This window comes from Amycolatopsis echigonensis (assembly GCF_002846615.1).
GTDB lineage: Bacteria > Actinomycetota > Actinomycetes > Mycobacteriales > Pseudonocardiaceae > Amycolatopsis > Amycolatopsis echigonensis.
In genome coordinates, this window is the sequence record NZ_PJMY01000003.1 from 571,470 (window position 1) to 629,140 (window position 57,671).

The window sequence follows — 57,671 nt, forward strand, 5'->3', positions numbered from 1 at the left end:
GTAATGGCAGGTGGGGCCGACCTCCATGGCCTCCTTGGTGATGTCGACGTCGGCGAGTTCCTTGAACTGGTGGTACATCGACGGCAGCCGCCGCTGGATCTCTTCGGCGGGCAGCCGGCTCGCGATGTCGAGGAACACGCCGCCGTGCGGGGATCCGCGCCCCTCCTTGACCTCGGAGTTGATCGCCCGCGCCACCTCGTCGCGCGGCAGCAGGTCCGGCGTGCGGCGGTTGTTCTCCTGGTCGGTGTACCAGCGGTCGGCCTCGTCCTCGCTGTCCGCGTACTGGCCCTTGAACACCTCGGGCACGTACTCGAACATGAACCGCTTGTCCTCGGAGTTCTTGAGCACCCCGCCGTCGCCGCGCACGCCCTCGGTGACGAGGATGCCCTTGACGCTCGGCGGCCAGACCATCCCGGTCGGGTGGAACTGCACGAACTCCATGTTGATCAGCTTCGCGCCGGCGCGAAGGGCCAGCGCGTGCCCGTCGCCGGTGTACTCCCACGAATTCGACGTCACCTTGAACGACTTGCCGATGCCGCCCGTCGCGAGCACCACCGCGGGCGCCTCGAACAGCACGAACCGCCCGCTCTCGCGCCAGTAGCCGAACGCGCCGGCGATCGCGCCGTTGTCCAGCAGCAGCTCGGTGACCGTGCATTCGGCGAAGACCTTGATCCGGGCCTCGTAGTCGCCGTACTTCTTGAAGTCCTCCTGCTGCAGCGAAACGATCTTCTGCTGCATGGTGCGGATCAGCTCGAGCCCGGTGCGGTCGCCGACGTGCGCGAGCCGCGGATAGGTGTGCCCGCCGAAGTTGCGCTGGCTGATCCGGCCGTCCGCGGTCCGGTCGAACAGCGCGCCGTACGTCTCCAGCTCCCAGACGCGGTCCGGTGCTTCCTTGGCGTGCAGCTCGGCCATCCGCCAGTTGTTGAGGAATTTGCCGCCGCGCATGGTGTCGCGGAAGTGCACCTGCCAGTTGTCGTTCGAGTTCGCGTTGCCCATCGACGCCGCGCAGCCGCCCTCGGCCATCACCGTATGCGCTTTGCCGAAAAGGGATTTGCACACCACCGCGACGCTGAAACCGCGTTCGCGCGCCTCGATCACCGCGCGCAGACCGGCGCCGCCGGCACCGATCACCACCACGTCGTAGCTGTGCCGTTCGACCTCGGTCATGGAATAAGCCGCCTCACGAGCTGGGGAGAACTGCCTTGCGCTGCTGGATTTCCGGGGGTCAGCCCACGAATCGCAGGTCCGATATCGCGCCGCTCGACACGAGCATCACGTAGAAGTCGGTCAGCACGAGGGTGCCGAGCGTCGTCCACGCGAGGGCCATGTGCCGGGTGTTGAGTTTCGTGACCTGCGTCCAGATCCAGTACCGGACGGGATGTTTCGAGAAATGCTTGAGCCGCCCGCCGGTGACGTGCCGGCAGGAGTGGCAGGAGAGCGTGTACGCCCACAGCAGCACGACGTTCACCACGAGAATCACGTTGCCGAGCCCGAAGCCGAAGCCGCTGGGACTCTGGAAGGCGACGATGGCGTCGTAGGTGTTGACAAGCGAGACGACGCACGCGACGTAGAAGAAGTACCGGTGCACGTTCTGCACGATCAACGGCAGCCGCGTCTCTCCGGTGTAGCGCGCGTGCGGTTCGGCGACCGCGCAGGCCGGCGGGGAGAACCACACCGAGCGGTAGTAGGCCTTGCGGTAGTAGTAGCAGGTCAACCGGAACCCGAGCAGGAACGGCAGCACGAGCACGCCGAGCGGCAGCCAGGACGGCATTTCGCCGAACCAGTGCCCGAAGTGGCTCGAGCCGGGGACGCAGGACGTCGAAACGCAGGGCGAGTAGAACGGCGTCAGATAGTGGTATTCGGGCACCCAGTAGGCGGTGCGCACGAATGCCCGGACAGTCGCGTAAACGACGAAGGTGGCCAGCCCCAGCACAGTGAGCAGGGGCGACAGCCACCACCGGTCGGTGCGCAGTGTCCGGGCAGCGAGCCGCGCCCGCCCCGGTGCCCGAACGCCGGCGGAGGCGCGGCTGACGTCGTTGTCAGCGGGGGCGCTCACCGCTGATCGCGCTTGTAGCCACCGACACCTTCGTCGTCGGCGCCGCTCCACAGCGCCGGATCGTAGGGAGTATCCGGGACAGGCACGCGTTCGACGGGTTTCGCCTGCGCCGGCACAGCGGGCGGGTGCCCGTCCAGCTCAGCGCTGTCGATGTCGAGCCGCTCGACGTCGTTGGCCAGCCGACGCACCGCGGACGCGTCGCCGTAGCGCGATCGCAATGCGCCCACGCACTGCCGCAACTGGCCGATGGTGCGCCGGAGTTCGGCGATCTCTGTGGTGGACATCGGAAGCCTCCCTGATGGTGGGGCCGGCAGTTCGGGTGACGATCAACGCCGCCAAGTACGACTCTGCCTCGCGCGGTGCACTGTGACAAGTAGCACATTTACCAGAAGGAAGCATGCTGTACCGGTTGACCTGGGGATTTCTCGCCGGATAGGGGCCGAAAGTGGGGTCCAGGACGTCTGTGGGCCGTCAGCTGCACAAACCACGCCCTCGGCGCGAGCACGCCAGACCGGCGGCACCCGCTCACAACGGACAGAGCGTTACCTCCCGATTACCCCATGCGACATGCCTTGCTAGCCAGCCGGGTCCTCGCCCGCCAGGAGTTTCGTCAGTCCGGCTTCGTTCGCCAGCCGCTGGGCTTTCACCTCCTCCGCGAAGCCGGCAACCGCGGCCGACAAGCGGTGCAGTGAATCCTCTGCGGACAACGCAGCCTCGGCCAGCCGCTCGATGGTTCCCGCGTACGGGGCGGCCTGCCGACCGGTCAGGAAGACGCCGGCGCGATGGTGCGGGCAGTACACGACATCCGTCTCATCGCGCTGCCGATAGCAGCTGAACGCGCCCTCGGTCACGGTTTGGCTCGGGACGATCCGGATCTTCACCCTCTGCGAAACCTCCACGAGGTACCGCACCTGTCGCAGCATCACATCGGCATCGCCGAAGTCGTTCCGCAGTGCCTCAGTCCCGATGAACAACCGCGCCTCGACCGCCTCCGTGCCGAACAGAATCCTGTTGCGGCTCAAGCGGTTCCCTACGACCCGCTCTAGGACTTCCTGATCCCACAGGCTCGGACCGAACACCAGCCGAACGTAATCCGGGATCTGCAGCAAGTCCGGAATCCGCAGCGGAGCCCACACTGTCACCGACTCCGCGTTCCGCTCGTGTCCGGCCACTATCGCGGAATGCGCCGTGTCCGCCTGCGACCCGGGCATGATCCAGCTCGCCCCGGCCAGCTCCCGCGCCAGTGCCATGATCCGCGCTTTCTTCTCGCCGACCACTCCTAGCGCGCCCAGCACCCCCGCGACGTCCTCCAGCGTCGGAACCCGCTCGCCCAGCTCCCAGCTCGACAACAGCGCCGCGTCCACCCCGAGCCATCGCCCCAGTTCGCGCAAACCGAAGCTCGCCTCGATCCGGGCATTCCGCAATGCCGTGCCCAAAACGCGCTCCGGCGGACCAGGTATCTCCGAATCTCGCATCCACCGTCACCTCCAGCCGCGGATAGTGCCTGTCCCAGCCTGATAACGCCCATCAACCGTCATCAGCCGCAGACACCGGCTGCGGCGACTTCCTCCGCGGCAGCCGTGCCCAGCTCCGCGGCGGCATCCGGCTTCGTCGGCATCGGTGGCACGCCCCTCGCGAACGCCGTTCGCATCACCCGGCTCCGGACGCCGGTGCCCCCGGTGACCCACAGGGACTTCTGAATCGATTTTGTTTCCGGGAGGTTTTCGGGTTACCGTGTGCACCGTCACGTTCCCGCGACGCCAGCGCCGCCGTCTCGCGAACCCGTCACGAGCCGGGAGCTTGAGATGAGCAGCAGCCCGAACCCGACCGCCGCGGTACACCGCGTTCTCGCCGACGTCACCGACCGGATCGCCGAGCGCAGTGCGGACACGCGGGCGGCGTACCTCGCTCGCAGCGCGGCCGCTTTCGAGGAGGGGCCGGTCCGCCGCGGCCTCGCTTGCAGCAACCTCGCGCACGGATTCGCCGCGATGGACGGCGTCGACAAGCAGGCGCTGCGGCAGCTGCGCGCGCCTGGCGTGGCCATCGTGTCCTCCTACAACGACCTGCTCTCCGCACACCAGCCGATGCAGGAATACCCGGCGTGGCTGAAGAAATCGGTCCGCGAATCCGGCGGTGTCGCGCAGTTCGCCGGCGGGGTGCCCGCGATGTGCGACGGCATCACGCAGGGTCGCCCGGGCATGGAGTTGTCGCTGTTCAGCCGCGAAGTGATCGCGATGTCGACGGCGATCGCGCTGTCCCACGACATGTTCGACGCGGCACTGCTGCTGGGCGTGTGCGACAAGATCGTGCCGGGCTTGCTGATCGGCGCGCTGTCGTTCGGCCATCTGCCCGCGGTGCTCGTGCCCGCCGGGCCGATGAATTCGGGCTTGCCCAACAAGGAAAAAGCACGGGTGCGGCAGCTGTACGCCGAGGGACTCGCGACGCGGGAAGACCTGCTCGACGCGGAAGCCGCGTCGTATCACTCCGCCGGCACCTGCACGTTCTACGGGACCGCCAACTCGAACCAGATGGTGGTCGAGGTGATGGGCTTGCACCTGCCGGGTGCCAGCTTCGTGCCGCCGAACACGCCGTTGCGCCAAGCGCTCACCGAAGAGGCTGGCCGACGGGTCGTCGAGCTGTCCCGGGGCGAGGCGTACACGCCGATTTCGCAGGTGCTGGACGAAAAAGCGTTCGTGAACGGCATCGTGGCGCTGCTGGCCACCGGCGGGTCGACGAACCACACGATGCACCTGGTGGCGATCGCCGCGGCGGCGGGGATTCAGCTGAGCTGGGACGACTTCTCGGACCTGTCCGCGGTCGTGCCGCTGCTGGCGCGCGTGTACCCGAACGGCAGCGCGGACATCAACCACTTCCACGCGGCCGGCGGCATCCAGTTCCTTGTCGGCACACTGCTCGACGCGGGCCTGCTGCACGAGGACGTCCTCACCGTCGCGGGTCGTGGCCTGCGCCGGTACACGCAGGAGCCGATCCTGTCCGACGGCGAACTGGTGTGGCGGGACGTGCCGGCGCGCAGCCTCGACGAGGACGTGCTGCGTCCGGTGTGGCGGCCGTTCGCGCCGGACGGCGGGCTGCGGATGGTCGAGGGCAACCTGGGCCGGGCGGTCACGAAGGTGTCGGCAGTCGCCCCCGAACACCGTGTCGTGGAGGCACCGGCGCGGGTGTTCACGTCGCAGGACGCCTTCCGCGTCGCGTTCGAGGCCGGGGAGCTGGACCGCGACGTGGTCGTGGTGCTGCGCCAGCAGGGTCCGCAGGCGAACGGCATGCCGGAGCTGCACGGCCTGACGCCCGCGTTGGGCGTGTTGATGGACCGGGGTTTCCGGGTCGCGCTGCTCACCGACGGGCGGATGTCGGGTGCGTCGGGCAAGGTGCCCGCCGCGATTCAGGTGACGCCGGAGGCCGCGGCGGGCGGGCCGATCGCCCGGATCGCCGACGGCGATGTGGTCCGGTTCGACGCGCGGTCCGGATCGCTGGACGTGCTGGTCCCGGACGACGAACTGGCGCGGCGCGACCTCGCGGACGCCCCGCCGTCGGAGGCCGCGTGGAGCGGCACCGGGCGGGAGCTCTTCGGGGCGCTGCGCCGCGCGGTCGGCCCGGCTGACCAGGGCGCGAGCGTCTTCGGAGCGCTTACTCCGGAGCTGGACCTCGCCCGGGGCGTTCCGCCATTCGGAAGCGGGACAATGAACCCGTCCCCCTACGCTCTCCAGACCCAGGAGGTCGGTCAGTGACCACCGGCACGGACCTGCTCGCCCTGTCCCCCGTGATGCCCGTCGTGGTGATCGACGACGTCGACGACGCGGTGCCGACGGCCCGCGCCCTGCTCGCCGGCGGGATCGGGGTGATCGAGCTGACGCTGCGCACGCCGGTCGCGCTGACCGCGATCGAGCGGGTGGCCGCGGAGGTGCCGGACATCGTCGTGGGCGTCGGCACGGTGACCTCGCCGGAGCAGGCGAAGCAGGCCGCCGACGCGGGCGCGAAGTTCCTGGTGACGCCGGGCTGCACGGACGCGGTGCTGGACGCCGCGTTCGCCACCGGGCTGCCGTTCCTGCCGGGCGCGAGCACGGTGTCGGAGGCGATGCGGCTGGCCGAACGCGGGTTGAGCGCGCTGAAGTTCTTCCCGGCCGAGGCCAGCGGGGGCGCGGCGTTCCTGAAGGCGATCGACGGACCGCTGCCGCAGCTGCAGTTCTGCCCGACCGGCGGGATCACCGTGTCGTCGGCCCCGTCGTATCTGGCGCTGCCGAACGTCGGCTGCGTCGGTGGCTCGTGGCTGACCCCCGCGAAGCTGTTGGCGGCCAAGGACTTCGCGGCTGTCGAGAAGCTGGCCGCCGAAGCCGCCGCGATGCGCTGAGCCGAAACCCGTCGCCTCCGTGCTGGAGGCGGCGGGTTCTTGGTGCCGCAGGGCGGTCAGTCGACCGGCACGTCGTCCAGCATGCTGGCTTCCGCCCCGAATTCGCGAAGCTCCTCGCGGATCACCGTGTACGCCAGGCCTTGCGGATAGCCCTTCCGCGCGAGGAACCCGAGCAGCCGGCGGATCGCGGTCTGCTCGTCGACGTTCCCGAGCGACCCGAGCCGCTTCCGCACCAGTTCGCGAGCCCGCTGTTCCTCGGCGTCCCGGTCGACTTCCTCCGCCGCTTGCGCCGCGATCTCCCCGTCAACGCCCTTGCGCCGCAACTCGGCGACCAGCGCCGTGCGCGACAGCCCTTGGTTGGCGTGCCGGTTGCGGACCCAGGTTTCGGCGAACTCGGCGTCGTTGACGAGACCGGCGCGGTCGAGCTTGCCGAGCAGGTCTTCGACGGTCTCGCTGTCGAAACCCTTGCGCTGCAACGTCTGCCGCAGCTCGTCGACTGTCCGCGGCCGAGCGGCGAGGAGGTCGAAGCAGATCTCCTTGGCCTTCTTGGCCCGCTCCTCCGGAGGCAATTCCGCCGGCTCGACCTTCGACATCCTGGCCACGACCGCACTCCTCTTCCCGGCACCGCCCTCGGACGACGGCACCGTCACTTCAACACCGCTTTCCCCCGGCACCGGACGCCACGGGTGCCGATTCCCGTCTCTGGTCAACGACTCCCGTCAGGGCGCGGCCTCCGCCTGACCTCAGATCGCACCAGCCACGACCGCTCCGGCGCGGGATCCTGCCGAACCCAACCGACAGCTTCACCGCCGCGCCGACTCGGACCGCCTGATCCCGCATCCCTTCACCGACCGGCACGTGCGCCCACCGCCTCGGGCAGCCCCCTCGTACGCGGAGCGCGCAAAGCATGCCCCGCCGACCGATCCCAGCCGCGTCAGCCCGGCATCCACGTCGGAGAACTGTCCGGGCAGCAAACCTGGACGACTCCGGAACAACCGGACCCCGAGTCCGCTCGAAGGCCTCGGCCTGACCACCGTCGCCACTGAAGCTCCTGCGTGGCGGAACCGCGCTGGGCCTCTACTTCGGCATCAGCCTCGGCTTTGGCACCAGCTTCGGCTTCGGCTTCGGCATCAGCTTCGGCTTCGACTTCGGCGGCAGGCCGGTGCTCGGCCCATGACAGCCCGAGCACCGGGGAGGGAACCTGCCGATCCCCTCCCCTCCCCGGATCAGAAGTCGACCGGCGCGGGCACTGCCTCGACCTCGGCGTCGACCTGCGGGCCGATGCCGAGCTTCTCCTTGATGCGCTTCTCGATCTCGTTGGCGATGTCCGGGTTGTCGCGCAGGAACCGGCGGGCGTTCTCCTTGCCCTGGCCGAGCTGGTCGCCCTCGTACGTGTACCAGGCGCCCGACTTGCGCAGGATGCCCTGGTCGACGCCCATGTCGATGAGCGAGCCCTCGCGCGAGACGCCCATGCCGTAGAGGATGTCGAACTCGGCCTGCTTGAAGGGCGGGGCCACCTTGTTCTTGACGACCTTCACGCGGGTGCGGTTGCCGACCGGCTCGCCGCCGTCCTTGAGCGTCTCGATGCGGCGCACGTCGAGCCGGACCGACGCGTAGAACTTCAGCGCCTTGCCGCCGGTGGTGGTCTCCGGCGAGCCGAACATGACGCCGACCTTCTCGCGCAGCTGGTTGATGAAGATCGCGGTGGTGCCGGAGTTCGACAGCGCACCGGTGATCTTCCGCAGCGCCTGGCTCATCAGGCGGGCCTGGAGGCCGACGTGCGAGTCGCCCATCTCGCCTTCGATTTCCGCGCGCGGCACGAGGGCCGCGACGGAGTCGATGACCAGGATGTCGAGCGCGCCGGAGCGGATCAGCATGTCCGCGATCTCGAGCGCCTGCTCGCCGGTGTCCGGCTGGGACACGAGCAGCGCGTCGGTGTCGACGCCGAGCTTCTTCGCGTACTCCGGGTCGAGCGCGTGCTCCGCGTCGATGAACGCCGCGATCCCGCCGTTGCGCTGGGCGTTGGCCACCGCGTGCAGGGCGACCGTGGTCTTACCGGAGGATTCCGGTCCGTAGATCTCGACGACCCGGCCGCGCGGCAGGCCGCCGATGCCGAGCGCGACGTCGAGGGCGATCGCGCCGGTGGGGATCACGGCGATGGGCGGACGGGACTCCTCGCCGAGGCGCATCACCGAGCCCTTGCCGTACTGCTTGTCGATCTGCGCAAGGGCGAGCTCGAGCGCCTTGTCCTTGTCGGGTGCTGCTGGCATGGAAGTCCACCTCGCTGGTTGGGGCCTGTGTGTGTTCGGTTGTCCAGTCGGGCTGATCCGGGGACCAAACCCTGTCCGGTCCGACGCTACGGGGAGGGACCGACAATTCCAGGCGCGGCGACCGATCTGTGGATCGCTGGCCCCGTTGTGCACAACACCATAGACGAACAGGTGTTCGAGGCTCGCGGCGACACGCCCATCCGCCGCGGTTTTCGCCCTTCGCGGCGACCGGAACCGCGAAACCCCAGGTCAGCGCCGCTCCGGCGGCACCTCGAACTCGACGCAGACGGCCCGCCAGATCTCCTTGGCCGGCGTTCCCGCGCTCAGCGCTTCTTCGACCGTGCGCCCGCCGAGCCCGCTGAACACGTGGTCCTGGGCGAGCATCTCGGCGCGTCCGGACCCGAACTCCTCGGCCATCAGCCGTCGGAACACCGTGATACGCATCGGGCGAATGCTAGCTTTCCCGCGCGAACGGGGATCACTCCCCCGGCTGGACGTTCTGTTCGAAGTAGTCGGCCAGCGCACCCGGCGTGGCCGCCTGCCCGCCGGAATTCACCTGATAGAGGAACCCGACGAGGGGCCGGTCCTTCACGGTAAACACGAGGACCGCCGACGACTGCCCGGCCGCCGCCGCGTAGTGCCCTTCGAGGGCGTTGCCCTTCCAGTCCGCTTCGGTGCGGTCGCCGCCCGCGGAGGCGAGCAGTCCGTCGGTGTACTGCTTGAGCTCCGCTGCCGACTGTCCCTGCACGTACGTCACCTGCGTGCCCGCGCGCCCCGGCGCGGCGCACGTCGCCGCGGTCCCGAGGCTCTTCGCCGGCGCGGCCGGACCGTTGCCCATACCGGGAGCACAGCCGCCGTTGTCAGCGACCTTGCCAGCGAGCTGACGCATGCAGCCAGTCAGGCCTGACGCGTCAGCTTGCCCCTGCGTACGGCACTCCTCAGCGGTGTACGTCTTCACTGACGAGCCCTTTGTTGTCAGGAACACGGTCAGCCCAGCCGCGAGCACGACCACCACCGCCGCCGCGATGCCGATCCACAGCTTGGTGCGGCTCTTCTTCTCCGGCGTAGCAGGCGTATACGTCGGGAAATTGGACGGTGCTGGCGAAGGCTGGAACGGCGGCATCGGCTGTGGCTGCGTCGGCGAGTACGCCGCGTAGTTGCCCTGTGGCGCGCCAGCCGGCGCGTACGGCGCACCTGACGCCACCTGGCCCTCGACGTTCTGCGTACGCATCGACAGTCCGTCTTTAGCCACGTGCTGCGCACCCAGTGCGACGGCCGTCTCAGGCTGGTCGAGACTCGTGGGAACAACGCCGAGCTTCTCCGCGATCATCGACCCGACCAGCGGCAACCGGCTCGAACCACCGACAAGGTAGATGCCGACGAGACGCTCCGAAGTCAGTCCGGCCGAACGCAGTGTCCGCGACAGCAGTTCCACACTGCGCAGCATTGCCGGACGCACCAAGCCTTCGAGCTCTCCGCGCGTGACGAGCACGTCCTTGAACGGCTCCGGCATCGGCACCTCTGTCTGCGGATGCCGAGACAGCGCCTCCTTCGCAGCCTTCACGTCTTCTTGCAGCGCGCGTCGCGTACGCCGGTCCGCAGTCGACTCGGGGCGAAGCAGCCGCTGCCAGCGCTGCGGGTCCGAGTGCGACACCTCACGTCCTACGTGGACCATCAGCGCCTGGTCGACGTCGAGGCCGCCGAGATCGGGCAGACCGTCCTCGGCGAGCACCGTGTAGCCATGCTGGTTCGCGCCGACGACGGCGACGTCGAACGTGCCCGCGCCGAGGTCGTACACCGCGAGAGCCTGTCCTGGAGCCAACGCGCGCTCAGGGAACGACGCGAAGTGCGCCGCGGCCGCGACTGGTTCCGGCACGAGGACTACGTTTCCGCGGATGCCAGCAAGTCGCGCCGCGCTCAGCAGGACGTTTCGGCGCACCGGACCCCACTGCGCGGGGTGGGTGAGCCGGACCTCGTCCGGCTGTTCGCCGCCGAGCTGGCGCGTGGTCTCGTCGAGCACGCGGCGCAGGATCGCGGCGAGCGCCTCGTTGACCGGCACGACGTCCGTGCCGAGCAGCAGCGTCTGCTCGTCGATGCGCCGTTTAGGGTTGGGCTCGAACCGTGTCGGGTCGAGCCGAGCACGACGTTCGGCGTCCCTGCCGACCATCAGCGTGCCGTCTTCCCCGGCGAACACCGCGGAGGGCATGTTGGCCGACCCGTCGACCTCTACGACGCGTGGCGGCCTGCCGTGCGCGGAAAGGACGGCAACGGTGTTGGACGTCCCGAGGTCCACCGACAGGATCCGCACAGTAACTTCCCCTCGACTCAAGCAGCGCTGGCGGAGATGCTGCCACGTGCCCGGTCACCGTGCGTGCGGACCCGCGAAACTCGCGACGCACGCAACCCCGGGAAGCGACGGAACGTCTCGTCTTCCGAGAACGGGGAGGCAATGACAGAGCTAGTGGACAAGACCCGCCGAGAGCAGTTCGCACAGGCGGCGGGCGATCCGGCGCATCCCTTGCGGGTCTCGGCGGGCAAATGGGGCCGTTCCGGCTACGTGCACGCGGCAGTGCTGTACCTCGTGGCGCGGCTGGTCAGCGTCGGTGCGCTCGCCGCCATGGCCGCGCCCCGGAACCTGCCGCTGGGCGACCGGCTGCAGGCCTGGGACGGCTGGTGGTACCTGCAGATCGCGGAGCACAACTACACCGGCGTGAGCAATCCGCTCGACGCTGCTGGACTGCCCTATCCCGACGCGTCGTACGGCTATTTCCCGCTGTATCCGGCCCTGACCGGGCTGCTCGAGAAGCTGCCCGGGGTGACCTACTTCGGGGCGGGCATTCTGCTGTCGACGCTCGCCGGAATCGCGGCGGCGACGGCGATGTACCGGATCGGCCGGCTCGTCCACAGTCCGCGAGCGGGGTTGCTGCTCGCCGTGCTGTGGGGCGCCGCACCGATGGCGATCGCCGAGAGCATGGTGATGACCGAGGCGCTCTTCACCGCTCTCGCCGCGTGGGCGCTGGTCGGTGAACTCGAACGCAAGTGGTACCTCGCTGCTTTCGCCACGCTGTTCGCCGGGCTCACCCGATCCACCGCCTGTGTGCTGGTCGCGGTCGTAGTCATCGCCGCGGCCATCGACGTGTGGCGGAACAAACAGCGGTGGAACGCGCTCGTGTGCGTCTTCGTCGCGCCGCTCGGCCTGCTCGGGTACTGGATGTTCGTCGCGGTGCAGACCGGCAGTTTGACTGGCTGGCAGGACGTGGAGCTCCGCGGCTGGAACACGCGTTTCGACACCGGTGCCGAAGCCTGGCAATGGATCACGCACACGCTTTTCACCTCGGGCAACGCCTGGGAGACGCTCGTCGTGCTCGTGACGCTCACGGCGGTCGCGCTCGCGGTCATCACGGTGACCGGCCGCCGGGTGCCGTGGCCGCTGGCCGCATACGCGGTGGGCGTCGTGGTGCTGGTCCTGTGCAGTGCCGGGCTGCCCGCCCTCAAGTCGAGGTTTCTTCTTCCCGACTTCGCGCTCCTGCTGCCCGTCGCGATGGGGCTCGCCGGTCGCAAGAGGTCCACGATGATCGCCGCGACGACCGTGTTCGTGCTGGTCGGGGCCTGGTATTCGGCCTATTCGCTGACCGTGTGGAAGTACGCGATCTAGGCCGATCGGTCACCCGTCCGAGGGGATCCGGACCAGGCTGCTCTGCCCGGGCCCCGGAAATTGTCGGGGGCGCCGCGCATGATGGATCCCGTGGCAAACGACGTCCTCGACCTCTTCTCCCCGGCGACCAGCACCTGGTTCGCCGGAGCCTTCGCCGCCCCGACGGCCGCGCAGGAAGGGGCCTGGCGGGCCGCACACGCCGGGCAGCACGCCTTGGTCGTGGCACCCACCGGGTCCGGCAAGACGCTGTCCGCGTTCCTGTGGGCGCTGGACCGGCTGGCGTCGGAACCGCCGCCGGCGAACCCGCGCGAGCGGTGCCGGATCCTGTACGTCTCTCCGCTGAAGGCGCTGGCGGTCGACGTGCAGCGCAACCTGCGCGCGCCGCTGGCGGGCATTTCCCAGGCCGCGCACCGGCTCGGTCTGCCCGCGCCAGAAATCGAAGTCGGCATGCGCACCGGCGACACCACGGCGGCCGAGCGCCGGTCGTTCGGGAAAACCCCGCCGGACGTGCTGGTCACCACTCCGGAGTCGTTGTTTCTCATTCTCACGTCCTCGGCGCGGGAATCGCTGAAGGGCGTCGAGACGGTCATTGTCGACGAAGTGCACGCCGTCGCGGGCGGCAAACGCGGTGCGCATCTGGCGTTGTCGCTGGAACGGCTCGACGCGCTGCTGCCGAAACCGGCCCAGCGGATCGGGCTGTCGGCCACCGTGCGCCCGGTCGACGAGGTGAGCGCGTTCCTCGCCGGCGGTCGTCCGGTCACCGTCGTGCAGCCGAAACTCGCGAAGACGATCCAGGTGCGGGTGGAGGTGCCCGTCGAGGACATGGCGAACCTCGACGGCCCGGCGCCCTCGCCGATGGAGCGGCTCGACGACCTCACGTCGCTGTCGCAGTTGCCGTCGGAGGGCGGGATCGGCACCCAGGAAGAAGTGGCCGGCGCGGCGGTGCAACGGCCGTCGATCTGGCCGGCGGTCGAGGAACGGGTGCTGGAGCTGATCCGCGCGCACCGCTCCACCATCGTGTTCGGCAATTCGCGCCGCCTCACCGAACGGCTCACCGCGCGGCTCAACGAACTCGCGTCCGAGCAGACCGGTCTGTCCCCGGGCGACGCGTTCCCGGCCGAGGCGGTCGGCCAGTCCGGTGTCACGACCGGGGCGGAGCCGGTCGTCGCGCGGGCGCACCACGGGTCGATGTCCCGCGAGCAGCGCACCCATGTCGAGGAGGAACTGAAGTCCGGGCGGCTGCCGTGCGTGGTGGCGACGTCGTCGCTCGAACTCGGCATCGACATGGGTGCGGTGGATCTGGTCGTGCAGATCGAGGCTCCGCCCACGGTGGCGTCCGGGCTGCAGCGCGTCGGCCGGGCCGGACACCAGGTCGGCGCGGTGTCGTCCGGCGTCATGTTCCCGAAGTTCCGCGGCGATCTGGTGTCGTGCGCGGTCGTCGCGGAACGGATGGCGAGCGGGGCGATCGAGGCGGTGCGGTATCCGCGCAACCCGCTCGATGTGCTGGCCCAGCATGTCGTGGCGATGGTGGCGCTCGAACCGTGGACGGTGCCGGAGCTGGCGGCGCTCGTCCGGCGGGCGGCTCCGTTCAGCTCGCTGCCGGACGACGCCCTGCACGCGGTCCTCGACATGCTCGCCGGCCGCTACCCGAGCGAGGAGTTCGGCGAGCTGCGGGCACGGATCACGTGGGACCGGGTCAGCGGAGAGCTGCGCGGGCGGCCGGGTTCGCAGCGGCTGGCGGTCACGTCCGGCGGCACCATCCCCGACCGCGGGCTGTTCACGGTGATGACGCCGGGCGACGAGGGCAAGCCCGGCTCGCGCGTCGGCGAGTTCGACGAGGAGATGGTGTACGAATCGCGGGTCGGCGACACGATCCTGCTCGGCACCTCGTCGTGGCGGATCACCGACATCACGCATGACCGGGTGATCGTCGTCCCCGCGCCCGGCCAGCCCGCCCGGATGCCGTTCTGGAAGGGCGACGCCGCCGGACGCCCGCTGGAACTGGGGCGGGCGCTCGGCGCGTTCGTCCGCGAACTGTCCACTTCGGACACCGCGACGGCGCGGGACCGGGCCGCCGCGGCCGGGCTCGACCAGCGCGCCTGCGACAACCTGCTGGCGTATCTGGAAGAACAGAAGTCGGCGACCCGGCACGTGCCCAACGACCGCGTCATCCTGCTCGAACGCTACCGCGACGAACTGGGCGACTGGCGGATCGTGCTGCACTCGCCGTTCGGCGCGCAGGTGAACGCGCCGTGGGCGCTCGCGATCGCCGCGCGGCTGCGGGAAAACCGCGGCGTCGACGCCCAGGTGGCGCACTCCGACGACGGCATCGTGCTGCGGCTGCCCGACGCGCTCGACGCCGACGGCGGCGAGGTCACCATCACCGCCGACGACGTCCTGCTGGACCCGGAGGAGGTCGAGCAGCTGATCGTGGCGGAGGTCGGCAGCTCGGCGGTCTTCGCGGCGCGGTTCCGGGAATGCGCGGCACGCTCGCTGCTGCTGCCGCGCCGGGATCCGCGGCGGCGCACACCGCTGTGGCAGCAACGGCAACGGGCGTCGCAACTGCTGTCGGTGGCGGCGAAGTACGAGCGGTTCCCGGTCGTGCTGGAAGCCATGCGCGAGGTTCTGCAGGACGTCTACGACGTCGGCGGCCTGCGGGAGCTGATGTCCGACGTCCGGGCGCGGAAGGTGCGGCTGGTCGAGGTCGAGACGCCCGCCGCGTCGCCGTTCGCACGAAGCCTGTTGTTCGGTTACGTCGGGATGTTCCTGTACGAGACGGACGCCCCGCTGGCCGAGCGACGAGCCGCGGCGCTGTCGCTGGATTCCGCGCTGCTGGCCGAATTGCTGGGCACGGAGGCGATTCGCGAGCTGCTCGATCCTGAGGCCGTGGCCGAGGTCGAACGGTCGTTGCAGCGGCTCGACCCGGACCGGCACGCCCGGTCGGCGGAGGACGCGGCCGACCTGCTGCGGTTCCTCGGCGATCTGTCCGTCGCGGAGGCCGCGGACCGCGGGATTCAGCCGGAATGGCTGGCAGAACTCGCCTCGGCACGGCGCGCCATCCAGGTGCGCATCGGCGGCGAGGAGCGCTATCTGGCCATCGAGGACGCCGGACGGGTGCGGGACGCGCTGGGCGTCGCGCTTCCGGTCGGCGTGCCCGAGGCGTTCACCGAGCCGGTAGCGGATCCGCTGGGCGACCTCCTCGGCCGCTACGCGCGGACCCGCGGTCCGTTCTCCGCGACAGCCGCGGCGGACCGGTTCGGACTGGGCACCGCCGTCGTCACCGGCGTGCTCGACCGGCTCACCGGTGAAGGCAGGCTCGTCCGCGGCGAGCTGAGTCCGGTCGGGCATCCGGAAACCCATGGCGTGGGCGTCGAATACTGCGACGCGGCCGTGCTGCGGCGGTTGCGGCGCGCGTCGCTCGCCCGGCTGCGGGCAGAGGTCGAGCCGGTGGAGCCGGCGGCACTGGGCAGGTTCCTGCCCGCGTGGCACGGAATCGGCGCACGCCTGCGGTCTGCGCCGACGGCCGACGACGTGCTGTCGGTGGTCGAACAGCTCGCCGGCGCGCCATTGCCGGCGAGCGCGGTCGAATCGCTGATCCTGCCGAGCCGATTGCCGGGCTACTCCCCCGCGCTGCTCGACGAACTCACCACCGCGGGCGAGGTCACGTGGGCAGGCTGCGGGTCCCTCTCCGGCGGGGACGGCTGGCTGGCGCTGGCTCCGTCCGACGTCGCGGATCTGCTGCTGCCCGAGGTCGAGGAGAATCCGCCGACCAGCCCGCTGCACGAAGCGATCGTGACGGCGCTGGAAGGCGGGGCGTTGTTCTTCCGGCAGCTCGTGGACCGGGTCACACCGGGTCTGGAGCAGCCGCCGGACGACGGTGCCGTCGTGTCCGCGCTGTGGGATCTGGTGTGGGCCGGGCTGGTCACCGGCGACACGCTCGCGCCCTTGCGCGCGCAAGTCGCGGGCCACGGGGCGCACAAACCTCGGCGGCAAGCGCCACGCGGCCGCTACGCCCGCATGCGCGCCGGCCGTCCGGCAATGCCGTCGCGTACGGGTCCGCCGACCGTAGCCGGCCGTTGGGCGCTGACCCCGCCTCGGGAAGCCGACCCGACGCGACGCGCCCATGCCCGCACCGAGGCATTCCTGGAACGGCACGGTGTCCTCACTCGAGGCGCGCTCGACACCGAACGGGTCACCGGCGGTTTTTCCGGGATCTACAAGGTGTTGCGCGGAATGGAAGACACCGGGCAGGTCATCCGCGGCTATGTCGTCGAAGGTCTCGGTGCCGCCCAGTTCGCCGCGAAGGGCGCGGTCGACCGGCTGCGGGCCCTGTCCAGCACCGCGCCCTCCTCCGCGGCCCGAAACGACAGCGCCCGTGCCGTAGTCCTCGCCGCTGCGGATCCGGCACAGCCGTACGGCGCGGCTCTGTCCTGGCCCGCCGCAACAGGCGATACGAAGCACCGTCCGGCGCGTAAAGCCGGAGCGCTGGCGGTACTGGTCGACGGAATCCCAGCCCTGTACGTCGAACGCGGCGGCCGCTCCTTGCTGAGCTTCACCGAGGAACGCGGCACGCTGCAAGCCGCCGCGGCTGCGCTGTCGACCGCGGTCCGAGAAGGCTGGCTGGGTCAGCTGGCCGTCCAACGCGCGGACGGAGAACACGCGCTGACCTCGGAGCTGGCCGAGATCCTGCAGGAAGCCGGCTTCCGCGCGACTCCGAAGGGACTCCGTTTGAGAGCTTGACCCTGCCTGGCCGTTGCCCGGCCAAGCCGCGAACGCGTCCGGCCCATGGTCTGCCTTTGTCGTGTGGGCCCGGTGCACCGGTGTACCCGCGTCGGGGAACCAGGTGGTGTCACTAGACTTCTCGCGGCCCCTCGGTGGATAAAAGGACGTTCGATCATGGCGATGCGCGAGTTGCGCTACTTCGGTGACCCAGTGCTCAAGTCCGTGTGCGACCCGGTGACCACGTTCGACAGCAAGATCGAGGCGCTGGTGAAGGACCTCCTCGACAGCGTGCAGCCGGAGGGCCGTGCCGGGCTCGCCGCGCCGCAGATCGGGGTCGGGCTGCGGGTGTTCAGCTACGACGTCGGCGGGCTGACCGGATACGTCATCAACCCCGAGATCGTCCATCTCTCCGAGGAAACGCACGAAATCGGCGAGGGCTGCCTGTCCGTGCCGGAACTGTGGTTCCCGACGGTCCGCGCGAAGCACGCCGTCGTGCGCGGCGTCGACCTGCGCAACGAGCCGATCGAGGTCGAGGGCGTCGACGTGCTGGCCCAGTGCCTCCAGCACGAAACCGACCACCTCGACGGGAAGCTCTACCTCGACCGGCTCACGCCCGACCGGAAGAAGCAGGCGCTGCGCGAGGCGCGGGACAAAGACTGGTTCTGGAACCGCTGACCGTCCGCGGCGTCCGAGCGGCGATGAGCCGAAGCACCGTGCCGTCGTCCGAACAGGTTTCGACCTGCAGTCCGGCGCGGACAGCAGTCCGGACCATGGCGTCGTTGCCCGCAAGGCGGATCGCGGACAGTTCGGCGGTCCCGCCAGCCTCGGCGAGGGCGGCCAGCCGGGCAAGCAACGCCGTGCCGATTCCCTGTCGCTGCCAAGCATCCTCGACGAGAAGCGATACCTCGGCCGTGCCGTCGAGCTGAGGAATCAGCTGTCCGAACCCGATCACGTCCCGGCCGCACACCGCGAGCAAACTGGTTCCGCGCGGTGGCATGAGCAAGCGGTGCAGCCATTTTCGCGGAACCGTGCTCAGCCCAGTGTGGTAGCGGTTGAACAACGTCTTCGCCGAACAGCGAAGATGCACCGCGCCGATCGCGTCGATATCCCGCGGAGTGCCCAGCCGCAAAACGACCGCTGCACCGTCTGGACGGTCGAGCACCACCGGACCGGCCAGATTCTGTTCCGCTGCGGCAAGGAGTTCCAGGAACGCAGCGGCCTGAGCGAGTTCGGGTTCAGCGAAGGCCACCCATCTCCGTCGAGCGACGAACGCCTGCCCGTCGCCGAAGGAAAAGACGGCTCGGTGCCCGCCTTCAGTGCGCTTGGGATTGGCCTCGTTCGCTGGGACGAGCGTCACGAGGTCTGCGGACAAGACCGTCCGCAACATCGGAGCACGGCAGCCAGGGTCGGCAATCGCCCGCCGAGCGGCGACGAGCGCTGTCGCGGCCGGATCGCGAAGTCCGCGGACGGTGGTTTCGGCAGCCGTCTCTCGCGCTGCGGTGCCGACAGTTGCTGCCGGAATACGGAACTCCCCAGCCTCAGCGCCCGTCTTCTCCTCAGGAGTGACGGCAGTTGTCGCGGGAGCACGCAGATCCTGGGTGTCCGTCCCGATGCACAGTTCTCCCGCGACAGGAGGCGCAGTGGTTGCCGGAACACGGCGTTCTCCTGCCTCGGTTACCGAAGCAGGCTCCCCGTTGGTGGGGAACGCCGTTGCCGAGGGGACACCGAATTCTCCGGCGCCGGCTCCGGGTGCTGTCGTCCCATTGGCGGCCGCAGGGGCGGTGCGCGGCCGAGACGAGGGCTTGGGTGTCCCCTCGGCGGTGGGCAGGGCGGTTGTCGTCCGGTCAGGGGCTGGGGTGTCCGTCAGCGGGGTGAGGAGTTGTCGGGCGGCGGCCTCGGCGATGGACTCCTCGGCGGCGAGCGCGGTGGCGGCCGGGGACGGGACGGCGATTTCGGTCATTCCCAGGCAGTCGCCGCCTTCGTCGCGGAGGGCGTCTATCAGCAGGTGCGGGGGCAGGCCGGCCGCTGGGCAGAGTACGAATTCGTCTAGGACGCCGCCGGGGGCCGGGTGTCTCGTGAGGCCCAGGATGCGGCATTCGAGGTCGGCGAGGCGGATCGCGAAGCGGGCCAGTGTTCCGGGGTAGTCGTCGGAGAGGACGCGTACTCGCCAGGCGCGGGCCGGTGTGCGGTTTTCGTTGGGGGAACCGGGCTCGAGGCCGGAGCGGGAGCGCGGGAGGTCGGAGAGGGCGCTACGGGGCGTCGAAGGCATGTCCATGGGACTTACCGTTCCTGACGCACGTAACCGGGGGCGTCCTGTGGTGTTTCGGGTGTGTCAGAGGGTGGCCGGAAATGCGTGATCTGCGGGAAACAGTGGCGCGGGTCAGTGTGGGACGAGAAGGCGGAATTCGTTGTCTTCCGGGTCGGTGAAGTCGGTCTGGCCGGCTGCGACGGAGCGAGCGCCGGCGGCTTGAAGGCGGCGGGTTTCGGCGGTGTGGTCGCCGTGGAGGGCCAGGTCCAGGTGGAGGCGGTTTCTGCCGTGCTTCGGGGTGTTCACGCGCAGGAATTCGAGGGTGGGGCCCCGGCCGGTGGGGTTGCGCAGCGTGGTGATGGCGGGCTCGTCGGCGGTGATCGGCCACCCTGCGAGCGGGGACCAGAAGCGGGCTAGGCGCGCGGGGTCCTGTGCGTCGACGACTATCGCTGCGATGGCACCGGAATTGGCGTATTCCTCGCGGGGTTCGAGTACGCAGAATTCGTTGTCTTCCGGGTCGGCCAGAACGATCCACGGAACGTTGTGCTGGCCGATGTCGATTGGGCGTGCCCCTAGGGAAACGGCTCGGGCGACTGTTTCGCGCTGGTTCTCGCCGGAGGTGCTGGAGAGGTCTAGGTGGAGACGGTTTTTGTCGGTCTTCGGGCGGAAGGTCGCGGCGAAGACCAGGGTGAGTTCGCAACCGTCGTCGGGTGGGGGTTGGACGGTGGCTTCGTCTGGGGATTCTGTCGTGGTCCGCCAGCCGAGGAGGTCGGCCCAGAAGCGGGCCAGGCGTGCCGGTTGTTCGGCGGCGGTGACCAGGTTGACCAGACGTGTTGCCATGCCGCCACGGTAGCGGGCAGGGCCGACAAAACCGGGTGGCGCAACGGGTTGGCGAGGTCGGGTGAAAGAACTGTGCCGGCAAGCGCGGGGTATCGCGTTTGCCGGCACAGCCGGATCGCCACGGGTGGTCCAGAAATGCGCTGGCCGGAAGAACCGGGAAGCTTCCCCGCTTTCGGTTCTCCGCGGTTACCTGGTGGCTAGTCGCAGCAGGGCCCAGGCTTGGGCGGACAGCTCGTGGTCTCCGTCGGTGTGGACCATGGTCACCGGGACTCTTCCCCACAGCCACAGGTACACGTTCGCGGGCGAGCCGGTGACGATCGCGTCCGCGGCGTCGGCTTCTCGGGGTGAGCAGCGCCAGGCCTCTGTCTCGCCGGGGCCCGCTCGCGCGATCCAGCTGTGGCCGCCGGTGTGGAAACCCACTGTGCCGTTTCGGGTTCCCGAGATGCCCATGGTGGTGAGCTTGTGTCCGAAGTAGAGGGTGAGGGCCTCGTCGACGCCGTCGGCAGCCAGGTCGTCCGGGACCGCCGAGTCGCCGATTCCGGCCGCGTTTTCGGCGTCCACTCGGTGCACGAGAGTTTCGTGGAGCATGCGACGGCGCCAGAAACCGTGGGTCGGATCGGCGGACCACCAGGTGGTGGCCCGGGTGGATGGGTCGTGGTTGGCGAGTTCGACTTCGAGCTCCGCGCGGGCAGTGGAGTAGAAATCGACCACCGGCTGGCCGGGCAGGGGTTCGCGCCACGATTCGGGACGGCGGCCGTCGCGGATCCAGCCGAGCACCTGCCAGTACACGGCGCCGACGTGCTTGAGCAGCTCGTTCAACGTCCAGCCTGGGGCGGTGGGCACCGGCGAATCGGGCGACGCCGAGTGCGCCACCTCCCCCAGCAGCTGCGCCTCCACGGAGAACGCTTCGAGCAACCGGCCGTGGTCGACCGTGCCCAGTTCACGCGACATGAGCTTCCCCGGACATCGGCAGGCCGTGCACGACCCGGCGGACCAGTTCGAGGAACTGGGCGGTCGCCTGCAGCAGGCCCGCGGCCAGTTCGGCGGTGACGCGGCCGGTGATGCCCGCTTCGGCGGCGGCCCGGGTTTCCGAGTGGTCGGCGAAGAACGCCGACCATTCGCGCAGTTCGGGAGCGACCGCGTCGAGCAGCACCCAGCCGCTGGCCGGACGGCCCCGGCCCCGGCGCGGGCGGCCTCGGACGGCGAGCACCGCCCCTGCGCCGCGCAAGGCGGCCAGGTAGGCGCCGATGAAGCGTTCGGCCGGGTCGCGTTCGTTTTCCGCGTGGTCGAGCCCGCGATTCGCTTGGGCGAGGAGGGCGACCGCCTCCGGAGGGGCCGGTGGACGCAGCGACAGCGGGAGCTGCGGCTGGCCCTGGGCGCCGGAGCGGCGAGCGGCCGGTTCGGCGGAGGGCCGGACCGCGGCTCGGGTGCGGTGGACGACCTGCCTCGGCGGCGGGGAGCTGGGCAGGGTGGTTTCGGGGACGTGGTGCACGGTGGGCCTGGAGGTGGGGGTGCGAGCGGGGCTGGCCGCTGCGGGGGAACCGGCCTCCGATGCGACGGGCAGCGCGGGGTCGGTCGCCGGAGCAACGGACCGGGCTGAACTGGTCACCGACGCAGCAGAGCCGCTTCCCGATGCAGGCGCCAAACCGGAACCAGCCGCCGAAGCAGAGGCGGTCACCGAAGCCGACGGTGCCGCAAAGTTGCTTCCCAGCGCAGGCTGCAGGTCTGGACCGTTCTCCGAAGCAGCGGACCGAGCAGAACCAGCCGCCGAAGCAGGAGCCGAAGCAGCAGGGCCATCTCCCGGTGCAGCTGACAAGGCGGGACCAGCCGCCGAAGCAGAGGACTGGCCGGAGCCGGTCACCGAAGTTGACGACACGGAGTTGCTTCCCCACGCGGGCTGCGGGCCTCGGCCACCTTCCGGCGCAGCAGGACTCGCCTCCGAAGCAGACGACTCAGCAAAACCGTTCTCCGATCCCGACCACAGATCCAGGCCAGGCTGAGCAGAGCCAGTCACCGGAGCAGAGGACCCAGCCGAAGCACCAGCCGAAGGGACGGCAGCCGGCTCCGCGGAAGCCGCCGGGGCATCAGACCGGCCCGGCTGTTCCACCGGCGCGCCGAACGTCAGCTGTTCGCCAACCGCACCAGGTCGGTCTGGGCGTCCCTCGGCGGCGCGGTCCGCGGGGGACACGACCGAGACGGACATGGCGACCCTCCTCCTGCTCGGGTGGGCCCGGCCGGGGCCCGAGGTGCTTCCCCCACCCCGGGACCGGCCGGTGCGCTCCCACCGGGTATCGAACGTCTGTTCGATCTGTTTCCAGAGTAGCCGCGCCGGCGAGTCCGCTCAACCCCGCCGGCGGAATCCGGGCACGTGGTGCGGGACACGGCCGCACCGGCGTGGTCTCATAACCGGGTGAGCACCCACGACCATCCCGCTGTCGCCAAGGTCACCGCCGCGCTGGGCGAGGCCGGGCAGCACGCCGCCGCTGCCGGAGTGCGGGTGCTGCCCGCTGAAGTGCGCACTGCCGCGCAGGCCGCGGAGGCGCTCGGCGTACCGGTCGGCGCTATCGCGAACAGCCTGGTTTTCCGTGCCCGCACCGCCGACGGGACTGAGGTCGCGCTGCTCGCGCTCACCTCGGGAGCGCACCGGGCGAAGGAGTCCCGGCTGGCGGAACTCGCCGGGGTCGCGGAGGTCGGCAAGGCGGACGCGGCGTTCGTCCGGGAGCACACCGGGCAGCCGATCGGGGGCGTCGCTCCGGTCGGGCATCCGGAGAAGCTCGTTACGCTGGTGGACACGGCGTTGCGCGGGCATTCCGAGGTGTGGGCCGCCGCCGGGCATCCGAAATCGGTCTTCCCCACCACCTTCGACGCGCTCGTCACGCTCACCGGGGGCACCCCCGGCGATCTCTCGGGCGAAGGGGAGGATGGTCGACTGTGACCGCGATGTCCTCCTCCGGGTGCTCCCGGTACGTGCAGTTCTCCGCCGACGAGTTCCGGTCCCGGCTGCCGGAAGCGCTGGCGATCTACGTGAACGCGATGCACTACCCCGAGGGCACGGCCGAGCAGCGCGCGCCGATGTGGCTCACGCACGCGTTGCGCGAGGGCTGGCGCTGCATGGCCGCCCTCGACGACAACGGCGTCCTGCTCGGAATCGCTTACGGCTACAAGGGCCGCGCCGGGCAGTGGTGGCACGAGCAGGTCCGGCACGGCCTCACCCGCCGCTCCGGGACGGAGGAAGCCGAGCGCTGGCTCGCGGACTACTTCGAGCTCACCGAGATCCACGTGCGCCCGGAAAACCAGGGCAAGCAGATCGGCGAGGACCTGCTGCGCCGGCTGCTCGACGGCGTGCCCAGCGCGAACGTCCTGCTCTCCACGCCCGAGGGGACCAGCCGGGCTTGGAAACTGTACCGGCGCATGGGGTTCGTCGACGTTCTGCGCGACTACCAGTTCACGGGCGATCCGCGGCCGTTCGCGATTCTGGGGCGGTCGCTCCCGATTGAACCTCGCTGACCGGTTCCGGCCGCCAATAGCCGACAGCCAGCGCCGCGACCAGCAGAGCCGCACCGGTCCAGGCGAGCACGCCCAGACGTTCGCCGAGCAACGCCACGGACAGGATCGTGGCGGTCAGCGGTTCCAGCAGTGCCGACAGGGCGCCAAGGACGGGATGCGCACCGGACAGACCGCGGAAGTAAGCGGCGTACGCGGCCGCTGTCGGCACGATGCCGAAGTAGGCGGCTACGAGCAGGACGTCCGGCCGGAGAGGAAGCGCCATCCCCAGCCACGCCGCGGCGGGAGTGAGCAACAGGCCGCCGAGGAGGCAGCCGTACGCGGTGGTCGTCATGGGGGCTAAGCCGGGCTTCGCGGTGACTGTCGTCAGGACAGCGAAGCCTGAGCCCGCGAGCAGGGCGAAGAGGATTCCGGCGGGTTGTGCGACCGAGTCCGGGGACCAGCGCAGCAACACCAGACCTGCGACGGCACCCAGGACGGACACCAGCGTCGTCACGCGCGGTGCGCGGCGAGTGCGGATAGCGGACGCTACGGCCAGTGCGACCGGGGAGCTGCCGATGGTGGTCATGGTCGCGACGCTGACTGAGCTGAGCGCGACGGCGGCGAAGTAGCTGGCTTGGAAGAAGGCGAAGAGGCTGCCGATGAGGAGGAGACGACGCCAGGTTTGCTTGGCGGGGAAGCGAAGTCCGGCGGTCAGGGCGACGTAGACCGCGCTCGCGGCGCCGCCGACAAGCAGACGGTAGGTGGCGACGACCAGTGGGTGCACGCCGGCTTGGTGGCCGAGAAGCGAGCCGGAGAGGCCGCCGGTTCCCCAGAGCACGCCGGCTATGACGAGGGCGGCGGACGAGCGGGCGCGCGAAGGTGCGGAGATGGACATGCGGAAGAGGGCTCCTGCGTCGAAGGAATCGGAGATCGACGACGCGGGGCAGCGTGCGTTGGCCGGTTCAGGACGTCATCCGGTGGCCGCGTGCCCTGATCCGGGCGCACGCGGCGAAAACTGCCCCGCTCAGGAGGCCGGGGGTGGGGTGACGAGGAAGATCCGGTGCACGGGCGGGAGCTTAACCAGCGGCCGGACAGATGACCAACGGTTTTGTTGCGCTCATCGCGTGCGCCGCCAGCGGATCTCGCCGTCGTGCACTTCCTCGGTGGCGGTGAGCCCCGCCGCGGCGGCGACAGCGGCGGAAGCCCGGTTTTCCGGGTGGATGTGGGCGATGACCGCGTCCACTGGCTGCCGGAGGAGCCAGCCGACCAAGCCTCGGGCCGCCTCGGTGGCGATGCCCCGGCCCTGCCACGGAGTACCCACGACCCAGGCGATTTCGGCGACCGCGTCGCGGACCGTCGCCTGGACAGTGCCCGCCAGCCCGGAATCGCGCGGCTGGATCACCCAGTTCAGCCAGGACACCGCTGGATCGGGCGAGCCCGCGGTCATCCGCCGGTAACGCGAACGGAGAGACTCCGCCGAGTCCGGAGCACCGCCGATGTACGTGTGCAGGGCCGGATCGGACAGCACCTCAGCCATCTCCTCGGCATGGGAGACGGACAGCGGCAGCAGGTCCAGCCGGACCGTGGCGATGGGCTGAGCGGTAAGCACAGTCAAGCGTAGGAGACTCCCGGGCCAGCGGAAACCGCCGGCCCGGGAAAGCAGTCTCAGTCCAGTTGCGCCAGCTGCTCGCGCAGGGTGTCCAGTCCCATGCCGCCCATTTTCAGGGCCTTCGTGTGGAACTGCTTGATGTCGAACGCCGAACCCTGCCGCGCTCGGGCGTCGTCGCGCGCCGCCAGCCACAGGCGTTCGCCGAGCTTGTACGAGGGGGCCTGGCCCGGCCAGCCGAGGTAGCGGTCGATCTCGTCGTGGATGTGCGCGTGATCGGTGATCGTGCGGGTCAGCATGAACTCCAGGCCGAGGTCCGGCGTCCAGCGCGAACCCTCGTGGAATCCAGTGCCTGCCGGGATTTCCAGTTCGAGGTGCATGCCGAGGTCGACCACGACGCGGGCGGCGCGGAACAGCTGCTCGGACAGCATGCCGAGCAGGTTGCCGTCGTCCGACAGGTAACCCAGTTCCTCCATGAGGCGTTCCGCGTACAGCGCCCAGCCTTCGCCGTGCGCCGAGATGAACGTCATCAGCCGCTGGTACTTCGTGAGGGTCTCGGCCTGGTTGACCGCCGTCGCGATCTGCAGGTGGTGGCCCGGGACGCCCTCGTGGTAGACCGTCGACACCTCGCGCCACGTCGTGAATTCGTTGCGGTCCGCGGGAAGCGACCACCACGTCCGGCCCGGGCGGCTGAAGTCCTCGCTCGGTCCGGTGTAGTACGCGCCGACGCCACCGCCGGGCGGGGCGATCTTGCATTCCAGCGCCATCAGCCGGTCCGGGATGTCGAAGTGCTTGCCGCGCAACGACTTCAGCGCGTCGTCGGACAGCTGCTGCATCCACGCCTCGAACTGCGGGCGGCCCTGGATGCGGTAGCGCGGGTCGGCGTCGAGCACGGCCGCGGCCTCCGCGGGCGTCGAACCGGGCTTGATGCGGTTCGCGACCGCGCGCATTTCCGTTTCGAGGCGCGAGAATTCGTGCCAACCCCACTCGTAGGCCTCGCGCAGGTCCAGCTCCGCGCCGATGAAGTAGCGCGACCACAGCCGGTAGGTGTCCTCGCCGACCGCGTCCTTCACCGGAGCCCTCGGAGCCAGTTCGGCGCGCAGGAATCCGGCGAACTCCGCGAACGCCTCGTCCGCGGCCCGCGCGCCCGAGGCCAGTTCGGACTTCAGCGCATCGACATCCGCGTCGGCGACCAGGCTGGCGAAGAATCCGGGGCCGTCCTTGAGCCCGGCCCACGTCTCGCACTGCTCGGCGACCTTCGAGACCTGCCGCAGCGCCGAAACCTGTCCCTTGTCGGCCGAGGCCAGCAGCGACGCGCGGACGCCGGCGAGCGCCTCGGGCACCTTCGGCAGCCGGGCCGCGACGTTCGCCCAGTCGTCCGGGGTGTCGGTCGGCATCAGGTCGAAGACCATGCGCAGGCCCTGCACCGGGCTCTCGATCACGTTGAGCGAAGCGGCGTCGAGACCCGCGTCGTGGATCTCCAGCTCGAGGCCGATCCGCTCGCTGAACACGGCCTTCGCGACCCGCTCCCCCGCGTTCGCCGGTTCGGCGGCGGTCACGGCGGCCAGCGCGCGCCGCGCCAGCTCCGCACGGGCTTCGTGGCCCGCGGGCGAATAGTCGGTCAGCTGGTCGTCGTAGCCTGCGACGCCGAGCATGGTGGCCGCGACCGGGTCCACGGCCACGTAATCGTCGACGTACCGGTCGCAGATCTCCGGAACGCTCTGTTCGGTGGAAGCCATGTCCGGCACGCTACCGGCCGGAGGGGCCCCGAGCCCACGGAGTTACGCGCGGGCGGGCACCAGTCCGAGCCGCGTGACGACCTCGCGCGTCGCCTTGGACCGGTTGAACGTGTAGAAGTGCAGGTCGGGCACGCCTTCGGCGATCAGTTTCTCGCACAGTTCGGTGACCCAGTCGAGGCCGGCCGCACGGAAGGCCTTGGGGTCGTCCGACAGCGGTTCGAGCCGGTCGAGCAGCCGCTGCGACGCCGGGGCTCCGGAGAGCTTGATCGTCGTGTGCAGCGTCCGCAGCGTGGTCAGCGGCATGATGCCGGGCAGCACGAGCGCGTCGCAGCCCGCGGCGGCGACCCGGTCGCGCAGCCGCAGGAAGTCCTCGGCCTCGAAGAACAGCTGCGCGATCGCGAAATCGGCTCCCGCGCGGAACTTGCGGACCAGGTGTTTCGTGTCCGATTCCAGGTCCGGCGAACGCGGGTGGCCGTACGGGAACGCCGAGACGCCGACGCAGAAGTCGCCGAGCGAGCGGACCAGCTCGACCAGTTCCTCGGCGTAGGTGAGGCCCTCGGGGTGCGGCACCCAGTCGCCGTAGACGTCGCCGGGCGGGTCGCCGCGCAGCGCGAGGATGTTGCGGACGCCGACGGCCGCGTACCAGCCGATCACGTTCCGCAGTTCGGACACCGAATGGTCGACCGCCGTCAGGTGGGCCATCGGGCAGAGCGTGGTTTCGGTGGCGACGCGGGCGATGCTGCGGATGGTGCCGTCGCGGCTCGAACCGCCCGCGCCGTAGGTGATCGACATGTACGCCGGGTCCAGCGGTTCCAGCTCGCGGATGGCCTTCCACAGGACCGCCTCGTCGGCTTCGTCGCGGGGCGGGAAGAACTCGACGGAGAACGCGGGCCCGTCCCCCCGCAGCCTTTCGATCACCGACGTCATGGGGTGAAATGGTAGTGGCTCGCCGCGACCCGCGGCAGAGCTGCGGGGTGGGCTTGGCCACGCGTACCGTCAGGCATCGAACCCTCCCGGGGAGGCGAGCCGATGAGCAGTGAAGACGATCTGGCCTGGGACGAAGACGTGCGCGTGGCCGTCTACCGCGCCTTCGCCACCCGCGGCCGCCCGCCTACCGCGCCCGAGCTGGCCGACGCCGCGCACGGGTCGCTCGCGGTGGCGAAACAGGCGCTGCACCGGATGGCCGACCCGAGATGGCTGTGGCTCGACGAATGCGAGCACGTGGCGCTGGCCGCGCCGTTCGCCGCGGTCCCGCTCGGGTTCGCGGTGATGGGCGAGCACACCATGTGGTGGGGCGGATGCGCCTGGGATTCGTTCGCGATCCCGCACCTCGTCTCCGGCGAGCCGGAGGTGCTGGTGGCGACGCGTTGTCCCGGCTGCGGCGAGCCGTCCGCGCTGGTCGTGCGGCGCGACCGGCCGCCGGCCGGCGCGCAGGTGGCGTACTTCCCGGTCCCGCCCGACCAGCTGGCCGGAGACCGCGGAAAGCAGCGGCTCTACTGCGACGAGTCCTGTGTGGACAGTCCGGGCGAGCTGCTCGGGCTCGACGCGCTGTGGCATCTCGCGAAGGACTGGTACACCGGCTGCCTCGAACCCGGTTACCGGCCGCGCGGACCGGCCGAGGCGGCGGAATACTTCGCGGCGAGCGCGCGTCCGGACGCGTTCCGGAGCGCCTGACCACGTCTGGTGCGCCACATCCGGGGGCGCCCGGCGTGACCCCGGCCGCCCGCGTCCCGGAGGATGAAGGCATGGACGCGCCCGGATTCGACGCCGACCTCCCCGCGCACGTGGAGCGTGCGCTGGCCGATTTCCTCGGCCGGGCGGGGAGCGAGATCCTGCGCACCGAACCGAGCGTCGCGGCCGGGATCGAGGCGCTGTCGGGTTTCGTGCTGGGCGGCGGCAAGCGGATCCGGCCGACCTTCGCCTGGTGGGGCTGGCGCGGCGCGGGCGGCGCGGCGTCCGGCCCGCTCGCCGAGGGCGCGCTGCAGGCGGTGGCGAGCCTCGAGCTGATCCAGGCGTGCGCGCTCATCCACGACGACCTCATCGACTCCTCCGACTCGCGCCGCGGCAGGCCGACCGTGCACGTGGCCGCCGAGAAACTGCACGCCGACCGCGGCTGGCTCGGTTCGCCGTCGGTGTTCGGGCTGGCCAGCGCGGTGCTGGTGGGCGATTTGGCGCTGGCCTGGGCCGACGACATGTTCGCCGAGGCCCCGCTGCCCCCGGCGACGATCGCGGCGGCCCGCCCGGCCTGGCGCGCGATGCGCACCGAGGTGCTCGCCGGGCAGTACCTCGACGTCCGCACACAGGCCGTGGGCGACGCTTCGCCCGAGGCCGCGCTGCGGATCGACCGGCTCAAGACCGCCGCGTACACGGTCCAGCGGCCGCTGCACCTCGGAGCCTCGCTCGCCGGGGCGGACGACCGGCTGATCGCCACCCTGCTGGAGTTCGGCGGCGACGTCGGCGTGGCGTTCCAGCTGCGCGACGACCTGCTCGGCGTGTTCGGCGACCCGTCGGTGACCGGCAAGCCCGCCGGCGACGACCTGCGCGAGGGCAAGCGCACCCTGCTCGTGGCGCTCGGCCTGCAGCTCGCCGCCGAGCGAGGCGACCACGCCGCGGCCAAGGTGATCGCGGACGCGATCGGGGCCGCCGATCTGGCCGGTGCCACGGTGGATCGCGTGCGCGAGGCGCTGACGTCGGTCGGCGCGATCGCCGCGGTGGAGCGCCGGATCGACGAGCTGACCGCCTCCGCGAACGCCGCGCTCGACCGCGCGCATCTGGCCGAGCCCGCTCCGTCGGCGCTCGCCGAGCTGATCCGTCTGGCTACCCAGCGGAAGTTCTGATGCGGACGGTGAACGGGCGCGCCGACCACGTGGTGGTCGTCGGCGCGGGCCTGGCCGGGCTGTCGGCGACGCTGCACCTGCTCGGCGCGGGACGGCGGGTGACGCTGCTGGAACAGCAGAAGATGCCCGGCGGACGAGCCGGCCAGCAGGATTTCGGCGCCAACGCGGTCGACACCGGGGCCAGCGTGCTGACCATGCCGGAACTGGTGGACGAAGCCCTGCACGCGGTCGGCGAATCGCTGGCCGGAACCGTGCCGCTGACCAGGCTCGATCCGGCGTACCGGGCTCGTTTCGCCGACGGCAGCACGCTCGCCGTGCACACCGACGGCGACGCGATGGAAGCCGAGATCCGGTCGTTCGCCGGTCCGGCCGAGGCGGACGGTTACCGGCGGCTGCGGCGGTGGCTCACCGACCTGTACGCGGCGCAGAAGGACCATTTCATCGGCGCGAACTTCGATTCGCCGCTCGATCTCGTCCGCCCGGAACTGGTGAAGCTCGCCGCGTTGGGCGGCTTCGGCCGGTTAGGGCCACGCGTCTCCAGCTTCTTGCGCGACGAGCGCGTACGTCGGCTCTTCTCGTTCCAGGCGTTGTACGCAGGTCTTGACCCCACGCGTGCGCTCGGCGCGTACGGCGTCATCGCGTACATGGACACCGTCGGCGGCGTGTACTACCCGCGCGGCGGCATGGGCGCTATCGCTCGCGCGATGTCCGACGCTGCGTCGCGTGCTGGCGCGGAGCTGCGGTTCGGCACGGAAGCTGCGTGGCTTGAGCGAGTGTCGTCCCGCGTACGCGCTGTACGCACGCGCTCGGGCGAGCGTATTGAGTGTGACGCCGTGGTGCTCGCGACAGAGCTTTCGGCGGCGTACCGGCTGATCGGCGCGCGTCCGCGGCGTGTGCTGCCGTTGAAGTACTCGCCGTCGGCCTTCGTGCTGCACGGGCACGCGGGCCGTTCGTGGCCGGAGCTGGACCACCACACGATCTTTTTCGGCCAGGCGTGGGAACGCACCTTCGCCGAGATCGTCCGCGAGGGCAAGCTGATGAGCGATCCGTCGTTGCTGGTCACGCGCCCGACCGCGACGGAGCCGTCGCTCGCCAGCGACGGAGGCGAGATCGTCTCCGTGCTCGCTCCGGCCCCGAATCTGAACACCGGCCCGATCGACTGGGCGCGCGTCGGTCCGGCTTATCGCGAAGAACTGGTGCGTACGCTGGAATCGCGTGGCCTCAGCGGGTTCCGCGAAGAGTACATTGTGGACGAACAGCTGACTCCGGCGGACTGGGCGGCACGCGGATTGGCCGCCGGGACGCCGTTCTCGCTCGCGCACACCTTTGCCCAGACCGGCCCCTTCCGGCCCGCGAACCTGGTGCGGGCGGCGGAAAACGTGGTGCTCGCCGGATGCGGGACGACGCCGGGGGTCGGCATCCCGCCGGTGCTGATCTCCGGACGGCTCGCCGCGGAAAGGATCACCGGCCGGTGAACGAACTCGACGCGGCCGGCATCGCCGAGCCCGCGCTGCGCGCCGCGTACACGGAGTGCCGCCGCATCAACGCCCACCACGGCCGCACGTTTTTCCTCGCCACCCGGCTGCTTCCGGCCCGGGCGAGACCGGCCGCGCACGCGCTGTACGGCTTCGCGCGGATGGCCGACGAGCTGGTCGACAACCCCGAGCCCGGCACCGATCCGGCGGTCGCGCTGGACAAGGTCGCCGGGCTCGTCGACGAGGTTTACGACGGGAGCGTCCCGGCCGATCCGGTGCTGGCCGCGCTCGCGGACACGGTGCGCCGCTACGACATCCGCCGCGATCTCGTGGACGCGTTCCTGCATTCCATGCGGATGGACCTGACCGTTACGGAGTACGCGACTTACGCCGACCTCGGCGAGTACATCTACGGTTCGGCGTGCGTGATCGGGCTGCAGATGCTGCCGGTGTTCGGGACCGTCGTGCCTCGGGAGGAGGCTTCGCCGAGCGCGGCGGCGTTGGGAGAAGCGTTCCAGCTGACCAATTTCCTGCGCGATGTCGGTGAAGATCTCGATCGTGGGCGGTTGTACCTGCCGACGGAGGAACTGGCGGCGTTCGGGGTGGACCGCGCGGTGTTGCTGGACGCGCGGCGGAACGACCGTTCGGACCCGCGGGTACGGGCGGCGCTTGCGGTGGCGGTTTCGCGGACGCGTGCGGTGTATCGGCGAGCGGACGCGGGGATTCCGTTGCTGCGGCCCGAATCTCGGCCGTGCGTCCGGACGGCGATTACGTTGTACGAGGGTATTCTGGACGAGATCGAGGCAATGGATTACGCCGTGCTCAACCGGCGCGCGGTCGTGGGCAACGGGCGACGGATCGCGGTCGCGTTGCCCGCGCTGGCGCGGCGTGCGCTCACGTCCAGGTCGGCACGCCCTCGCTGACTCGGGCGGGTTCGACGCTGGCGTCGTACGAGCGCAGCCAATCCGGGACCAGGCGGATGAGGGCGAAATCCTCGTCCAGGGCGCGAGAGCCCGGGAACCGCTCCAGGTAGACCTGGCCAGCCTCGCGGCGGGCAGCGCCGGATTCGATGACTGCCGCGCCTTCGGCCTGGACCGAAATCGCGCCGGTGCAGCCGATGACCACGGCGGTGCGCGGATTGGCGCGGAGGTTGGCCACCTTGCGCGTGGTGAGCTGGGCGTTGAACAGCAGCGATCCGTCCGGGGTGACGGCGAAGCTGACCAAAGCCGCCTCGGGATGGCCGTTCGGGGCGGCCGTGGCGACGACGCCCAGCGGATTGGCCCGGACGAAGCTCGTGAAGCCCGCCAGGGAAAGGATCTCCATGGCGATCAGGTTAGCCGGGCACGGTGGGCGGCGACGCGTTCCCTTGTGGCGCACCGGGAAGAACAGTAGCGGCGCGGACTTCCCCCGCCGAGGTGAGCGAAGGGCTTCCCGCACGACGGCGACGCGCACAAACCGCCGGGAACGCTCTGGCGGTCGGCCAGCAGGGTGGCCAAAGCCAGCGCGGAGGACGTGATCAGCCAGGCTCCCCACGGGCCGTCGTCGGCGGAGTCGACGTGCAGGTGCCAGCCGAAGTTGTCGTCGTGCGCGGTCAGGCGCGGGGGCGCGGCGTAAGTCGAGAACAGCGCGTTCAACACCTCGGCGGCCGAAGCGACGTCCGGCGCGGCGAAGACCTCCCGCAGTTCCAGCGCGGCGGCGCGCAGCTCAGCCACCTCTCGCGCGGAGAGCTGGACCTGTGGTTCACCGTGCTCGACCAGCACTGCGGCTACCGAATCCGGTGAAGGATCCGCTACCAGCAGCACATCGAGCAGCGCTACGGCACGACGGACGGCCTCCCGGGCGGAGCGGCCCGCGAAATCCGGCTGCGTTCCAGGCATGAACCACTGTAACATCTTGTCAGTGACAAGCCGTTACAGGTTCGCGGCGTATCTCACCGGCGCGACCGCCGCGCGCACTGGTGACGAGTTGTCCGGTCCGGCGGTGTTGCTGCTGGGCGTGGGTGCGTCGGGGGCGGTCGCCGGATCGACGTTGCTGGCCGGGCTCACGATCGCGGCCGCGGTGGGCGGGCCGCTGCTGGGCGCGATTCTGGACCGGTCGCGTAAGCCGGGCCGAGTCCTCGCGATCGGGCTGATCGGATACGCGGCGGGGCTGGCCGCGATCACCGCGCTCTTCGGAGCAGCGCCGTTCGAGCTGGTGGTCGGGATTGCCGTGGCGACCGGGTTGCTGGCACCGGCGATCGGGGGCGGATGGACGGCGCAGGTGCCCGCGCTCGTCCCGGCGGAGAAGCTCGGCAGGGCGAGCACGCTTGACGCGATGACGTTCACCGCGGCGGCGCTCGTCGGGCCTGGGGTGGCGGGGCTACTTGCCACGGCAGCGGGGGCACCGGCCGCGATGGTCGTCGCCGGGGTGTTGACGTTGATCGCGGTGCCGTTCGCTTGGCGGCTTCCCGGCAACGGAGAACGGCAGCGGCCGCGATTCTTCGAAGCGGCGGCAGTTCTCGTGCGCAATCCCGCGTTGCGGCAGTCGACCGCGACCTCGACGTTGTCGTGCGTCGGGATCGGAATGGCGTTTGTCTGCTATCCATTGATCGGCGCGCAGCGGCTCGGCAACGCGGGATACGGGACGTTGCTGCTTGTCGGGTTGTCGGTCGCGTCGTTGCTGGCGAACGCTGTCCTCTCCCGACGGTCGTACTCGCCGGACCGTGCCGTGCAATTGAGCACGGTCGCCATCGGAATCGGACTTGCCGGGGCGGCGGTGGCACCGAATGCGGTTCCGCTAGTGGCCGCAGTCGCGCTCACCGGGATTGGCGAAGGGCCGCAACTGGCGGCATTGTTCTCGGTTCGGCATCGGGAAGCGCCGCCGGAAATGCGCGCGCAGGTGTTCACCACCGCGGCCAGCATCAAGATCGCCGGAATAGCGCTCGGGAACGCGGTAGCCGGACCGTTGGCCGCCTGCTCCCCTGCCGCCGGATTGGCCGCCGCGGCAGGGATGCAGGTGGTCGCGGCGATCGCGCATCCGTTGTGGACGGGCAGAAAGCAGCTAGTCCGTTAGGAGTTCACGGTGCCCGGCCAGCGCGACGACTCCGGCCGCGGTTTTGTCGATATACCGCCAGGTCCGCTTCGGCTAGAACGCCATCGCCTGCGCGCGCCGCTTCACCTCGGTGCCGTGGCTGGTGCGCAGCGCGTTGATCGGCGTGCTGCCCGGGAGCGTGTCGTCGGCGGTGAAGAGCCAGCGCAGCATCTCGGTCCGGCTGAACCCGGAGTCGGCGAGCACGGTGATGGTGCCGGCCAGCCCCTTGACGATGCCGTCCTTCACGAAGAAATCTCCGGGCACGCAGAGTTCGCCGTCGCGCCGGACGGCGATCAGCTCGCCATCCCGCAGCATCTGGCGCACCTTGTTGGCCGAGACGCCCAATGCGGCCGCCACCTCCGGCAACGGCTTGACCGCGACCGCGGCGTCGAGGATGTCGTCGGCGACAGGAATCCCACTCACACGTGACACTGTGCCACATTCCGCCGTCCGGCCCACTGGTACGCACGGGTGACCCGCCCCGGCACGCGCGCCCTTCCGTACGATTGCCCACCGTGACGCGCACCCAGCCCAGCCTCGTCGGCGCCCTGCTCGAACGCCGGTACCGCGTTGACCAGCTGCTGGCCAGGGGCGGGATGTCGGCCGTCTACCGGGGCCTCGACACCCGTCTCGACCGCGCGGTCGCGATCAAAATCATGGATCCCCGCTTCGCCGACGACCGGTCGTTCGTCGACCGGTTCGTGCGCGAAGCGCGTTCGGCCGCCCAGCTGCATCACCCGAACGTGGTCGCCGTGCACGACCAGGGCTTCGACACCCCGGCCGGCCAGGACGCCGGGCTCGCCTTCCTGGTGATGGAGCTGGTCAACGGCGGCACGCTGCGCGACCTCCTGGACGAACAGGGCCAGCTGGACGTCTCGCTCGCGCTGAGCGTCGCGGAGCCGGTGCTGGCCGCGCTGGCCGCCGCGCACGCCGCCGGGCTGGTGCACCGCGACGTCAAGCCCGAGAACGTGCTCATCGGCCGCAGCGGCCAGCTCGCCGGCGGCGTGGTCAAGGTCGGCGACTTCGGCCTGGTCCGCGCGGTGGCCAGCGCGGGCACCACGAGCTCGAGCGTCATCCTCGGCACCGTCGGCTACCTGGCCCCCGAACAGGTCGCCACCGGCGACACCACGGCCCGCAGCGACGTCTATTCGGCGGGCATCCTGCTGTACGAGATGCTCACCGGCCGCCTGCCCTACACCGGCGACACCGCGATCTCGGTCGCCTACCGGCACGTGAACGACGACGTCCCGCGTCCGAGCGAGCTGCGGCCGGATCTGCCGCCGGTGCTCGACGACCTGATCCTGCGCGCCACCCGCCGCGACCCGGAGCAGCGCCCGGCCGACGGAGGCGAGTTCCTGGCGCAGCTGCAGGCCGCGCGCGCCGAACTGGGACTGCAGCCGGTCGCGGTACCCGTGCCCCCGCCGCCGGACGGCGACCGCGTGTCGGACGTCGAACGCACGCTCCCGAACATTCCGGCCGTTCCGCGGGGCGAGCAGACCATGCCGGTCTCCGGACCTCGCGGCACGCGCGCCATGACCCGCGCCGTGCCCGCCGCCCCGCCCCCTCCCGTGCCGCCGCACGCCGGACCGCCGGCGCCGGACGAACCGCGGAAGCCTCGTGACAAGCGCAAGCTGATCGCGCTGGCGATCGCCGGGGTGCTCGTGCTCGGCGGCCTGATCGGCGCGTTCGCGTTCATCCTCAGCGATTCCAAGGTCACGACCACGACCGTGCCGAAGCTCGCCGGGCTGACCCAGGCCGAGGCGGGCGACCAGCTGCGCGCGGCGAAGCTGAACCCGCGCTACAGCCAGGAGTTCGACAACACCGTCGGCGCCAACCGGGTGATCAAGGTGGATCCGGCCCCGGGCACCACGCTCGACCAGGACGCCACCGTGTCCGTGGTGGTGTCGAAGGGCAAGCCGAAGGTGCCGGACATCCGCGCCGGCACCGCGCTGGACACGGCCACCAAGGCGATCGAGGAGCAAAAGCTCACCGTCGTCCAGGGCACGCCGGAGTACAGCGACACCGCGCCGCAGGGCACTGTCCTGAGCGTGAGCCCGGCCGCGGGCACCCCGGTCGACGTGGGCGGCCAGGTCACGCTGGTGCTGTCCAAGGGCCCCGAACCGCTTCCGCCGGTCCCGGACGTCACCGGGCGGTCCAAGGACGAGGCGTTCCAGATCCTCCGGCAGGCCGGATTCCAGCCGCAGGACGGCGGCGAGGAGTTCTCGCCGACCGTGCCCGCGGGGGCGGTCACCCGCACCGACCCGGGCGCGGGCTCGCCGGGGACCAAGACGGTCAAGGTCTACGTCTCCAACGCGGTCCAGGTCCCGGACGTCCGGTACCGCCCGTTCGACGAGGCAGCGGACCTGCTCAAGCAGGCCGGGCTCGACGTCGACCGCAAGGGCGGCGACGGCAACGGGCACGGGCACGGCGGCTTCGACTTCGTGCTGCAGCAGGACCCGGCCCCCGGTTCGTTCGTGCCCAAGGGCACCAAGGTCAAGATCCGGGGGTTCGGCGGATGATCGGCAGCCGCGGCCGGGTGACCGGCACCGTCGGGCCAGGGCTCATCGGCGAGGTGCTGCTCAGCGTCCGCGGCGGCACCGAGGCCTTCTACGCCTATCCGGCGGATCCGGACACCAGTTTCGCCGTCGGCACCCCCGTTCTCGTGGTCGATTTCGAGCCTCCGCGCACGGTCTACGTGGAAAGGTGGCAACCGTTGCGCGCTTGACCGCGTCGCAGTGCTGACGGCGACTGAGCGCCGTGCCAGCTGACTACGGAAAGTGCGGCGAGGGCTATGGAAATCTGGGTCATCGTGGTGATCGCGGTCGTGGCCGTGATCCTGCTGTTCGGGCTCCTGCGGATCCTGTACAAGGTGGCGGAACCGAACGAGGCGCTCATCATCTCGGGCTGGGGCGTCCGGGTGGAGCGCAGCGAGACCGCCGACAGCCTCGGGTTCAAGATCGTCACCGGCCGCGGCGTGAACGTGCTGCCCGGCTTCCAGACCGCGCGCAGGCTGTCACTGGACACCCGAGGGGTGAACCTGCAGGTCTCGTGCGTGACGAAACAGGGCCTGCCGGTCACCGTGCGCGCGGTCGTGATCTACAAGGTCGGCGACGATTTCGCCTCGATCGCGAACGCCGCCCGCCGGTTCCTGGACCAGCAGAAGGGCATGAACGACACGATCCACGAGCTGTTCTCCGGCCATCTGCGGTCGATCGTGGGCGGGCTGACCATCGAGGAGATGATCCACAACCGCGACGCGCTGACCGGCGAGGTCCGTCAGTCGTCGGCCACCGAGATGATCAAGCTCGGGCTGATCGTGGACTCGCTGCAGATCCAGGAGATCGACGACGAGTCCGGCTACATCGTCAACCTCGGCAAACCGCACGCGGCCGCGATCGCCGCCGCCGCGCGGATCGCCGAGGCGCAGCGCGACCAGGAGGCCACCGAGGCCGAGCAGATCGCCGCCGCGCGCAAGGCCGGCGCGATCCGGGAAAGCCAGATCCAGCAGGCCGGGTACCAGGCCGAGGTCGACCAGGCCAAGGCGAAGGCGAGCCAGTCCGGTCCGCTGGCCGAGGCGACCGCGCGCCAGGAGGTCGTGGTCCAGGAGACCAGGGCCGCCGAACTCGAGGCGGCACTGTCCGAGCAGCGGCTGCAGTCGCAGGTCCGCAAACCGGCCGACGCGAAGGCGTACGAAACGCGCACCACGGCCGACGCGGAACGCGACGCGCAAATCGCCCGCGCGCAGGCACAGGCCAAGGAAACCGAGCTGCGGGCGGGCGCGGACGCGACCCGGGTCAAGACCGCGGCGGACGCCGAAGCGCAGGCCACGAAGGCCCGGGCGGAAGCCAGCGCGAGTGCGACGAAGGCCACTGGCGAGGCCGAAGCGGCGGCGGCCAAGGCGAAGGGGCTCGCGGACGCCGAGGCGGCGAAAGCCAAGGGTCTGGCCGAAGCCGAAGCGGCGAAAGCGAAGGGGCTCGCCGAGGCCGAGTCGATCAAGGCGCGCGCGGCCGCACTGGCGGAGAACCAGGAGGCTGTGGTAGCACAACAGCTGGCCGAGCGCTGGCCGGAAATCGTCGAAGCCGGCGCGCAGGCCTTCGGCAACATCGACCACATGGTGGTCCTGAACGGCGCGGACGGGATGTCGGACATGTTCACCAAGGCGCTCTCCCTCGGCGGCACGGGCCTCGGCCTCGCCCGCCAGCTGATGGACGCCATGGGCGCCAAGCCGTCCGGTTCCGACGGCAGCCTCGCCCCTCGCGAGGACTGATGAGCTTCTTCACGGACGGTCCTCGCGAGCGCCCCCTGTTCCCGGTCCGGGAACGGGAGCTGTTCGGCTACGAGGGCCGTCCGTGGACCGGCCCGCCCGCCGACCACATCGTGCCCGCGCTGGTGCCGTGGCCGACGCCGCTGGGCCGGTCCGAGCGCACGATCGTGGCGCTGCGCGCGGTCGAGGTGTGGCCGGAGGCGATGACGCTGCGGATCGCGGTGTACTCGCGCGACCGCATGGACGGCGCGCCGCTGGTCGGCCACCGGCGCATCCCGGACTACAACTCGCTGCTCATCGGCGTGCTGTTCCCGGACGGCGGCCGGGCCAGTTCCGAAACCGTTTCGGTGCCGAGCGCGGGCGAACCGCACGAGCCGGTGCTGCGCGTCGAGGACGGCGGCGGGTCGGAGTTCCACTACGAGCATCCGGTGTTCGTGTGGCCGCTGCCCAGCGCCGGTCCGCTCAAGGTGATCGTGCAGTGGCTCGACCGCGGAATCCCGGAGACGCACACCAAACTCGACGGCGGACGCCTGCGTGCCGCCGCGCTCGAAGCCGGCGAACTGTGGCCCGGGCTGCCGAGGCGTCCGGGCAACGGCGTCGCGATCCGCCAGATCGCCGCCGAGGTGCACGAAGCCAGCGGGCCGGGACTGCCGCAGCGGCAGCCGCGGCGCGCCACGGGCGAGTGAAATTTCGCGGAATTAGCGTCCCCGCAACATCACGGCCGTCCACCCGTCATACCCGAGTAGTGTCGTGGCATTCGCCCTTGCCGCCGTTCGCTGGAAGGCCGACCATGGCGTCTACCCCGCTCAGCTCGCTCGATGTCGCTTTTCTTTGCCTCTCCAGGGAAACCGCGCCGATGCAGATGGGCGCGGCCCTGGTTTTCGCGCCGGAGGAGCCGGTGTGCCCGGACCGGCTCGTCGCACTGCTGAGCCGGCGGGCGGCGGACATTCCGGCGCTGCGCCGGAAAATCCGCGCCGGGCTGTTCCCGCCCGGTTCCGCGAGCTGGGTGGACGACCCGGATTTCCAGGCAGTGAAACATATTCATCATCATCGGCTGACCACGCTGTACGACCCGGACCCGCTGCCGGAGTTCGCGGCGAAATGGATCGCCGAACCGCTCGACCCGCGCCGTCCGTTGTGGGAACTCGCTGTGGTGACCGGCTTTCCGGACGGCAGCTTCGCGGTGTTGCTCAAGCTGCACCACGCGCTTACCGACGGAGCGGGAGCGTACGCCGTCACCGCCGGGCTGCTCGACGGCCTGCCGCTCCCCCAGCCCGCGCCGGCGATTCCGCAGCCGCGTTCGCCGATGAGCGCGGTGCGGGATACGTGGGAGACAGCGGGAATCGCGTCGTCAGTGGTCCGGGCGGCGCGTCCGCCGTGCCTGCCGCTGGCCGCGCCCGCGACCGCCGAACGGCGTCTCGGTTTCGCCCGGCTGGCGTCGGCTGACCTTCGCCGGATCCGGCGAACGCACGGCGGCACCACGAACGATGTGGTGCTCGCGGTGCTGTCGGGAGCCTTGCGCGAATGGCTGATCAACCGCGGCATTCGCGCGACGGGACGGTCGGTGCGCGCGCTGATTCCCGTGAGCGTGCGCGGGAGAGCGGCCGAGCAGCAGGGCGGGAACAAGCTTTCCGGCTATTTGTGCGATTTGCCGATCGGAACGGACCATCCGGTGCGGCGGCTGACCGAAGTGCGCGCCGCGATGACGCGCAACAAAGCCGCCGGTCCCTCGCGCGGGGCCGGGGCTTTCCCGCTGCTGGCCGACCGGATGCCCCCGGCGCTGCACCGGCTCGGGACGCGGACCGCAGGGCTGGCCGCGCCGCTGCTGTTCGATCTGGTGGTGACGACCGTGCCGCTGCCGCGCGCCCCGCACGCGCTCGCCGGCGCGCCGCTGACCGAGGTGTACCCGTTCGTGCCGCTGGCCCCGCGCCAGGCGGTGGGCATCGCGATCGCGCCTTATCGCGACAGTGTCCACATCGGACTGCAGGCGAACGCGGCGGCGGTGGAAGACCTCGGTTCGCTGCGCGACGCGGTGGCGAAGTCGGCGGCGGAGCTGCTGGACGCCTCGTGAGTGCCGCGGAGGGCGCTCACGAGGCGGAAGGTCAGCCGCGCAGCATCTCCGCGACCAGGAAGGCCAGCTCCAGCGATTGCTGGGTGTTGAGCCGGGGGTCGCACGCGGTCTCGTAGCGGCCGGAGAGGTCGATGTCGGAGATTTCCTGTGCCCCGCCGAGGCATTCGGTGACGTCCTCGCCGGTCAGTTCGACGTGGATGCCGCCGGGGTAGGTGCCGAGCTTGCGGTGCACCTCGAAGAACCCTTGGACCTCGTCGACGATGCGGTCGAAGTGCCGGGTTTTGTAGCCGGTGGACGATTCGTGCGTGTTGCCGTGCATCGGGTCGCACTGCCAGATGACCTTGTGCCCGGACGCTTCGACCTTCTCCACGATCGCCGGAAGCACCTCGCGGACCTTGCCGTTGCCCATCCGGGAGATCAGCGTGAGCCGGCCCGGTTCGCTGCGCGGGTCGAGCCGCTCGACGTACTCCAGCGCCTGCTCGGGCGTGGTCGTCGGGCCGATCTTGAGCCCGATCGGGTTCGACAGCAGTTCGGCGAACGCGATGTGCGCGCCGTCCAGCTGGCGGGTGCGCTCGCCGATCCAGAGGAAGTGCGACGACAGGTTGTACAGCTTCGGGTTCGCCGCGTCGGCCTGGTCCAGCCGCAGCATGGCGCGCTCGTAGTCGAGCAGCAGCGCTTCGTGGCTGGCGAAGATCTCGGTGTACTGCAGCGAGCTGTCGGTGACGCCGCAGGCGTTCATGAACCGCAGGCCGCGGTCGATCTCGGCGGCGAGCGCCTCGTACCGCTCCCCCGCCGGCGACGAGGCCACGAAGTCCTTGTTCCAGTCGTGCACCTGGTGCAGGTCGGCCATGCCGGCCCCGGTGAGCGCGCGCACCAGGTTCATCGCCGCGCCGGCGTTCGCGTAGGCGCGGATCATCCGGCCCGGGTCCGGCACCCGGAGTTCGGGCTTGGCGACGAGCGAGTTGATGATGTCGCCGCGGTAGACGGGCAGCCCGAGCGCGTCGGTGCCCGACGAGCGCGGCTTCGCGTACTGGCCCGCGATCCGGCCGACCTTCACCACCGGCAGGCTGGCCCCGTAGGTGAGCACGACGGCCATCTGCAGCAGCGTGCGCAGATTCGCCCGGATGTGCGGTTCGGTGTTGGACTCGAACGTCTCCGCGCAGTCGCCGCCCTGCAGCAGGAACGCCTCCCCGCGGGCCACCATGGCGAGCCGGCTCTTCAACCGGTCGATCTCGGCGGGCACGGTGATCGGCGGCACGCTCTCCAGCACGCCGCGCACCCGCTTGGCCAGCGCGGCGTCCGGCCACTCCGGCTGCTGCGCGGCGGGCAGCGACAAGGCGGTGTCGAGGCGGTCCCGCAGCTCAGGAGGCAACGGCGGCAGCTCGGGGAGAGTGTCTACGGGAACGTCGACTGTCCAGTTCACGCGTCTCAGGATAGGGTCTGCCGCGTTTGCCCGGACCGTTGGGCGGCGAGGGTCACGCGTCCGGGGCGTCGTGGCGGTAGAGGGCGCCGAACCGGTCGGCCACGTCGAGGAGACCTGCGAGTTCTTCCGTGTCAAGGGCTGGGACGACGACGGACCAGTGGTCGAGGCTGACCGCTTCGGCGAGGATCCGGCGGCGCTCGTCCGGCGGGGCGGCGGCGGAGATCTCGACCAGGAGGCGGGCGCGGTCCTCCGCGGATTCGACCTCCCGGGCCCGCGCGAGCGCGCGGGGCAGGTCGTGCTGGGCGAGTTCCGGGAGGAACGCCAGGACGAGCCGCTCACGTTCCGCGCCCTCGACGCTCTCGAGCACAGCTTCGGCCTGGTCGAGGTGTCCAGCCGCGGTCAGGCCCCGGACGAGCACCCGCCGGGCTTGGCCCACGTCGCGCTCGTGCAGGTATTCGCACAGCTCGAGCGCCGCGGCTGCCTCTCCGCGTGCCGCCAGGTCCGCCATGGCGTCCTCGATCGCGAGGCCGAGGGTCGCGTCCTCGGGAAAGGTCGCCACCAGCTCGACGACCTCAGCGGGTTCGCCCACTGCTGCCAGCATCACGATGGCCGAGCGCCTGTCGTGCCAGGCGAACTGCCGACCCGAGGACTCCTCCTTCAGCCGGCTCCGGACGTACTCCGCGATCCGGGCCAGCGCGGCACGGTCGCCCGCGGCCCGGAGGCGCCGGGCGAGCAGGGTCACGGGTTCTCGCATCGCCGACCAGAACTCGACGCCGCAGATCAGCTTCTCGGCGACCCGCGGATCTCCCCTTTCGGCGAGCAGGCTCGCCAGCGCCCTGATTTCGGTCAGCCCTTGCAGGTTCGACTGCACCAGAGGAGCGAGCAGCTCGGCCCGGCGCACGTCTCCAGCCGCGACGACGGTGGTGCTCAGCGCGCTGATCGCCGCGGCGGCACGCGGGTCTTCAGCCGGGCGGCGGGTCATCGCTTCCGCCCGCTCCGCTGCCTGGCGTGCGCGGGAGCGCTCCCCCGCCGCCAGCAGAGCGTCCGCCAGGACGACGAACCGATGCGCGTCGGCTTGCAGCTCGAGAGCCGACCGGCGGCTGGAGGGGTACCGGCCTGCCCAGCGGAAGGCCTGCTCGACCTGGCCCGCGGCCACGAGCGCCGGAACGAACCGGATCACCGCCTCGCGCCGGGCGAAGGGGTTCGTCATCGAGTCGAGCACCGCGGGAATGTCCGCCAGCCTGCCCGTCGCGGCCAGAAACTCGATCAGGACAGGCACGAGGGTGTGCTCGCGGTCCACGTCCGGAAATCTCGCGCCGACGGCTTCGGCAGGATCGGTCGCCGCCGCCAATTCGGCGGTGACGTCGAGGCGGAACAGCACTCCGGCAGCGCCGCGCTCCTGCGCGAGCGCGCGAGCCCGATCCACCTCGCCCTGCTCGACGAGCCGCTGTGCGATCTCCGCGAACGTCTTGTCCCGGCTCAGGTCGCGAGAGACGGCACCGGCCAGCTCGACAGCCGCGTCCAGATCGTCGACAGCCAGCATCGCCAGTTCACGGAGCGTCCGGTCCCGGAGATCTTCCCGCGAAATCGTCCCGGCCAGCTGCCCGGCTCTGGCGAAGTCCGGTTCGCCGATGGCGGCGATCCGCTGGCGCTGATCCGCGCTCACCCGTTCCGCGATCCGCGCGGCCGCCGCATTTTCCGCGCGGCGCACCAACGCCACGGCGGTTTCGGCGAGCAAGGAGTCGCGCAGGTCCGGCTCGTGCTCGTCGTCGGCCAGCCGCTCGGCTCGCTCGGACTGTCCGGCGCGGACCAGCTCTCCGGCCAGCTCGAGCAGCGCTCGCGTGCGCGACCCGGGATCGGTCATGGACTGCGCCAGCGCCACGGCGTGGTCGAACTGCCCCAGCGCCGCCCACACCGCCGGCAGCCGCACCGGCGTGATCTTGTTGCGGTCGCGGAAATTGTCCCGGTACGTGTCGAGCGTGATCAGCCGGACGAGGTCGGGCTCCGCGGATGCGAGCAACGCCGCGCGGGCGGCGTCCAACTCGCCCATCGCGGCGAGATCGCCGCCGGAGACGTCCAGCAGGCGTTCGTGCCGGGCCGGGTCTCCGGCCAGCTCCACGAGGGTCGCGACGTCGCCGCTTTCCTGGACCAGCCGGAAGTAGCCGCGCAGCAGGAACTGGGGAGTGTCCGGCGGCCAGCCCGCCGACCGGTATCCGGCGGCCCATTCGTCGATCGCCGCGCGATACCGGGACAGTTCGTTTCCGAAAGCTTCGACGGCCTCGCGGTGCAGATTTTCGTGGCCCAGCAGGAAAATCGCCGGTGCCGCGCGGGGACGCCAGTGTGCCGGGCGACGCGTGAACGAACGGCTCGCCACGCTGTTCAGCACTCGTTCGACGTCGCGCGGGCGTCGCTGAGTCAGCTGCGCAAGGTCGTCGCTGCTGAGTCCACCGCGAGCCGCGACGAGGAAGCCCAGCAGGTCCTCCTGGTCTTGGAGCAGCGCGTCGAGTTCGCGTTCCATGTCGGCCTTCGCCGCGACAGCGGCGGGCGAAGGCGCCAGAGAGCGTTCGATGCCGGGAGCCCGCAGGGGATGGTCGGAGCGCACATCGGGCGGGACGTCGGGGTTGAGACGGCTCGCGACGATCACGCGGAGGCCGTTTTCGGGGAACGGCAGCAGCGCGGCGATGCTGTGTCCGCCGGAACTCGCGCCGCGGTCTTCGTCCAGGCCGTCTACGACCAGCACCAGGCGCTCGCCGCGGGCTCGGCAATGCGCGGCGGCTTCGGCGAAAACCGCGTTGAGGTTTCGGGCTTCGGGGTCCTTCGCCGCGCCGAGGACTTCGGCTAATTGCTCCTGGACGACGTCTACGAACGCCTCGCGGGTGTCGTCGCCGAGCGAACGCGCCGTGACGAAGAAAGACACCACCCGCACGCCCTCAGGCGGCGAGAGGACGAACGAGGCCATCAGGGCCGACTTGCCCGTCCAGGGAGCCGCGCGCCACCAGACGTACGCGGGGGCGCCGTCCGGGGCGGTGCAGAACCGAGCCAGTTCCGCCAGTTCCGTCTCGCGGCCGATGAGCCGTTCCGGGGCCACCTGGCGCACCCATTGCCGGTAGCGGGACCGGGCGGGCGGAGTGCCGACGCAGGCGACCGAGTCAGCGTGGCCGATCTGCACGACCTTGCCCGTGACCGGACCCAGGACCTGGTTCGTGATCCGCTCGTCCACCTGCGCCCCCCTTCGACGGTTCAGCTTCCCACGAACAGTGTCTGCCCGGTCACATCGACTGGAAGGTGACACCGGTGTCAGCGAATAGCTTCGGCTCGAACCGACCATGCCGCAGAAGGGATCCACGATGGGCACAGCCTTGGGGTATCGGGAGTTCGGCACCGCCGACGTCCAGGAATTCTTCGACCGGCCGGATCCGGTGCCCGGCCCCGCCGAGGTTCTGGTCCGCGTCGCGGCCGCTGGGGTGAACCCGCTCGATCATCTGCTCCGGTCCGGGCACGTTCGCGAGCTGAATGGCCACGTGCCGTTTCCCCAGGTCTTGGGGATGGAAGCGGCCGGAACGGTGCTCGCGGCGGGCGAGGACGCGACCGGTCTCGAAGTCGGCGACCGGGTCACCGGGTTCGCGTTGACCGGGGCGGGCACGTACGCGGAAACGACGCTGCTGCTCGGCGAGTCCACCGCCCGCATCCCGGACACGCTGCCGTGGACCTGGGCGGCGACCATCCCCGTCGCGGGCACCACCGCGCTCGACGTGCTCGATCAGCTCGACCTGCCCGTGGGCGCGTCACTGCTGGTGAACGGGATCGGCGGCGGAGTCGGGATCGCGGTGGCGCAGCTCGCGCGGGACCGCGGGCTCGTCGTGACGGGCACGGGAAGCACGGCCAAGCGGGAGCTCGCGACGAAGTACGGCGCGGCTTTCATCGACTACACGGCGAGCAGCGTCGTGGGCCGGTTCGACGCCGTGGTCGACACCGTTGGCGGCGAGTCCCTGCGCACGGTCGCCCCGTTGGCGAAGAAGCTCATCGCGGTCGGGGACCAGTCGGTGACGGAGCTCGGCGGCGAGTTCGTTCACCGTCGGCTCGATCGGGCGAGCCTGGAACGGGTCGCCGAGCTGATGGCCGCCGGGCGGCTTGACCCGCACATCACGGGGACCTATCCGCTCGCGCGGGCGCACGACGCGTTGGCGCTCGTCGAATCCCGGCATGCCTCGGGCAAGTTAGTGCTCGACCTGAGCCTCTAACCCGAGGCGGCCTCGCCTTGCCGGTACCGGGTGTTCGCCTCGATCAGCACGTCCAGGGCGTCCCTGGCCTCGGCGAGCCGGGCCATGTCCGCGGTCAGGCGGTCGCGTTCGGACACCATCGTGGCGAAGGCATCCTCGATGATGTCCGCGTCGTCGGTGTGCACGCAGGGCAGCAGCCGGGCGATCACCTTGCTGTGCAAGCCCGCGTCGAACAACCGGCGAATGAGTTCGACCCGTTCGACCTCGGTCGCCAGGTAATGCCGCTGTCCGCCCGCGGACCGCGTGCTCCGCACGAGGCCCTGCTGCTCGTAGTACCGCAGCGAGCGGGCACTGACCCCGGTCTTCCGGGCTAGTTCGCCGATCCGCACGTCAACCAGCTTAAAGAAACGGGCCCCGGCGCGCCGTTGCGCCGGGGCCCGAGCCAGGGGCAATCACACCACCGCGAGCGGCAATGCGGTCGGGTGCACGGGAGCCGGAAGGTCCGAAGCGCCCGTCAGGAACGTGTCCACCGCCGCCGCCACCGAGCGGCCTTCCGCGATGGCCCACACCACGAGCGAAGCGCCGCGGTGGGCGTCGCCGCAGACGAAGACTCCGGGAGTTTCCGTCTGCCAGTCCGAACCGCACGACAGGGTGCCGCGGCGGTTCAGCGTCAGGTCGAGACCCTCCAGCAGCGGCATTTCCTCCACGCCTTCGAAGCCGATCGCCAGCAGGACCAGGTCCGCGGGGAGCGTTTCGACGTGGTCGTTGACCGGGATCACCTCGCGGCGGCCGGTTTCCGGGTCCTTCTGCACGCGGACTTCCTGCAGTTCCACGGCTTTGACGTGCCCGTTGCCGTCGTCGACGAACCGCTTCACGGCCACCGCGAACTTCCGCTCGCCCGCTTCCTCGTGCGCCGGGTAGGTGCGCAGGATGTACGGCCAGGTCGGCCACGGCGACCGCTCGTCGTCGCGGGTCTGCGGCGGCATCGGGTACTGGTCGAGCTGGGTGACCGACAGCGCGCCCTGGCGGGTCGCGGTGCCGTAGGAGTCCGCGCCGGTGTCGCCGCCGCCGATGATCACGACGTGCTTGCCGTTCGCGTCGACCGGCGACGGGCCGTCGCCCTCCACGAACTTGTTGGCCGGCACCAGGTGCTCCATCGCCAGGTGGATGCCCTCGAGCGAACGGCCCGGCGTGATGTGGTCGTCACGGCCGCGCAGGGCGCCGACGGCGAGCACCACCGCGTCGTACTGCGCGCGCAGGTCTTCCACCGACAGGTCGACGCCGACCTCGCAGCCGGTGACGAACTTCGTGCCCTCCTTGCGCAACTGCGCCAGGCGCCGGTCGAGGACCTTCTTCTCCATTTTGAACTCGGGAATGCCGTACCGCAGCAGGCCGCCGAGCCGGTCGTCGCGTTCGAACACGGTGACCTCGTGGCCCGCGCGGGTCAGCTGCTGCGCCGCGGCGAGCCCGGCCGGACCGGAGCCGACGACGGCCACCTTGCGGCCCGACGACACCTCGGCCGCCTGCGGCTGCACGTACCCGGCCTCCCACGACTGCGCCGCGATCGTCTCCTCGACGCGCTTGATCGCCACCGGCCCGCCGGACAGCGGCGAGATCGACAGCACGCAGCCCGCCTCGCACGGCGCGGGGCACAGTTTCCCGGTGAATTCCGGGAAATTGTTGGTGGCGTGCAAGCGATCGCTCGCCGCCGCCCAGTCGCCCCGGCGGACGAGATCGTTCCACTCCGGAATCAAATTGCCCAGCGGACAGCCGGCACCGCCGGAATGGCAGAACGGGATGCCGCAGTCCATGCACCGCGACGCCTGCGTGCGCACCTGCTCGTTGCGCTCGTCCGGCGGAACGTCCGCGTAGACCTCGCCCCACGAGGAAAGCCGTTCCTCGTAAGACTTCTTCTTCGGCTCTTGCCGTTCGTACTTGAGAAAACCGGTGGGGTCAGCCACGAGCCGCCTCCGTGTTCTGCGGGATACCCGCACCCAGTCGGCACTCGCGACCGCGGCTCCGCCCATTGTCAGCCACGAGCTGCCTCCATAATCGCTTCGTCGACGTCCCGGCCCGCCGCGCGAGCCGCCTTCGCCGCATCGAGAACCCGCTGGTAGTCGCGCGGCATCACCTTGGTGAACGCCGCCGAGCGCCGGGTCCAGTCGCCCAGGAGCGACGCGGCCACGGCCGAGCGGGTGAGGTCGTGGTGGCGCTGCACGATCTGCTTGAGCCAGGCCAGATCCTCCGGAGCGGGCGGAAGCAGGTCCACCATGTCCTGGTTGACCTTCGCCGGGTCCAGATCGAGCACGTACGCGCTGCCGCCGGACATCCCGGCCGCCAGGTTCCGCCCGGTCGGGCCGAGCACCACCGCGCGGCCGCCGGTCATGTACTCGAACGCGTGGTCGCCCACGCCCTCGGCCACGACCGTCGCGCCGGAATTGCGGACGCAGAACCGCTCGCCGACCTGCCCGCGCAGGAACATCTCGCCGGACGTCGCGCCGTAGGCCAGCGTGTTGCCCGCGATCGTCTGCTGTTCGGCGGCGAAGCTCGCGTCCGGATGCGGGCGGACCACGATCCGGCCGCCGGACAGGCCCTTGCCGACGTAGTCGTTGGCGTCGCCGACCATTTCCAGCGTGACGCCGCGCGGCAGGAACGCGCCGAGCGACTGCCCGGCCGAACCGGTGAGCAGCACGTGGATCGTGCCGTCCGGCAGTCCTTCCCCGCCGTAGCGGCGCGTGATCTCCGAGCCCAGCAGCGTGCCGACAGTGCGGTTCACGTTGCGCACCGGCAGTTCCAGGCGCACCGGATGCGCGTCCTCCAGCGCCGCCTCGGCGAGCTGGATGAGCGTGCGGTCGAGGGCGTGCGCCAGGCCGTGGTCCTGTTCGCGCACGCGCCGCTTGGCACCGCCGTACGGCGTCTCCGCGGGCATCTCGAAGACCGGGCGCAGGTCGAGCCCGGAGGCCTTCCAGTGCTGCACGGCCTCGTCGGTGTCGAGCATCTCGGCGTGCCCGATCGCCTCGTCGAGGGTGCGGAATCCCAGCTGTGCCAGGGTTTCCCGCACCTCTTCGGCGACGAACTCGAAGTACCGCACCACGTGGTCGGCCTGACCGGTGTAGCGCTTGCGCAGCTCCGGGCTTTGGGTAGCGACGCCGACCGGGCACGTGTCGAGGTGACACACGCGCATCATGATGCAGCCCGCCACGACGAGCGGGGCCGTCGCGAAGCCGTACTCCTCGGCACCGAGCAGGGCCGCGATCACGACGTCGCGGCCGGTCTTCATCGCACCGTCCACCTGCACCGTGATCCGGTCGCGCAAACCGTTCAGCAGCAACGTCTGCTGCGTTTCGGCGAGCCCGATCTCCCACGGCGTCCCGGCGTGCTTCAGCGAGTTCATCGGCGACGCACCGGTGCCGCCGTCGTGCCCGGAAATCAGCACGACGTCCGCGTGCGCCTTGGACACGCCCGCCGCGACGGTGCCGACGCCCAGCGAGGACACCAGCTTCACGTGGATGCGGGCCTTCTCGTTGGCGTTCTTGAGGTCGTGGATCAGCTGCGCCAGGTCCTCAATGGAATAGATGTCGTGGTGCGGCGGCGGGGAAATCAGCCCCACGCCCGGCGTCGAATGCCGCGTGCGCGCGATCCACGGATACACCTTGTTCGGCGGCAGCTGCCCGCCCTCGCCCGGCTTCGCGCCCTGCGCCATCTTGATCTGGATGTCGTCGGCGTTGACGAGGTACTCGCTCGTGACGCCGAACCGGCCCGAAGCGACCTGCTTGATCGCGCTGCGCCGCTGCGGGTCGTACAGCCGTTCCGCGTCCTCGCCGCCCTCGCCGGTGTTGGACCGGCCGCCGATGCGGTTCATCGCGATGGCGAGGGTTTCGTGCGCCTCGGCCGAAATCGAGCCGTACGACATCGCCCCGGTGTTGAACCGGCGCAGGATCGCCGACGCGGGCTCGACCTCGTCCAGCGGGATCGGCTCGCGCGCGCCTTCGCGGAACTTGAACAGCCCGCGCAGCGTGCCGCCCTCGCGGTAGAGCCGGTGCACTTCTTCGGTGTACTTGCGGTACACCTCGTCGCGCCCGGTCTTCGACGCGTGCTGCAGCAGGAACACCGTCTCCGGCGTGAACAGGTGCAGCTCGCCCTCGCGGCGGTACGCGTACTCGCCGCCGGTGTCGAGCCCGCGGTGGACCCGGTCGGTCGGGTTGTCCGGGTACGCCCGGCGGTGGCGCACCGCGACCTCTTCGGCGAGCACGTCCAGCCCGACCCCGCCGAGCTTCGACGACGTTCCGGTGAAGTACTCGTCGAGCAGTTCCTGGCTCAGGCCAAGGGATTCGAAGACCTGCGCCGCGGTGTACGCGCCGACCGTGGAAATACCCATTTTGGACATGATCTTCAGGACGCCCTTGACGAGCGCCTGCACGTAGCTGCGGATCGCCTTCGCCGGTTCGATGCCGGTGATCGCGCCCTGGCTGATCATGTCTTCGATGGTTTCGAAGGCGAGGTACGGGTTCACCGCCGCCGCGCCGTAGCCCAGCAGCAGCGCGATGTGGTGCACCTCGCGGGCGTCGCCGCTCTCCACGACCAGCGCGACGCGCAGCCGTTCCTTGGTGCGCACCAGATGGTGGTGCACGGCGGAAACCAGGAGCAGCGACGGGATCGGCGCCATCCGGTGGTCGGAATCGCGGTCGGACAGCACGAGCGTGCGCGCGCCCGCCGCGATCGCCTCGGACGCGTCGCGCCGCACCCGTTCGATCGCCGCCGCCAGCGCGTCCGCCCCGCCGTCCACTTCGTACAGTCCGGAAAGGACACTGCAGGCGAAACCGGGCAGGTCGCCGTCGTCGTTGATGTGGATGAGCTTGGCCAGCTCGTCGTTGTCGATCACCGGGTACGGCAGGTTCAGGTGCCGGCACGAGGCGGGCCCGGGGGCGAGCAGGTTGCGCTCCGGCCCCATGATCCGGCTCATCGACGTGACCAGCTCTTCGCGGATCGCGTCCAGCGGCGGGTTGGTCACCTGCGCGAAGTTCTGCTTGAAATAGTCGTACAGCAGCCGGGACCGCTTGGACAGCACGGCGACCGGGGTGTCCGACCCCATCGACCCGATCGGCTCGGCCCCGTTGGCGGCCATCGGCGCGAGCAGGATCTTCAGTTCTTCTTCGGTGTAGCCGAAAGCGAGCTGGCGGCGCAGCACGGAATCGTGGCTCTGCACCACGTGGTCGCGGTCGGGCAGCTCGGCGATCTTGAGCAGCCCGGCGTGCAGCCAGTCGCTGTACTGCTGCTTGCGCGCCAGCGCGGACTTGACCTCTTCGTCGTCCACGATCCGGCCCGCGGCGGTGTCCACGAGGAACATCCGGCCCGGCTGCAACCGGCCCTTCGCGACCACGTTTTCCGGGGCCACGTCGAGGACTCCGGCCTCGCTGGCCAGCACGACGCGGTCGTCGGCGGTGCGCCACCAGCGCGCCGGGCGCAGTCCGTTGCGGTCGAGCACCGCGCCGACGAGCGTGCCGTCGGTGAAGGTGACGCACGCCGGACCGTCCCACGGCTCCATCAGGCTGGCGTGGAACTGGTAGAACGCCCGCCGTTCCGGATCCATCGTGGTGTGGTTTTCCCACGCCTCCGGGATCATCATCAGCACCGCGTGCGGCAGCGAACGGCCCGCGAGGTGGAGCAGCTCCAGCACCTCGTCGAAGGACGCCGAGTCCGACGCGTCGGCCGAGCAGATCGGGTACAGCCGCGAGAGATCGCCCGGGATGACGTCCGATTCGAGCAGCGCCTCGCGGGCGCGCATGCGGTTGCGGTTGCCGCGGATCGTGTTGATCTCGCCGTTGTGCGCCACGAACCGGAACGGGTGCGCGAGCGGCCACGACGGGAAAGTGTTGGTGGAGAACCGGGAGTGCACGAGCGCGATCGCGCTGGCGAGCCGGGAATCGCGCAGATCGGGGAAGAACCGCGGCAGCTGCTCGGGCGTGAGCATGCCTTTGTAGACGATCGTGCGCGCGGACAGCGACGGGAAGTACGTGCCGCAGCCGGAAGCGAGGCTCTCGTGCTCGACGCGCTTGCGCAGGCAGAAGGCCAGCCGGTCCAGCTCCAGGCCGGTTTCGCCGTGCGGGGACGACACGAACAGCATCGAGAACCGCGGCATCACCGAACGCGCGGTGGGGCCGATCTCCGCGCCGTCGGCGTCGACCGGAACCTCGCGCCAGCCAAGGACAGTGAGCCCTTCCTCGGCCGCGATCCGTTCGGTGAGCCCGATCGCCTTGCGGCGCTGCTCGTCGTCGGAGGGCAGGAACGCGATTCCGGCGGCGTACGCGCCGGCCTCGGGCAACGGGAAACCCGCCTCGGCGCGCAGCAGTTCGTCGGGCAGCTGCAGCAGGATCCCGGCGCCGTCGCCGCTCGTCGGCTCGGCTCCCGCGGCTCCGCGGTGGTCGAGATTCGTGAGCGCGGCAAGACCGTCGGTGACGATGCCGTGCGTACGGCGTCCCTGGACGTCGGCGACCATGGCGACGCCGCAGGAATCCTGCTCGGTGTCCGGGTCGTACAGACCCTGCTTGCCGGGGATGGCGGAGAAGATCATGGAAAAGGGACCTCCTTCGTCGTTTCGTGCGGTGGCCGGCGAACCGGCCGCGGGGAGCGCACGGGACGACGATGGCCCGCTTGTTAGCGCGACTTTAACACCTGGGAAACACCCCAGCAGCGCCTCGGAGCTCCCCGAACAGGGAAGAACGGTAACGATCCGGCAGCGCGGAACGACATAGTTCCGGATGGGTTCCCGATGCTTCGGTCCGCGAAGCATAAGCCCCGGCGCGGCTCCGCGCACACCTCACGTGACGAAGTCGATGCGCCCGCTTCGTCCCCTTCGCCCGATCTCCCCAGGTAATCGCACAAATTTCCGGGAACCGCCCACACTCGGTGATCGTCGGTTGCCATAGTGTTCGGCAACCATCAGCTCACGGGGAGGGCGGTCTCTTTCATGTCCGGCATAGAAGTCGACGTCGAGACGATGAAGCAGTACGCGGAGGTGCTCGACAGCCTTCACGAGAAGATCAGCAAGATCAACGACTACATGCGCTCCACCGCGTGCGACACGTCCGGCTTCACCGGCCTGTTCGTGGTGCTGCAGCCAGTGGTGCACCTGGTCGCGAACCTTTACGGCGGCACGCTCGACTTCGGGCACTCGCGGCTGACCTCGCTGTCCGACGGCGTCAAGCAAGCAGCGGAGGCCTACGCGCACCACGACGCCAATTCCGCACAGTTGCTCCAGCAGTTCGTCGACAAGTTCGACGGCATCGACTCCGGCCGCGGCGCGGCCTGATGCGCACCCGCACGACACGGTTCTGACGAGGGGGACAAGACATGGCACGGCACGGCGGCGGGCACGGCGGCGGCCACCACACCGGGGGAACGGGGACGACGCATCCGCCGTCCCATCCGGGCGGGAACCAGCCGCATCCCGGCAACACCCAGCCGCACCCGGGGAACACCCAGCCGCATCCCGGCAACCAGCCGCCTCCGGGCGGCCAGCAGCCCACCCATCCAGGCGGCCAGCAGCCCACCCATCCAGGCGGCACTCAGCCCAGCCATCCAGGCAGCCAGCAGCCCACTCATCCGGGCGGCACTCAGCATCCCGGCACCGGCGGGGACGGGCGCCGTCCGTCCGGCGGTGACGAGCAGACGCATCCGAGCGGCACCGGCGGCAACTCCGGCGACGACAACGGCAACGGCAGGCACCGCGGCCAGAGCGACGACAACGGCCAGTCCCATGACGACGGCAACGGCCGCGACGGCCGGGATGGTCGCGACGGCCGAGACGGTCGGGATGGCCGAGACGGTCGGGATGGCCGAGACGGTCGGGATGGCCGGGACGGCCAGGACGGCGGCGGCGAGGGCGGCGACGACCGGGGCCGCGACCGCGGCAACGAGGGCGGCGACGAAAGCGGCGGCCGCGGCGGGGACGAAAGCGGCGGCCGCGGCGGGGACGAAGGCGACGAACCTTCTTCCTCCGGCGGAGACGGCGGCGAAGGCGGAGACGGCGGCGAAGGCCCCGGAGGAGGCGGAGAAGGCGGTACCGGAGGCAACGGCGGAGAAGGCGGTACCGGAGGCAACGGCGGAGAAGGCAGCACCGGCGCTTCGGGCGGACAGCCCGGCGGGGTTCCCGGCGGCGCCGGCGACTTCGACCGCGGCGATTCGATCGTCGAACTGCTGCAGCCGCCGGAAGACACCTCCGGCGAGGACGTCCAGGCGCTGGTGAAGGACGCCGGCGTCGAGGTGATGGCCGTCGAGTGGGTGTACCAGAAATTCACCGGCACCACGCTCACCCAGCAGTTCATCGAACCGCTCACCGGCGATTTCTCGAAGATGTCGGCCGACGCCGAGGCGTGGCGCAACATCTCCGAGGCGATGAAGGCGTTCTCCGAGGTGATGGTCGCCAACGAGAAGACCGTCAGCGAGTCCTGGCACGGCATGGCTTCCTTGGAGCACAAGGCCTACGTGCAGGCGGGGTGGCGGGCCGGGCTCGCCGCCGAGGCCGGGATCGCGTCGCTGATCGCCAAGGGCTTCGACCTTCTCGCGGACACGTCGAAGAAGCTCGCGGCCAAGGCGCTCGACCTGCTGAAGAGCCTGATCGACCGGCTGCTGGTGATGGCCGCCGAGGCGTGCGTCCCGATCGCGGGCTGGGTCGCCGACGCGATCACCGCGCTGTCCGAGCTGCTGCCGCTGATCAATGCCCTCATCTCGATCATCGAGATGATCAAGGACATCATCACGCGGGTCCAGGAGATCTGGAACTCGATCAAGGACATCGGGTCGCAGCTGCAGAAGATCAAGGACGTCGGCAGCATCGGCGATCTCGTCGACATCGCGAAGAACATCGGCGGCGACGTCGGCGACATCAAGGACAACGCCAAGGGCATCGGCCAGGACGCCAAGGACGCGGTCGAAGCGGGCAAGGAAGGCGTCAAGGGCGCCCGCGAGGCGCACGAGGAGAACCGGCACTCGCGCGAATCCGGCGACGACGAGGGCGGCGACCGCACTTCCGGCGACGAGGGGAACCGCCGCTCCGGCGAGGACGGCGACCGGTCGCGGGGTTCCGGCGAACGCGGCCAGGACCAGCCGTCCGAGCCGAACGGGCAGCCGCACCAGCCCCCGCAGAACCAGCAGAACCACCAGCCGCCGCAGCCACCGAGCCATCCGCCGGCGCAGCCGAACCACCCGCCCGCGAACCATCCGCCGTCCCATCCGCCCCGTCGCTCGGCGAGCGGCCGGATCCACGGCCGCATCGACTAAGGAGGAACTGCCGAGATGTCCCACCCCGCGACCGCGGACGATTCGTGGAAGACGCCGGAGCTGCGGGAGGCCGAGGCCGCGCTCGACCGGACGGTCCGCAAGTCCCAGCAGCTGCTGAAGGACCTGGAGAAGATCAAGCTCCGCCCGCTGCCCAAAACCGACACCCCGGAGCGGATCGAGGCGATCAAGCGGGCCGCCTCGCGTCCGGACGCTCCCGCGCAGCTGCGGCTGATCAAGCGGAAGGTCGACGCCGGCGAGTTCTCCTGGGAGGACGTCGCCGCGGGCCGGGCCTTCGCCGACCCCGAGGTCCGCGCGCTCGCCGACGAAAAGCTCAACGAGGCCAAGGACATCCTCGAGGAGCTGGAGGAGGGCCAGAGCCCCGAGGAGATCCTCGAGGCGCGCACTGGCGGCGCCGGGAACCCGTTGTCGGACACCGGACGCACGACGTATCCGGACACGCCGGACAAGCCCGCCGGATTCTCCGCGGCGGACCCGCTGGCGAGCAGTTCCCGGCCGCAGCCGCCTGCCCCGCCCGCCCCGGAGCCCGACGAGTACTCGAACGACAATCCGCTCGTCGACCGGACGCCGCCCCCGCCCCCGGCTCCGCCGAAGGAGGAACCGCCCGCTCCGCCTGCTCCTCCCGCTCCGCCGCGGCATCGCGCCCCGGAACCGGAGCCGGAGGACGATTTCGCCGATCCGCTCGCCGATCGGGGCGACCGGCCGAAGCGGTCCGCACCTGAGCCGCCGCCGTCGTCCGGCCGCCGAGCACGGCGTCAGGCTTCCGGCGATGACGACGACTACTTCGGCGGCTCATTCCTCAGCTGACCCGCACGAGGCGAAAGAGGTCCCCTCCCATCCGGGCGGGGACCTCTTTTCCGGACTCGCCATCCTCGTTCCCCGCCTGAATTCCGCACGAAAAAGCGGTCCCCGCCCGCGTTGGGCAGGGACCGCTTTCCGGCTCTGTGCCTAAGACTTCTCGGACTTGCCGTTCTCCCCTGAGGAAGAACCCGCGTCCACAGTGTCCTCCGCGGCCTTCTCCTCGGGTTCCGGCTTCTTCCCCGCGTCGTCCGAAGTGGACTCGACGGCCGTGTCCTCCTCGTCTTCCTTGCCGCGCAACGTCTCCGGGGCCTCGCGCGGACCGCGTTTGGCCGCGACGACGAAGTACGCCATCGCGCCGAGGAACAGCAGGATCGACGTCCACACGTTGACCCGCAGGCCGAGGATGTGGTTGGCGGTGTCGGTGCGCATCAGCTCAATCCAGCAGCGGCCGACGGTGTAGCCCGCGACGTACAGCGCGAACGCGCGGCCGTGGCCGAGCTTGAACTTGCGGTCCGCCCACACCACGACCAGCGCGATGAGCAAGTTCCAGATCAGCTCGTACAGGAACGTTGGGTGCACCGGGCTTTCCGGCAGCGGGATGTGCCCGGTCGCGACGCCGCCGAGGGCGTCCGGGGCCCCGGTCGCCGGGTCGAAGCGCTGGTAGATCTCCAGGCCCCACGGCAGGTCGGTGTGCGCGCCGTACAGCTCCTGGTTGAAGTAGTTGCCGAGCCGCCCGATCGCCTGCGCGACGATGATGCCGGGCGCGATCGCGTCGGCCATCGCGGGCAGCGGGATCCCCCGGCGCCGGCAGGCGATCAGCGCGCCGACGGCTCCGAGCGCGACCGCGCCCCAGATGCCGAGGCCGCCGTCCCAGATGGCGAAGGCGTTCCAGGGGTTCTTGCCCTCGGTGAAGTACAGCTCGGGGTCGGTGACGACGTGGTAGAGCCTGCCGCCGACCAGGCCGAACGGCACCGCGAACACCGCGACGTCGAGCACCGTGCCCTTGGTGCCGCCCCGAGCCTCCCAGCGCCGCTCGCCCCACCAGATCGCGACGATGATGCCGGCGATGATGCAGAGCGCGTACGCCCGGATCGGGATCGGGCCCAGGTGCCAGACGCCTTGGTCGGGGCTCGGGATCGTGGCCAGGAATGCTGCGGAGTACACGCGGCCACCGTAGCGCGTCGGGCTCCGGTCGTGGTCCCGGTGCCGTGGAACCCTTCGTCAAG

46 protein-coding genes (1 of these 46 only partly in view) are annotated in these 57,671 nt (G+C 70.5%); 21 read left to right on the forward strand and 25 right to left on the reverse strand.

Going from position 1 to position 57,671, the window contains the following annotated elements; all coding sequences use genetic code 11:
- The 4 genes from ATK30_RS07120 to ATK30_RS07135 form a co-directional block, all read right to left on the reverse strand.
- Nucleotides 1–1,167 carry the 5' portion of a fumarate reductase/succinate dehydrogenase flavoprotein subunit gene (locus ATK30_RS07120; RefSeq protein ID WP_101434875.1) on the reverse strand. 750 nt of this gene lie to the left of the window's left edge, so only the first 1,167 of its 1,917 coding nucleotides appear in the window; the start codon lies at nt 1,165–1,167; the stop codon falls past the left edge of the window.
- A gap of 58 nt (nt 1,168–1,225) precedes the next feature.
- Entirely contained in the window at nt 1,226–2,056 is an 831-nt protein-coding gene (locus ATK30_RS07125; protein ID WP_101434876.1) for a hypothetical protein, read from the reverse strand.
- On the reverse strand, nt 2,053–2,340 hold the full coding sequence (locus ATK30_RS07130; RefSeq protein ID WP_101434877.1) for a hypothetical protein: 288 nt from the start codon (nt 2,338–2,340) through the stop codon (nt 2,053–2,055). The genes ATK30_RS07125 and ATK30_RS07130 overlap by 4 nt, the downstream gene beginning before the upstream one ends.
- Before the next feature lie 291 nt (nt 2,341–2,631).
- Nucleotides 2,632–3,531 (reverse strand): helix-turn-helix domain-containing protein, encoded by a 900-nt coding sequence (locus ATK30_RS07135; RefSeq protein ID WP_101434878.1) that lies wholly within the window; start codon nt 3,529–3,531, stop codon nt 2,632–2,634.
- A 330-nt stretch (nt 3,532–3,861) separates the two neighbouring features.
- Between ATK30_RS07135 and edd the strand changes: the two genes are divergently transcribed.
- Nucleotides 3,862–5,802, forward strand: coding sequence for a phosphogluconate dehydratase (gene edd, locus ATK30_RS07140; protein WP_101434879.1), 1,941 nt, complete (start codon nt 3,862–3,864; stop codon nt 5,800–5,802).
- Nucleotides 5,799–6,422 carry a bifunctional 4-hydroxy-2-oxoglutarate aldolase/2-dehydro-3-deoxy-phosphogluconate aldolase gene (eda, locus tag ATK30_RS07145; protein WP_101434880.1) on the forward strand — a complete coding sequence of 208 codons (624 nt, stop codon included), beginning with the start codon at nt 5,799–5,801 and terminating at the stop codon, nt 6,420–6,422. Before edd ends, eda begins: the two co-directional genes overlap by 4 nt.
- A gap of 56 nt (nt 6,423–6,478) precedes the next feature.
- On the opposite strand, the gene ATK30_RS07150 is transcribed toward eda, so the two are convergent.
- The 4 genes from ATK30_RS07150 to ATK30_RS07165 form a co-directional block, all read right to left on the reverse strand.
- Nucleotides 6,479–7,015, reverse strand: a complete 537-nt coding sequence (locus tag ATK30_RS07150; RefSeq protein ID WP_101434881.1) for a regulatory protein RecX — start codon at nt 7,013–7,015, stop codon at nt 6,479–6,481.
- A 633-nt stretch (nt 7,016–7,648) separates the two neighbouring features.
- Nucleotides 7,649–8,692, reverse strand: coding sequence for a recombinase RecA (gene recA / locus ATK30_RS07155; protein WP_101434882.1), 1,044 nt, complete (start codon nt 8,690–8,692; stop codon nt 7,649–7,651).
- 249 nt (nt 8,693–8,941) lie between these two features.
- Entirely contained in the window at nt 8,942–9,136 is a 195-nt protein-coding gene (locus tag ATK30_RS07160; protein ID WP_037363693.1) for a DUF3046 domain-containing protein, read from the reverse strand.
- Between the two features lie 34 nt (nt 9,137–9,170).
- Nucleotides 9,171–11,000 (reverse strand): Hsp70 family protein, encoded by a 1,830-nt coding sequence (locus tag ATK30_RS07165; RefSeq protein ID WP_101434883.1) that lies wholly within the window; start codon nt 10,998–11,000, stop codon nt 9,171–9,173.
- A 141-nt stretch (nt 11,001–11,141) separates the two neighbouring features.
- Here ATK30_RS07165 and ATK30_RS07170 point away from each other — a divergent pair, with 141 nt between their 5' ends.
- The 3 genes from ATK30_RS07170 (at nt 11,142) to def (ending at nt 17,744) form a co-directional block, all read left to right on the forward strand.
- A complete protein-coding gene (locus ATK30_RS07170; protein ID WP_101434884.1) occupies nt 11,142–12,347 on the forward strand; it encodes a hypothetical protein in 1,206 nt (401 codons plus the stop codon).
- Nucleotides 12,348–12,425: 78 nt separating this feature from the next.
- Nucleotides 12,426–17,087: an ATP-dependent helicase gene (locus ATK30_RS07175; protein WP_101434885.1), complete on the forward strand. Its 4,662-nt coding sequence runs from the start codon at nt 12,426–12,428 to the stop codon at nt 17,085–17,087.
- 156 nt (nt 17,088–17,243) lie between these two features.
- A complete protein-coding gene (gene def / locus ATK30_RS07180; protein WP_101434886.1) occupies nt 17,244–17,744 on the forward strand; it encodes a peptide deformylase in 501 nt (166 codons plus the stop codon).
- Here def and ATK30_RS46045 read toward each other — a convergent pair.
- The 4 genes from ATK30_RS46045 to ATK30_RS46050 form a co-directional block, all read right to left on the reverse strand.
- Nucleotides 17,677–19,344, reverse strand: coding sequence for a GNAT family N-acetyltransferase (locus ATK30_RS46045; RefSeq protein WP_244194545.1), 1,668 nt, complete (start codon nt 19,342–19,344; stop codon nt 17,677–17,679). The two genes, def and ATK30_RS46045, sit on opposite strands and share 68 nt — an antisense overlap.
- Nucleotides 19,345–19,449: 105 nt before the next feature.
- Complete coding sequence (locus ATK30_RS07195; protein ID WP_143271356.1) at nt 19,450–20,265, reverse strand: VOC family protein; 816 nt, start codon at nt 20,263–20,265, stop codon at nt 19,450–19,452.
- Nucleotides 20,266–20,343: 78 nt separating this feature from the next.
- The gene (locus ATK30_RS07200; RefSeq protein WP_101434888.1) at nt 20,344–21,108 is read right to left on the reverse strand and encodes a maleylpyruvate isomerase N-terminal domain-containing protein; all 765 of its coding nucleotides are present in this window, start codon (nt 21,106–21,108) and stop codon (nt 20,344–20,346) included.
- Complete coding sequence (locus ATK30_RS46050) at nt 21,098–21,766, reverse strand: SAV_6107 family HEPN domain-containing protein (protein ID WP_244194546.1); 669 nt, start codon at nt 21,764–21,766, stop codon at nt 21,098–21,100. The genes ATK30_RS07200 and ATK30_RS46050 overlap by 11 nt, the downstream gene beginning before the upstream one ends.
- A gap of 801 nt (nt 21,767–22,567) precedes the next feature.
- On the opposite strand from ATK30_RS46050, the gene ATK30_RS07210 reads away from it, so the two are divergent.
- Complete coding sequence (locus ATK30_RS07210; RefSeq protein ID WP_101434890.1) at nt 22,568–23,092, forward strand: YbaK/EbsC family protein; 525 nt, start codon at nt 22,568–22,570, stop codon at nt 23,090–23,092.
- Nucleotides 23,089–23,664 (forward strand): GNAT family N-acetyltransferase, encoded by a 576-nt coding sequence (locus ATK30_RS07215; protein WP_101434891.1) that lies wholly within the window; start codon nt 23,089–23,091, stop codon nt 23,662–23,664. The genes ATK30_RS07210 and ATK30_RS07215 overlap by 4 nt, the downstream gene beginning before the upstream one ends.
- Here the strand turns inward: ATK30_RS07215 and ATK30_RS07220 are convergent.
- From ATK30_RS07220 to ATK30_RS07235, 4 genes are all read right to left on the reverse strand, one after another.
- A complete protein-coding gene (locus ATK30_RS07220) occupies nt 23,603–24,538 on the reverse strand; it encodes a DMT family transporter (RefSeq protein ID WP_101434892.1) in 936 nt (311 codons plus the stop codon). The two genes, ATK30_RS07215 and ATK30_RS07220, sit on opposite strands and share 62 nt — an antisense overlap.
- Nucleotides 24,539–24,760: 222 nt before the next feature.
- On the reverse strand, nt 24,761–25,252 hold the full coding sequence (locus tag ATK30_RS07225) for a GNAT family N-acetyltransferase (RefSeq protein WP_244194918.1): 492 nt from the start codon (nt 25,250–25,252) through the stop codon (nt 24,761–24,763).
- Nucleotides 25,253–25,308: 56 nt separating this feature from the next.
- Complete coding sequence (locus tag ATK30_RS07230) at nt 25,309–26,988, reverse strand: DUF885 domain-containing protein (RefSeq protein WP_208637292.1); 1,680 nt, start codon at nt 26,986–26,988, stop codon at nt 25,309–25,311.
- A 42-nt stretch (nt 26,989–27,030) separates the two neighbouring features.
- Nucleotides 27,031–27,915 (reverse strand): methylenetetrahydrofolate reductase, encoded by an 885-nt coding sequence (locus tag ATK30_RS07235; protein ID WP_101434895.1) that lies wholly within the window; start codon nt 27,913–27,915, stop codon nt 27,031–27,033.
- Nucleotides 27,916–28,017: 102 nt separating this feature from the next.
- Between ATK30_RS07235 and merB the strand changes: the two genes are divergently transcribed.
- From merB to ATK30_RS07255, 4 genes are all read left to right on the forward strand, one after another.
- The gene (gene merB, locus ATK30_RS07240) at nt 28,018–28,662 is read left to right on the forward strand and encodes an organomercurial lyase (RefSeq protein ID WP_101434896.1); all 645 of its coding nucleotides are present in this window, start codon (nt 28,018–28,020) and stop codon (nt 28,660–28,662) included.
- Between the two features lie 71 nt (nt 28,663–28,733).
- On the forward strand, nt 28,734–29,825 hold the full coding sequence (locus ATK30_RS07245; RefSeq protein WP_101434897.1) for a polyprenyl synthetase family protein: 1,092 nt from the start codon (nt 28,734–28,736) through the stop codon (nt 29,823–29,825).
- The gene (crtI, locus tag ATK30_RS07250) at nt 29,825–31,300 is read left to right on the forward strand and encodes a phytoene desaturase family protein (RefSeq protein WP_101434898.1); all 1,476 of its coding nucleotides are present in this window, start codon (nt 29,825–29,827) and stop codon (nt 31,298–31,300) included. Before ATK30_RS07245 ends, crtI begins: the two co-directional genes overlap by 1 nt.
- Entirely contained in the window at nt 31,297–32,223 is a 927-nt protein-coding gene (locus ATK30_RS07255) for a phytoene/squalene synthase family protein (protein WP_101434899.1), read from the forward strand. Before crtI ends, ATK30_RS07255 begins: the two co-directional genes overlap by 4 nt.
- On the opposite strand, the gene ATK30_RS07260 is transcribed toward ATK30_RS07255, so the two are convergent.
- Nucleotides 32,195–32,623 (reverse strand): pyridoxamine 5'-phosphate oxidase family protein, encoded by a 429-nt coding sequence (locus ATK30_RS07260; protein ID WP_101434900.1) that lies wholly within the window; start codon nt 32,621–32,623, stop codon nt 32,195–32,197. The two genes, ATK30_RS07255 and ATK30_RS07260, sit on opposite strands and share 29 nt — an antisense overlap.
- 5 nt (nt 32,624–32,628) lie before the next feature.
- A complete protein-coding gene (locus tag ATK30_RS07265; RefSeq protein ID WP_101434901.1) occupies nt 32,629–33,177 on the reverse strand; it encodes a CGNR zinc finger domain-containing protein in 549 nt (182 codons plus the stop codon).
- A 22-nt stretch (nt 33,178–33,199) separates the two neighbouring features.
- Here ATK30_RS07265 and ATK30_RS07270 point away from each other — a divergent pair, with 22 nt between their 5' ends.
- Nucleotides 33,200–34,351 (forward strand): MFS transporter, encoded by a 1,152-nt coding sequence (locus tag ATK30_RS07270; protein ID WP_244194547.1) that lies wholly within the window; start codon nt 33,200–33,202, stop codon nt 34,349–34,351.
- Nucleotides 34,352–34,423: 72 nt separating this feature from the next.
- On the opposite strand, the gene ATK30_RS07275 is transcribed toward ATK30_RS07270, so the two are convergent.
- Nucleotides 34,424–34,792 carry an Rv2175c family DNA-binding protein gene (locus ATK30_RS07275; protein WP_009075013.1) on the reverse strand — a complete coding sequence of 123 codons (369 nt, stop codon included), beginning with the start codon at nt 34,790–34,792 and terminating at the stop codon, nt 34,424–34,426.
- Nucleotides 34,793–34,884: 92 nt separating this feature from the next.
- Here ATK30_RS07275 and pknB point away from each other — a divergent pair, with 92 nt between their 5' ends.
- From pknB to ATK30_RS07300, 5 genes are all read left to right on the forward strand, one after another.
- On the forward strand, nt 34,885–36,888 hold the full coding sequence (pknB, locus tag ATK30_RS07280; RefSeq protein WP_101434903.1) for a Stk1 family PASTA domain-containing Ser/Thr kinase: 2,004 nt from the start codon (nt 34,885–34,887) through the stop codon (nt 36,886–36,888).
- The gene (locus tag ATK30_RS07285; RefSeq protein WP_101434904.1) at nt 36,885–37,094 is read left to right on the forward strand and encodes a hypothetical protein; all 210 of its coding nucleotides are present in this window, start codon (nt 36,885–36,887) and stop codon (nt 37,092–37,094) included. The genes pknB and ATK30_RS07285 overlap by 4 nt, the downstream gene beginning before the upstream one ends.
- Nucleotides 37,095–37,160: 66 nt before the next feature.
- Nucleotides 37,161–38,636 (forward strand): SPFH domain-containing protein, encoded by a 1,476-nt coding sequence (locus ATK30_RS07290; protein WP_101434905.1) that lies wholly within the window; start codon nt 37,161–37,163, stop codon nt 38,634–38,636.
- The gene (locus ATK30_RS07295; protein WP_101434906.1) at nt 38,636–39,319 is read left to right on the forward strand and encodes a hypothetical protein; all 684 of its coding nucleotides are present in this window, start codon (nt 38,636–38,638) and stop codon (nt 39,317–39,319) included. Before ATK30_RS07290 ends, ATK30_RS07295 begins: the two co-directional genes overlap by 1 nt.
- Nucleotides 39,320–39,423: 104 nt before the next feature.
- Nucleotides 39,424–40,704 carry a wax ester/triacylglycerol synthase domain-containing protein gene (locus tag ATK30_RS07300; RefSeq protein WP_101434907.1) on the forward strand — a complete coding sequence of 427 codons (1,281 nt, stop codon included), beginning with the start codon at nt 39,424–39,426 and terminating at the stop codon, nt 40,702–40,704.
- A 31-nt stretch (nt 40,705–40,735) separates the two neighbouring features.
- Here the strand turns inward: ATK30_RS07300 and ATK30_RS07305 are convergent, their stop codons facing one another.
- A complete protein-coding gene (locus ATK30_RS07305) occupies nt 40,736–42,127 on the reverse strand; it encodes a class II 3-deoxy-7-phosphoheptulonate synthase (RefSeq protein ID WP_101434908.1) in 1,392 nt (463 codons plus the stop codon).
- A 52-nt stretch (nt 42,128–42,179) separates the two neighbouring features.
- On the reverse strand, nt 42,180–45,347 hold the full coding sequence (locus ATK30_RS07310) for a P-loop NTPase family protein (RefSeq protein WP_101434909.1): 3,168 nt from the start codon (nt 45,345–45,347) through the stop codon (nt 42,180–42,182).
- Between the two features lie 127 nt (nt 45,348–45,474).
- Between ATK30_RS07310 and ATK30_RS07315 the strand changes: the two genes are divergently transcribed.
- Nucleotides 45,475–46,368, forward strand: coding sequence for an NADP-dependent oxidoreductase (locus ATK30_RS07315; RefSeq protein WP_101440682.1), 894 nt, complete (start codon nt 45,475–45,477; stop codon nt 46,366–46,368).
- On the opposite strand, the gene ATK30_RS07320 is transcribed toward ATK30_RS07315, so the two are convergent.
- The 3 genes from ATK30_RS07320 to gltB form a co-directional block, all read right to left on the reverse strand.
- On the reverse strand, nt 46,365–46,736 hold the full coding sequence (locus ATK30_RS07320; RefSeq protein WP_101434910.1) for a MerR family transcriptional regulator: 372 nt from the start codon (nt 46,734–46,736) through the stop codon (nt 46,365–46,367). The two genes, ATK30_RS07315 and ATK30_RS07320, sit on opposite strands and share 4 nt — an antisense overlap.
- Before the next feature lie 63 nt (nt 46,737–46,799).
- Nucleotides 46,800–48,308, reverse strand: coding sequence for a glutamate synthase subunit beta (locus ATK30_RS07325; protein WP_101434911.1), 1,509 nt, complete (start codon nt 48,306–48,308; stop codon nt 46,800–46,802).
- A gap of 68 nt (nt 48,309–48,376) precedes the next feature.
- Nucleotides 48,377–52,918, reverse strand: coding sequence for a glutamate synthase large subunit (gene gltB, locus ATK30_RS07330; RefSeq protein WP_101434912.1), 4,542 nt, complete (start codon nt 52,916–52,918; stop codon nt 48,377–48,379).
- Between the two features lie 396 nt (nt 52,919–53,314).
- Here gltB and ATK30_RS07335 point away from each other — a divergent pair, with 396 nt between their 5' ends.
- From ATK30_RS07335 to ATK30_RS07345, 3 genes are read left to right on the forward strand one after another with little or no spacing between them, the layout of a single operon-like run.
- Nucleotides 53,315–53,656 carry a hypothetical protein gene (locus ATK30_RS07335; RefSeq protein ID WP_208637293.1) on the forward strand — a complete coding sequence of 114 codons (342 nt, stop codon included), beginning with the start codon at nt 53,315–53,317 and terminating at the stop codon, nt 53,654–53,656.
- Nucleotides 53,657–53,697: 41 nt separating this feature from the next.
- Nucleotides 53,698–55,626 (forward strand): hypothetical protein, encoded by a 1,929-nt coding sequence (locus tag ATK30_RS07340; RefSeq protein WP_101434914.1) that lies wholly within the window; start codon nt 53,698–53,700, stop codon nt 55,624–55,626.
- A 15-nt stretch (nt 55,627–55,641) separates the two neighbouring features.
- Nucleotides 55,642–56,451, forward strand: a complete 810-nt coding sequence (locus ATK30_RS07345) for a hypothetical protein (RefSeq protein ID WP_101434915.1) — start codon at nt 55,642–55,644, stop codon at nt 56,449–56,451.
- Between the two features lie 141 nt (nt 56,452–56,592).
- Here the strand turns inward: ATK30_RS07345 and lgt are convergent, their stop codons facing one another.
- Nucleotides 56,593–57,609: a prolipoprotein diacylglyceryl transferase gene (gene lgt / locus ATK30_RS07350; RefSeq protein ID WP_101434916.1), complete on the reverse strand. Its 1,017-nt coding sequence runs from the start codon at nt 57,607–57,609 to the stop codon at nt 56,593–56,595.
- Nucleotides 57,610–57,671: the final 62 nt, after the last annotated feature.

Coding starts and splice junctions, on each gene's coding strand:
- ATK30_RS07130 (WP_101434877.1), bottom strand. CDS start 2,340: ATGTCCACCACAGAGATCGCCGAACTCCGGCGCACCATCGGCCAGTTG.
- ATK30_RS07135 (WP_101434878.1), bottom strand. CDS start 3,531: ATGCGAGATTCGGAGATACCTGGTCCGCCGGAGCGCGTTTTGGGCACG.
- edd (WP_101434879.1), top strand. CDS start 3,862: ATGAGCAGCAGCCCGAACCCGACCGCCGCGGTACACCGCGTTCTCGCC.
- ATK30_RS07150 (WP_101434881.1), bottom strand. CDS start 7,015: ATGTCGAAGGTCGAGCCGGCGGAATTGCCTCCGGAGGAGCGGGCCAAG.
- recA (WP_101434882.1), bottom strand. CDS start 8,692: ATGCCAGCAGCACCCGACAAGGACAAGGCGCTCGAGCTCGCCCTTGCG.
- ATK30_RS07160 (WP_037363693.1), bottom strand. CDS start 9,136: ATGCGTATCACGGTGTTCCGACGGCTGATGGCCGAGGAGTTCGGGTCC.
- ATK30_RS07170 (WP_101434884.1), top strand. CDS start 11,142: ATGACAGAGCTAGTGGACAAGACCCGCCGAGAGCAGTTCGCACAGGCG.
- ATK30_RS07175 (WP_101434885.1), top strand. CDS start 12,426: ATGATGGATCCCGTGGCAAACGACGTCCTCGACCTCTTCTCCCCGGCG.
- def (WP_101434886.1), top strand. CDS start 17,244: ATGGCGATGCGCGAGTTGCGCTACTTCGGTGACCCAGTGCTCAAGTCC.
- ATK30_RS46045 (WP_244194545.1), bottom strand. CDS start 19,344: ATGGACATGCCTTCGACGCCCCGTAGCGCCCTCTCCGACCTCCCGCGC.
- ATK30_RS07200 (WP_101434888.1), bottom strand. CDS start 21,108: ATGTCGCGTGAACTGGGCACGGTCGACCACGGCCGGTTGCTCGAAGCG.
- ATK30_RS07220 (WP_101434892.1), bottom strand. CDS start 24,538: ATGTCCATCTCCGCACCTTCGCGCGCCCGCTCGTCCGCCGCCCTCGTC.
- ATK30_RS07230 (WP_208637292.1), bottom strand. CDS start 26,988: ATGGCTTCCACCGAACAGAGCGTTCCGGAGATCTGCGACCGGTACGTC.
- ATK30_RS07235 (WP_101434895.1), bottom strand. CDS start 27,915: ATGACGTCGGTGATCGAAAGGCTGCGGGGGGACGGGCCCGCGTTCTCC.
- merB (WP_101434896.1), top strand. CDS start 28,018: ATGAGCAGTGAAGACGATCTGGCCTGGGACGAAGACGTGCGCGTGGCC.
- ATK30_RS07245 (WP_101434897.1), top strand. CDS start 28,734: ATGGACGCGCCCGGATTCGACGCCGACCTCCCCGCGCACGTGGAGCGT.
- crtI (WP_101434898.1), top strand. CDS start 29,825: ATGCGGACGGTGAACGGGCGCGCCGACCACGTGGTGGTCGTCGGCGCG.
- ATK30_RS07260 (WP_101434900.1), bottom strand. CDS start 32,623: ATGGAGATCCTTTCCCTGGCGGGCTTCACGAGCTTCGTCCGGGCCAAT.
- ATK30_RS07265 (WP_101434901.1), bottom strand. CDS start 33,177: ATGCCTGGAACGCAGCCGGATTTCGCGGGCCGCTCCGCCCGGGAGGCC.
- ATK30_RS07285 (WP_101434904.1), top strand. CDS start 36,885: ATGATCGGCAGCCGCGGCCGGGTGACCGGCACCGTCGGGCCAGGGCTC.
- ATK30_RS07290 (WP_101434905.1), top strand. CDS start 37,161: ATGGAAATCTGGGTCATCGTGGTGATCGCGGTCGTGGCCGTGATCCTG.
- ATK30_RS07295 (WP_101434906.1), top strand. CDS start 38,636: ATGAGCTTCTTCACGGACGGTCCTCGCGAGCGCCCCCTGTTCCCGGTC.
- ATK30_RS07300 (WP_101434907.1), top strand. CDS start 39,424: ATGGCGTCTACCCCGCTCAGCTCGCTCGATGTCGCTTTTCTTTGCCTC.
- ATK30_RS07315 (WP_101440682.1), top strand. CDS start 45,475: ATGGGCACAGCCTTGGGGTATCGGGAGTTCGGCACCGCCGACGTCCAG.
- gltB (WP_101434912.1), bottom strand. CDS start 52,918: ATGATCTTCTCCGCCATCCCCGGCAAGCAGGGTCTGTACGACCCGGAC.
- ATK30_RS07335 (WP_208637293.1), top strand. CDS start 53,315: ATGTCCGGCATAGAAGTCGACGTCGAGACGATGAAGCAGTACGCGGAG.
- ATK30_RS07340 (WP_101434914.1), top strand. CDS start 53,698: ATGGCACGGCACGGCGGCGGGCACGGCGGCGGCCACCACACCGGGGGA.
- ATK30_RS07345 (WP_101434915.1), top strand. CDS start 55,642: ATGTCCCACCCCGCGACCGCGGACGATTCGTGGAAGACGCCGGAGCTG.